Source organism: Paracoccus aminophilus JCM 7686 (assembly GCF_000444995.1).
Lineage (GTDB): Bacteria > Pseudomonadota > Alphaproteobacteria > Rhodobacterales > Rhodobacteraceae > Paracoccus > Paracoccus aminophilus.
In genome coordinates this window covers 56,722-112,816 of sequence record NC_022049.1, presented here as the reverse complement: position 1 = coordinate 112,816, position 56,095 = coordinate 56,722, and the positions used below count along the sequence as shown (strand labels likewise).

Genomic DNA, 56,095 nt, shown 5'->3' with positions numbered 1-56,095 from the left:
ACGATCTCATTGCCCATGATGCGGCGGCCTATCGCGATCTGATCGGCCATCTTTACGCGCAAGACATCATCCACCGCGCGACCTTCCCGTCGCGCCCGCTCGATGACGCGCTGCCCCTGCTGATTGACGATCCGCGCGCGGTGACGCTTGGCGCGGTCAAGGATGAAAGCTGGCTGCGCATTCTCGATCTGCCCGGGCTTCTGGCCAAGCGCCACTTTGGCGAGGGCGCGGCGGTGGTCGTTTCGGTCACGGATGAGATCCTGCCTGCGAATTCCGGCCAATGGCGGCTGGGCCCCGAGGCCGGGGCGACGAGCGAACGCGCCGATCTGCAGATCGGGATCGGCGATCTTGCCTCGCTGCTTTTCGGCGCGCTCGAGCCGCAGGTTCTGGCCGATGCCGGGCGCATCACCGCCCCCGATTCGGTGATCGAACGCCTCGCGCGCCTGACCACGGTCAGCCGTAAACCCCATGCAGGGATCGCCTTCTAGGCGAGCCCTGTTCCACAGAAGAAACCTCTCCGGCGGGGCCGAAAATCGCCCAAACCCGACCATTGAGATTGGCTACAAACACGATAAATCAGATCGTGAATTAACGCCGATCCCGGCCGAACACGCCCCTCCGGAGAACCTCCTTGTCGCTCTTTTCCTCCAGCAGCTTCGCTGCCCTTGCCCTCGCGGGTCTGAGCCTTGCCGCCCCCGCCGGTGCCGAGACGCTTCAACAGGGCGGCACCCTGCGCATCGCATCCCTGAACAGCGATCTCGACGCTTTCGATCCGCTGACCGGCTACAGCACCGATTCCTGGGCGGTTTTGCGCGCGGTGACGCGCCAGCTGGTCACCTATAAGGGCTCGCCCACCGATCTGAAGGACGACACCACGCTCGTCCCCGATCTCGCGACCTCCTGGGATGTGTCGCCCGATGGCAAGACCTATACCTTCCATCTGCGCAAGGGCGTGACCTATTCCGGCCCGACCGACCGCGAGATCAAGGCGGGCGATTTCGTCTATGCGATCAAGCGCTTCTGCGATCCGAACAAGCAGGTGGCGGCGATCAACTACTTCAACCTCGCCTTCTCGGGGTTCAAGGATTATTGCGAGGCCTTCCAGAAGGTCGCGCCGGGCGATCTGACCACCGCGAAAGCCTTTATCGACAGCCATGAGATCAGCGGCGTCCATGCGCCCGACGACTACACGCTGGTCCTGACCTCGGACAGCAAGAACTACGATTTCCTCAACATCCTCTCGATGAACTTCGTGAGCCCGCTGCCCGAGGAAATCGCCACGAAATACTTCCCGGATTCGGTCGAGTTCCGCCAGAATTTCCCCTCGAGCGGCCCCTATTTCGTCGAGAAATACGCCCAAGGCCAGACGCTGGTCCTGAAACGCTCGCCGCGCTACAGCGCCGAGCTCGATCCGGTCCGCGCCGCCTATGCCGATGAAATCGTGATTGATTTCACCACCAACAACGAGGACACCATCGTCCAGAAGATCGCGACCGGCGAGGCGGATCTGTCGCTTTACCTCGAAGTGCCGCCGCGCGCGACCATTGCGCGCTATCTCAAGGACAAGAACCCGAACCTGCATGCCTCAAACGCGGGCTCGGCGAATTTCATCACCTTCAACGCGCGGCCCGAGGCGAAATCGGTGGGCGCCGAGGCCTTGCGCGACATCCGCGTGCGCCAAGCCCTGACCTATGCGGTCAACCGCGCCAATATCGTCCAGACGCAGGGCGGGCCGATCTCGGCCGAGCCGCTGACCCAGATCATCACCTCGACCATTCTGGGCTACGAGCCCTTCGACCCCTATCCGACCAAGGATTATCAGGGCGATCCGGAAAAGGCGAAAGCGCTGCTGGCCGAGGCGGGTTTCCCCAATGGCATCACCTTCGACGCGCCCTATCGCTCGACCGCGCAGTTCGAGGCGATTGCGCTGACCGTCAAGGAAGATGCGCAGAAGGCCGGGATCAACATCAACCTGATCCCGATCCCGCCGACGCAATGGTATGCCTATATCCAGGACCCGACGAGCCGCTGGGACATCTCGCTCGGCAGCCAGTTCGCGCCGGATTGGCAAGGGCCCTCGACGCGGATGCTGCTGGGTGGTTGGCTGAATTCGGATGCCTCGCCCTGCGGCACGGGCAATGTCCATTCGATCTGCTATTCGAACCCCGAGCTGAACAAGCTCGCGGCAGAGGCGTTCGTGTCGGACAATCCCGGCCCGATCTGGACCAAGGCCGACCAGCTCGTCTCGACCGATCTCGCGTGGATCCCGCTGATCGAGAAGCGCAAGATCGTGCTCGGCTCGGATCGTCTGGCGAACTGGACCTGGTCCTCGCTCGCGGTGGCGGCCGACATCACCAATATCGCGCTGAAGCCCTGAGCCTATCATGACCGTGCCCGCACCATCGGCTGAAACTTTGGCCGAAACCCCGCCGCTTTTTCGCATCCAGAACCTCTCGGTCGGCTTTGCCGGTCGCGAGGAGCGGATTGTCGAGGAGATCTCGCTCTCGGTCCGCGCGGGCGAGACGCTGGCGCTGGTGGGGGTCTCGGGCTCGGGCAAAAGCATCTCGCTTCTGGCCGCGACCGGGCTTGCGCCGCGCGGCGCGCGCGTCAGCGGCGAGGTCTGGTTTGAAGGCCGCCCGATCCACAATCTGCGCGGCTCGGCCTTGCGCGCGCTCAGGGGCGCGCGCATCGGCTATGTTTTCCAAGATCCGCAAAGCAATTTGCATCCTTACAAGACGATCTTCACCCAGATTTCCGAAACCATTCTCGCCCATGCCCCGCGCCCCCGGCCCACGCGGGCCGAGCTGCGCCGCCGCGTCAACGCGCTTCTGGCCGATGTCGGCATCCGCAATCCCGAAGCGCGGCTCGACGATCTGCCGCGCCAGTTTTCGGGGGGGATGCGCCAGCGCGTGATGATCGCCATGGCTTTGGCGTTCAGCCCGTCGCTGCTGATCGCCGACGAGCCGACGACCGCGCTCGATGTGACGGTGCAGGCGCAGATTCTGGCGCTTCTGAAAGAGCTTCAGCAAAAGCGCGGCTTGGCAGTTCTGTTCGTCAGCCATGACCTTGCGGTGGTCTCGGATATCGCCGACCGGCTGGTGGTGATGCAGGACGGGCGCATCGTCGAAGAGGGCGAGGTGCTCGAGGTCATGCGCCGCCCGCGCCACCCCTATGCGCGCAAATTGCTGGCCGCGGCGGGGCTCGCGCATGGGCTGCAACCCGCAGGCCCGCTGCTGCCACGCGCGCCCGAAGCCCCGAGGAAGCCCCTTCTGCGCGCCAGCGAAATCTCGCGGCGCTTTCCCGGCAACCATGCTTTGCGCGGGGTCGATCTTGAAGTCGCCTCGGGCGAGATCGTGGCCTTGGTCGGCGAAAGCGGCTCTGGCAAGACGACGCTCGGACGGATCATCGCGGGGCTTGATCGCGCCGATGGCGGTCGCGTGCTGCTGGACGGCGAGCGGCTGGAAGCGCCCTTCCCGCCCGCGCTGCGCCATGAGGTGCAGGTGGTTTTCCAAGACCCCTATGCGAGCCTCAACCCGCATCGCCGCATTGGCGCGATCCTCGCCGATCCCCTGCGCCGTGCCGGGCGTCCCCATGATGCCGAGGCGGTCGCGGATCTGATGCAGACCGTGCGGCTTGACCCCGGCCTTGCGCAGCGCCTGCCCGGTCAGCTTTCGGGCGGGCAGCGTCAGCGCGTGGCGATTGCCCGCGCCTTGGCGCCGCGCCCCCGGCTGATCGTCGCGGATGAGCCGGTCTCGGCGCTCGACATCACCACGCAGGCGGAAATCTTGGCGCTCTTCACGCGGTTGCGCGCTGAAATGGGCCTCTCGATCCTGCTCATCACCCATGATCTCGGCGTGGTCGCGCGCTATTGCGACCGGCTTGCCGTGCTGGAACAGGGCCAGATCGTCGAGGCGGGTCCGACCGGCCCGATCTTTGCCGCGCCCGCCCATCCCTATACCCGGCGCCTGTTGGATGCCGTGCCCGGCCGCCGCCTGCGCGATTTGCAGGATGGCCGCATCGAGGCCGCGCCGCTCGCGCCTTCCGGAGCCTCGCTTCATGTTTGATATCCTTGTTCCCGAAACCGGGCGGCTGCGCCTGCCCCGCATCAATGCCGCGCTGCTTGCGGGCGTGGTTCTGGGCGGGCTGATCCTGCTTGCCGCCATCGCCGCGCCGCTGGTCGCGGGCTGGTTGGGCCACGGCCCGAATGAGCAATTTCGCACCACCGGCCTCGATATGATGGGCCTGCCGGTCGGGCCGGGGGCAGAGTTCCCGCTTGGCTCGGACGGCTTTGGCCGCGATGTTCTGGTGCGCACGCTTTACGGCACGCGGGTCTCGCTGCTGGTCGGCGTGCCGGCCACCGCGCTCGCGCTGCTGATCGGGACCGCGATCGGGCTGGTGTCGGGCTGGTCGCGCGGCTGGGGCGATCGCCTGCTTGGCCGCTTCATGGATGTCGTGCTGGCCTTCCCCTTCGTCTTGACGGCGCTGGCGCTCGCGACCCTGAACCGAGGCCCGGACGGCCTGCCCCGCATCTCGCCCGAGCTGCTGGTCACCATTGTCATTGCCTTGTTTTCATGGATCTATTTCGCGCGGCTGGTGCGCGGTCTGGTCAAGGCCCTGCGCAGCGGTCCGATGGTCGAGGCGGCCCAAGTCTCGGGCGCGCGCATGCTGGAAATCTTCCGCACCGAGATCCTGCCGGTCGTCGCCCCGAAGCTCGTCGTCTTCTGGGCGGTCCAGCTTCCGGTCAATATCGTGGCCGAGGCGACGCTGTCCTTTCTGGGCGTCGGCATCGCGCCCCCGACCCCGAGCCTTGGCAATATGATCGCCGAGGCGCAGCGCTCGGGGCTTTATCAGGAACAGGTCTGGCTGCTTCTTGCGCCGGGGCTCGCGCTCTTTCTGACGGTGGCGGCGGCGAACCTGCTCGCAGCCGGGCTGCGCAGCCAGCTTGACCCCCATGACGCGCAAAGGGGCTGAGAGATGACGCTGCACCGCCGCCTTCTGACCACGCTTTCGCAATCCATCGCGACCCTGGTCATCCTGCTGATCGCCTGCTTTTTCCTGACGCGATTGGCCTATCGCAACCCTGCCGCCATGCTCGCGCCGATCAATGCGACGCAGGAAAGCATCGACGCGATCTCGCGCGCTTTGCGGCTGGATGAGCCGTGGTATCTCCAGCTTTGGCACTATCTTTACCGCGGCCCCGATGTGCAGGGCGCGCCGATGGGGCTGATGCATTGGCCGCCGGGTCTGGGCTATTCCTTCCGCAAACAGGCGCCGGTCACCGATCTGATCTTGTCGAAACTGCCCGCCACTTTGTCGCTGGTGATCGGCGCGGCGCTGATCTGGTTCGCGCTCTCGATCCTCAGCGGCGTCTGGGCCGCGCGCCATCAGGGCAAATGGCAGGACCATCTGAGCGGGCTCTTCGCCTGTATCTTCATGTCGGTGCCGGTGCTCTTGAGCGGCATCCTCTTTTCCTACGTCTTCTTCTACCTGCTGACGCAGGCCGGTTGGGCGATCTTTCCCTCCTCGGGCTATGTCCCCCTGAGCGAGAGCCCGCTGCAATGGGCACGCCATCTCGCGCTGCCTTGGGCGACGCTCGCTTTGGTCGAGGCGGGGCTCTTCCAGCGCGTGGTGCGCGGCGCGGTTCTGGATGTGGCGCAGGCCGATTACATCCGCACCGCCCGCGCCAAGGGCCTGCCCGAGGGGCGGATCTATTTCAGCCATGCGCTGTCGGCCGCGCTCAATCCGATCATCTCGCTTGGCGCCCTGGAGATCGGCACGCTTCTGGGCGGCGCCATCGTCACCGAGACGATTTTCGGCATCGACGGGCTGGGGCGGCTGGCGGTGTCTTCGGCGATCGAGGGCGATTTCCCGGTGGTGATCGGCACGACCGTCACGGCAGGCGCGGCGATCGTCTTGATGACGGCGGTCGGCGATTTCTGGACCGAGTGGCGCGAAAAGGGCCGCTCGTAAGGTCGGCCCGCGAAGGATTTAACCGGCAGGTGTTGCCGCGCCCGTGCCCAGCAGCGTGCGCATCAGCGCGCCGCCCTGCATGACCAGAACGCCCAAGACCACCAGAGCCGCGCCGATCAGCCGGCTCGCGGTGATCTCCTTGGCGGCAAAGCCGACGACGCCCGCGTAATCAATCAGCAGCGAGGCGAGGATCTGGCCCGCAATCACCGCCGTCATGAAGCTCGCCGCGCCGAGCTTTGGCGCGAGAAGCAGCGCCGCCGTGATATAGATCACCCCCGCGACGCCGCCGATCCAGATCCATTTCGGCTGGCCCGCCAGCGCGGCGAGGTGGGGCGCGGGCACGCGTAGGGTCAGCATCACCGGCAGGATACAGGCTGCGCTGACCGCAAGCGAGATCAGCGTGGCCCAGAGGGGATGGCCAAGCGCGCGACCAAGCGCGGCATTGGCTCCGGCCTGAAAGGGCACAAGCGCGCCAGAGATCAGCGCGGCGAGAAGAAATGTGACAGGCTGCATGACAGGTCTCCGTTAGGTCTGAGCCAGAGCTAGCCATTCCGCCTGTTGATTTGAAATTCGGATTTATGCAGATCTTATTCTTGCTGTGCATATATGGGCGGCGCCAAGGCCGCCCGGATGCGCTTAGTGCGGGGTCTGCGCCTCGACCAGAACCGGGATCAGGTGAATGACCTCATAGGCCTCGTAAAGCGCGCCGATGATCAAGACGATCAGCACCGCGACATAGACCGGCAGCACCCGGCGCAGCCCCGGCACGAAGGCCGCGCGGCGCGTGGCAAAGCCGTAATGGCCCGGATGGCTGAGATAGGTGCTGTGAATATAGGCGGCGAAACCGGCGAGAATATAGGCGAATCCCTCGATCAGCACGGTCGGGAAATGCGGCAGGAACATCAGCCGTTGCAGGCCCAGAGGCGCGAACATCGGCCCCCAGAGAATGAAGCGATAGAGCAGCGCGACAAGGCCGAGATAGGGAATGATCATCGAGGGCAGAATGGTCAGCAGGGTCGCCACGCTGACATTGACCAAAAGCGTCACCCCCGCCGCCGTCCAGAAATCGCCCGTCACATAGGCCATGACGCCCCGGTCGAGGATCGGCAGCGAGATATTGTTCATATCATACCAGCCGCTCGCCAGAGGCTGCAGCTGCGGCACCATCATCGTGATGACCATGGTCAGGGCCAGAAGCCCGTAAAGGATCAGATTGAGCGCGATAAACGCATGGCGATACTGCCGGATGAGGGCTGAAAGCTCGGACAGGAACTTCATGCGGAGGGTCTTCCTTATCTTGAGGGGGTTGTGTTCGGAGGGGCTGGTCTCCGAATCTACCGAAACGGTCTGTAACCAACCATTTCGGTCTAAGTCGTGCGAAAGCCGAGGTCAAGACCCGTTTCGCCAGCAAAGTTCAGCCGTCAGCAATCGAGCAAAAGCCCGAAGTTCTGGGATGTGGGGAAAGAGAGCGGAGCGCGGGCCGTCCGCAGTCGGTCTATGCCTTGAGGTCTGGGGCGCGCGGCCCGCCGCTCAGCCTGCCCCGCCCGAAAGCCCATGGCGCAGCAGCGCGATCAGCCGCGCGGCCTGGGCATGAAGCTCGGGCTCGGGGACAGAGGCCATCGCGCCGGCAATCGCATCGAGCATCAGCCCAAGATCGCTGGCCAGATCGGTGCTGGCGATCAGCCCCGCGCGTGCGGCGGCGGCCATATGGGGCAAAAGCAGCGTGACCAGCCGCGCCTTCATGACGGAGAGTCGCGGGTGGCTGGTCGGATTGAGATGGGCGGCGAGGCTCATCTCGCGGTGTTCGTGCATCCCCAAAGCGACCAGCTCAAGCAGCGCGAAAATCGCGTCGTCTTGACCGAGATGGCTTTGCGCATAGGTCTCGAACTCAGCGATATTGGCCTCGAAAATTTCGAGGATCAGCTCGGAGCGGTCGGGAAAATGGCGATAAAGCGTCATACGCGACACGCCCGCCCGGTTGGCGATCAGCTCGAGCGGCGCCTCGGTGCCGGTCTCGGCAAAGACCGCGCGGGCGGCGGCCAGAATGGCTTGGCGGTTCTGCGCCCCATCGGCGCGCATCTGCGGACGCTCTTTGGCCATGGCGCTCCTTGGGGTGACACCGCCCGCCCTGTCCGTTCTTGGGGGGCGGTGTCCATCATCGCGAATTTGCCCTTGGGGGCAAGACAGGCCGCGTTGGCCTCAAAGTCTTAGTAGCAGCTGCCGTTCACGCAAGAGACGCCGCCCGCCACCGCGCCGATCAGCGCGCCTTTGGTTTTCGACCCGCCGGTCTTGTCGGCCACGAGCGCGCCCACGGCCGCGCCGCCGACCGTGCGCACCGCGGCGCTGTTCATCGGGCTGTTGCGGCCCGGACCACAGGCGGCAAGGCCAAGCGCGAGCACTAGCAGAAGGGTGGTGTTTTTGATCATGTCCATTGCCTCATCATTTCGGTTTTTGGCCCGGCCCGCGCGGGGCGGTTGGTCTTGCGGGTGAGTCCGTTGCGCCGTTAAGCGTACATCAATGTACGTTTAGTGCGGCGCTGTGGGAACGGGCGAAAGCCCGCCCCGAGGGCACGACTGCGTGAGGGGCTGCGTCATTTCATCCAGGGCATGTCGCCCTTCGGGCCATAGATGATCCCGTCGCGGATGAAATACTGGCCCGCGCTTTTCGGCCCGTAGATGATGCCATCGGCAATGTAATATTTGCCGCTGTTTTTCGGGCCGTAGATATAGCCGTTGCGGACATAATAGCGCCCCGATTTCTTCGGGCCGCCAATGCTGCCGTCGCTTTGGATGAAATAGCGCCCGCTCGCGGGGGCCAGCGGCGCCTGAAGGCCGCCCGGCCCCGGACCGAGCAGCATCGGCGCGGGCATCGGCATGGCGCTCACGCCGCCCGGCATCGGGGCAAGCGGCGTCACCTGCACGGGGGCGATCTGCGCGGGAGCGACACGGATCGGCGCAACCGGAGCTGCGACAATCGGCGCGGGGCTCGCGACGACCCGGCCCGGCTGCATCCTGACGGGCGGCGCAAGCGGCGCCATTCCGCCCTGACGCGACGACGGGACGGCGGGGGCGAGTGACAAATCCTGAGCGGAGGTGACGCAACCTGACAGCGTCAGGGCCGAGCAAAAGACCGAGGCGGCGCGGGTAAAGCCAAGGGAGGTGACCACAATATCTGTTCCTGTGTGAGCTGCGGGACCGCCCGCCAGAGCCTGTGCTGTCATGTCGTGCAGCATCGGCCTGACGGGCGGCAGGGCTCGTCATAGACCGATATGGTCTGGTGTCAACCGATTCGGTTTGTACCCTGTTTTGAGCCAAACCACATCGCGGACCACAGGAGCCATGCGCTATCAGAGGCGATCATTCACCTTATGCATAGCGATTATATATCAATATTCTGCGCTAGATATCTCGCTTAGAATCTAGGAAATCCACGGCCCTTTAGCGCCAAAGCGAGCCCATCCGCGCAGGGTCTCCTGCGGGGACAACGCGCGCATTCGGCTGGGTTTGTCGGGCTATAGCCTTGGATTTTCGGCTCAGTAGCCGAGCGCGCCCATCGCGCTCGCGATCATGAAAGGCCGCCAGGCGCGTTTGAGCTCGATCGGGATATCCATCGAGCTGGCAATGCCGACCCCGGCCAAAGCGACCGAGATGCGGATCAGGCGTTCGGGGTCGGGCGCGCTCAGATCGACGGCGAGCGAGGCATAGATATGCGTGCCAATCGCCTTCAGCCGCTCATTGTCGGGCTGGGTGCTGGCGGCGATGGAGTTGCCCAAAGCGCCGATGCCCGGTTGCTCGAAATTGAAATCGGTGGCGGCTTCGATCACCGCAAGATCGCGTTCGCGCCCCGGCGGCAGCGCACTCACCCGGGCCGACACCTCTTGGGTATGCGCGAGCAGCGTGTCGAGCACCGCGTCATAAATCGCCTGTTTGCTCGGGAAATGGTGCAAAAGCCCGGCCTTGGAATAGCCGACCGCATCGGCGATCTGCTGGATCGAGGTATGGGTGAAGCCGTGACGGGCAAAAAGCCCCGCCGCCCGGTCGATGATCGCCGCGTCGATTTGGGCTTTCGTGGGTCTGATCATGGCGGGCGTCAACTCGATCTGGGGGGCCAGGCTGGCCCAGAGGGGCCGGCGCGGAATGGCCTGTTTCCTTCTATGAACATATTCGCGCGCGCGAGCACAAGCATCTTGGCGCAGAGAAACTGGCGCAATCAGAGCTTGACCGTGAGGTCTCAGCCCTTAGGCCTCCGCACCGCTCGTCACATGGGCTGCCAGCACCGCGCGTTCCGATTGGCGCAGATATTGCGCGAGCTTTTCAGCGGCGGCCGCGCTGTCATTGGCCTCGACCAGCGCCAGAATCTCGCGGTTTTGCGCGATATAGGGCAGATGCATGGATTGCGGATTGGGCAGGCGGGCAAAGGCGAGCCCCAACTCGGCGCTCAGGCGGTGGTGCAGCGCGCTCAGGCGCGGGCTGTCGGCGCAATCGACGATCGCCGCGTGAAAGGCGAGGTTCGCCGCCGCGACACCGGGCCAATCGTTTGCCGCCGCGCAGGCCGTCGCTTCGGCCACCGCCGCGGCCATCGTGGCGACCGCGGGATGATCGGGCCAGCTTTGGCGCAAAGCCTCGCCCTCGATCAGCCGCCGCACGCGGTAGATGTCGATGATCTGCCCCTCGCTCAGCACCGAAACCGAGACCCCGCGATTGGCGGCATGGGTCAACAGGCCCTCGCGGCAGAGCAGGCGAAAGGCCTCGCGCAGGCTGTTGCGCGAGGCGCCAAGCTCGGCGGCGAGCGCCACTTCGGACAGGCGCTGACCGGGGCGCAGGCGGCCCTCGGCCAGACGCGCGCGGATCTGGTCGGCCAATTGCTCGGACAGGCTGGCGGTAGGATTGGCGGGCGACATGGCGGGATTTTCCGAAGAGAGTGCTCAACATTCTTATTTACATTGTTGAACAATCTTGGCAAGTCCAAGCAAAGCCAATGCCGCGCCGCCTTGGATGCGCGGTCTCTGACGGGGGGAGCCGGGATGGATCTGAACAGCGATATGGGCGAGGCCTTCGGCGCCTGGCAGATGGGCGATGATGCCGCGATGCTCAAGATCGTGACCTCGGCGAATATCGCCTGCGGCTTTCACGCGGGCGATCCGGCGGGGCTTTTGCGGACCCTGCGATGGGCGGCGGCCGAGGGCGTGGCGGTCGGCGCCCATGTCGGCTATCCCGATCTGGTGGGCTTTGGTCGCCGCGTCATCGAGATGGAGCGCGAGGATCTGACCGCCGCCGTGATCTATCAGATCGGCGCGCTCGAGGCGCTCGCGCAGGTCGCGGGCACGCGGGTCACTTACGTCAAACCCCATGGCGCGCTTTACAATGTCATCGCGCAGGGCGGCGCGCAGGCCGAGGCGGTGATTGCCGCCCTCCTCGCCCATCGCCCGCGGCTCGCGCTGATGGCGCTGGCCGGATCGCCCTTGGTCGCGCAGGCCCGCGCGGCGGGGCTCGCGGTCATTTGCGAGGCCTTCGCCGATCGCGGCTATCAGCCCGATGGCCAGCTTCTGCCGCGCCGCCTGCCCGGCGCGGTGCTCCATGACCCGGATCTGGTCGCCGCGCGGATGCTGCGGCTCGCGCGTGAGGGCGTGATCGAGGCGGTTGACGGCACCTTGGTCAAGGTCGAGGCGCAATCGATCTGCGTGCACGGCGACAGCCCCGCCGCCGTCGAGATGGCCGCGCGGATCCGCGCGCTCTTTCTGGCCGAGGGCGAGCCGCTGGCGCCCGTGACCGGTGGCGTCACCTCGGCACCCGCGCGATGATGCGCTTTCTGCCCTGCGGCTCGGCGGCGCTGCTGGTCGAGCTTGACGATCTGGAAGACACGCTCGCGCTTGACGCGGCCCTGCGCGCGGCCCCGCCTCTGGGCCTGCGCGCGCAGATGCCCGCCGCGCGCACGATACTGCTCGAATTCGACCCCGGCCTGACCACGCCCGCCCGGCTCGCCGCCGCGATCCAAAGCCTCGCCCCTGGTGGGCGCGCGCCCGGCGCACCGAACAGCCCCCCCGCAGGCCGGATCCACGAGATCGCGGTGATCTATGATGGCGAGGATCTGGCCGAGGTCGCGCGCCTGACCGGGCTTACGACCGCCGAGGTCATCCGCCGCCATGGCGAGAGCCTGTGGACTGTCGCCTTCAACGGCTTCGCGCCGGGCTTTTCTTATCTCACCGGCGGCGATCCCGCCTTGGAGGTGCCGCGCCGCGCCTCGCCGCGCACCGCGATCCCGGCGGGCTCGGTCGCTTTGGCCGGGCGCTTTTCGGGGATCTATCCCAAGGCGAGCCCCGGCGGCTGGCAGCTGCTTGGCCGCACCGCGCAAGCGATGTGGGACGAGAGCCGCGACCCGCCCGCGCTCCTGCACCCCGGAGACCGGGTGCGGTTTTGCGCGCAAGAGGCGCGTTCACCGGGCGTGGCGCCTGTGCCGGCACAGCCCGCCGCTCAGGTCTCACCCCCGTCCTCCGACGCCTTCCTGATCCGCGCCGCCCCGCTCGCCGCGCTTTATCAGGATCGGGGCCGCGAGGGCATGGCCGAGCAGGGCGTGCCGCGTTCGGGCGCGCTCGATCAGGGCGCGCTGCGCCAGCTCAACCGCTTGCTCGGCAATGCGGCGGGCACGGCGGCACTTGAATTGACCGGCGGCGGTTTCGCTTTCGAGACGAATTCGGCGGCGGTGATTGCGGTGACCGGCGCGCCCTGCGCGATCCGCATCAATGGCGCGCTTGATTTCGCCTCGCACGAGCCGGTGGCGCTCAACCCCGGCGACCGGGTCGAGATCGGCGCGCCAAGCGCGGGCCTGCACAGCTATCTTGGCGCGCGCGGCGGCTTTGCCGTGGCCCCGGTGCTGGGCAGTGCCGCGCGCGATACCTTGTCCGAGCTCGGGCCGCTACCGCTTGGCGCGGGGGCGCGGGTCGCGCTTCAAGGCGCGAGCGCGGGCGCGGTTCTGCCGCCCGAGAGCCCGCCCGAGCTGCCTCGTGCGGGCGATACCGTCACGCTCGACATCATCCTCGGGCCGCGCAGCGACTGGATCACGCCCGAGGCTCTGGCCGCGCTGACCTCGCAAGACTGGCGCGTGACGCCGCAATCGAGCCGCGTCGGCATTCGGCTGGACGGCATGCCGCTTGCCCGCACCGATCAGCGCGAGCTCGCGTCGGAGGGTTGCATCACCGGCGCGATCCAGCTGCCCCATTCGGGCCTGCCCGTGCTCTTTCTCGCCGATCATCCGATGACCGGCGGCTATCCGGTGATTGCGGTCGTGGCCGCGCACCACCTTGACCTCCTTGCCCAGATCCCGCCGGGCGCGCGGCTGCGTTTTCGCGCGACCGCCCCCTTTGCCGAGATCAGCCCCCAGACCGACGGAGCCCAGCCATGACCGCGACGATGAAAAAGATCCTGATTGCCAACCGGGGCGAGATCGCATTGCGCATCATCCGCGCCTGTCGCGACAGTGGGATTGCGGCGGTCGCGGTCTATGCTGACGCCGATGCCGATGCGCCTTTCGTGCGCGCCGCCGATGAGGCCTATGCTCTGCCCGGCAACCGCCCCGCCGAGACCTATCTGAACATCCCGGCCCTGCTCGAAATCGCGCGCCGCGCGGGCGCGGATGCGGTTCATCCGGGCTATGGTTTTCTCTCCGAGCGCGCCGAATTCGCCGAGGCCGTGCTGGCCGCCGGGCTGATCTGGATCGGCCCCGCGCCCGAGGTCATTGCGCGCCTCGGCGACAAGGTCGCGGCCCGCGCCATTGCGCGCGAGGTCGGCGCGCCTCTGGTGCCGGGCACCGATGGTCCGGTCAAGGACGCCGCCGAGATCGAGGCTTTCGCGCGCACCCATGGCCTGCCGGTCGCGATCAAGGCGGCCTTTGGCGGCGGCGGGCGCGGCCTGCGCGTCGCGCGCCATCTTGATGAAATCGCTGAACTTTACGACGCCGCCCGCCGCGAGGCCGAGGCCGCTTTCGGCAATGGCGCCTGTTACGCCGAACGCTTCCTCGACCGCCCGCGCCATGTCGAGGCGCAGGTGATTGCCGATCAACACGGCCATGTTGTCGTCCTTGGCACGCGCGATTGCTCGCTCCAGCGGCGCAACCAGAAGCTCGTCGAAGAGGCCCCCGCGCCTTTCCTGAGCGACGATCAGCGCGACCGCATCACCACCGCCGCCGCCGCGATCTGCCGGGCGGCGGGCTATACCGGGGCGGGCACGGTCGAGTTTTTGCTGGGCGGGGACGGGCTGATTTCCTTCCTCGAGGTCAATACCCGGCTGCAGGTCGAGCATCCGGTGACCGAAGAGATTTACGGCGTCGATCTGGTCGCCGAGCAGTTCCGCATCGCCCAAGGCCTGCCGCTCTCGATAACCGAGGCCCCCGCGCCGCGCGGCCATGCCATCGAGTTCCGCATCAATGCCGAGGATCCGGGCCGAGGCTTTTTGCCGACGCCGGGGCGCATCACCGGCTGGCGCGCGCCCTCGGGGCCCGGGGTGCGGGTTGATAGCGGGGTCGAGACCGGCTCGCTCGTGCCGCCCAACTTCGATTCGCTGATGGGCAAGCTGATCGTGACCGGCCCGACCCGCGAGATCGCTTTGGCCCGCGCCAGCCGCGCTTTGGCCGAATTCGAGATCGAGGGCCCGGCGAGCGTCCTGCCCTTCCACCGCGCCGTCGTTCAGGCGCGCGATTTCACCGATTCCGCACATTTCGCCGTTCATACCCGCTGGATCGAGACCGATTTCGCCGAGCCGCTGGAGGCCGCGCTGCGCGTCGCCCCATCAGAGCCTACCCTGCTGCGCGGCCCGGTCGAGATCGACGGCAAGCGCCATGACATCGGCCTCGGCCCCGCACTTCTCGCCCGGCTTGCCGCTCATCTTGGCGCGGTCGCGGGGCCTCTGACCGTGGCGGCGCCTACGCCCGAGGCAGTGGAGGATGAGGGCGCGATCCGCGCGCCGCTCGCCGGGCTTTTGGGCAAATGGCTGGTCGCGAAAGGAGAGGAGGTCGCCGAGGGTCAGGCGGTCGCGGTGCTTGAGGCGATGAAGATGGAGACCCCGATCGCGGCGCCGCGCGCGGGCAAGCTGCAGCCCCTGACCGCAGCCGGGGCGACGGTCGAGCCCGGCGCTGTGCTTGGCCGGATTCTCTGACGGGCTTTAGCGCGGCGGCTTCGGTGCCGTGATCCAATCCCAGACCTCGGCCCGCACCCCGGTCATCGCGCGATCGAGGCGCAAAGCCAGCACATCCAGCGGCTGTGCGGGCAGATGGGCAGAGAGATCGCTGAGGCTGCCCTCGGCCACAGCCTGCGCGGCCAGAGATTGCGGCACCCAAGCGACGCCAATGCCCTGACGCGCCATTTCCAGCGCGGCGAGCGTCAGCGCGGTCTCGGCCTGCGGCTTTGCCGCGCCCCGGCTCATCACCTCGGGCAGCAGGAAACGCTCCATGATCTGGCCGAGAAAGACCTCGGGCGGATAGGCGATATAGGGCAGATCGGGAGCAAACTCGCCCGGTACGGGTGTGGTGGGTGCCTCCTCAGGTGCGCCAAGCCCGAGATCCGCCGCGAGCCGGGGCGCCGCGACCGGGATCAGCCGGTCCTGACCGATCACTTGCGTCTCGATCAGCCGGTCATAGACCGGGCTCGCAATCTCGGCGAGCCCATAGACCACCGCGATATCGACCCGCCGCGCCAGCAGTTGGTTGTAGCACTCCTGCATGTTTTCCGAGCGCAGATGCACGAAGACCCGCCCATTCTGCGCCCGCAACCCGTCAAGCATTCCGGGCAGAAGCGCCGCCGCCAGCGCGTGCTGGCTGATCAGCAAAACCCGCCCCGCCGAGGCATCGCCGAGCCGCAGATCCGCGCCGAGTTCGCGCAAGGATTGCGCGAGATGGCGCATCCGCGCGATCTCATTGGCGACGGGGGCGTGAAGCTGCAGGGGCTTGCGGGCGCGGTCAAAAAGCTCGACCCCGATCTGCTCTTCGATCATGCGCAACCGGCGCGAAAAGGCCGATTGGGTGAGATGGCGGCGCGCGGCGGCATCGCCAAGCGAACCGGCATCGGCGACCGCCAGAATATCCTCGATCCATTCCAGACGCATGGCATCCTCAATATGTAATCTGTGCAATATACCTTGCCGCATTCGCATTTGAAGCGGCAAATTCTCCCCTGCATAAGTCGGGATATGCAAGTTTGAAAGGTTCGCCATGCATCTGTCCCGCTTCCCCCGCGTCTTTCTCGCCCATCTGCCGACCCCTCTGGAAAAGCTTGACCGCCTGTCCCATGAATTGGGCGTCGAGATCTGGATCAAGCGCGACGATTGCACCGGGCTGTCGACCGGCGGCAACAAGACCCGCAAGCTCGAGTTCCTGATGGCCGAGGCACAGGCCGAGGGCGCGGATCTGGTCATCACCCAAGGCGCGACCCAGTCGAACCATGCCCGCCAAACCGCTGCTTTTGCCGCGAAACTTGGCATGGGCTGCCATCTTCTGCTGGAGGATCGCACCGGCTCGAACAAGGCGAATTATCGCCAGAACGGGAATGTGCTGCTCGATCATCTGCATGGTGCAACCACCGAAACCCGCCCCGGTGGCGCTGATATGGCCGCTGAAATGGAGGCGGTCGCGGCCCAGTTTCGCGCAGCCGGGCGCAAGGTCTATGTCATTCCGGGCGGCGGCTCGAATGCGACCGGCGCGCTTGGCTATGTCAATTGCGCCTTCGAGCTGGTCTCGCAGGCCAATGACCGGGGGCTCGTCATCGACCAGATCGTGACCGCGACCGGCAGCGCGGGCACGCAGGCGGGGCTGATCACCGGGCTCAAGGCGATCAACGCGCGCATCCCGCTGTTGGGGATTGGCGTGCGTGCGCCGCGCGAGAAGCAGGAAGAAAACGTCTTCGCGCTCGCCCAAAAGACCGCCGAGAAGCTTGGCTGCGCGGGTGTCGTGGCGCGCGAGGATGTGCTTGCCAACAGCGACTATGTCGGCGCAGGTTACGGCATTCCGCGCGAGGATACGCTGGAGGCGATCCGCATGTTTGCTGAGCTCGAGGGGATTTTGCTCGACCCGGTCTATTCGGCCAAGGGCGCGGCGGGGCTGATTGATCTGTGCCGCAAAGGGCAGTTCAAGGGCCAGCGCGTTGTCTTCCTGCACACCGGCGGCTCGGCGGCTCTGTTTGGCTATGACGACGTGCTGCTGGCCGGGCGCGCATGAGTATGGGCGCGAAAAAGCGCGTCGGCATCTTGGGCGGGATGGGGCCAGAGGCGACCATCCTGCTCATGCAGAAGGTGCTGGCGGCGGTGCGGGGCGGGGCGGAAGGGGATCACATCCCGTTGATCGTGCATCAAAATCCGCAAGTGCCCTCGCGCATCGCGCGGCTGATCGAGGGCCAAGGGGACGGGCGGGGCGAGGATCCCGGCCCGGTTCTCGCGGCGATGGCGCGGGATTTGCAGGCGGCGGGGGCCGAGGCTCTGGCCATGCCGTGCAACACCGCCCATCACTATCTGCCCGAGATCGCTGCCGCCTGCCGCCTGCCCTTCATCGACATGGTGGCGCGCGCGGCCGATCGCGCGATCGAGCTGACGCCGCAGGGCGGGCGGATCGGTATTCTTGCCTCGCCCGCCGTGCGTCAGGTCGGGCTTTATGACCGGGCTCTGGCGGCGCGCGGGCGCGTCGCGGCCTATCCGCGCGACGATGCGCCGGTGCTCGACGCCATTCGCCAGATCAAGGCGGCGGGTGCGGGGGACGCGGCGCGGGACGAGCTGAGGCGCGCCTCGGCTGATCTCGCGGCACAGGGCGTCACCGTCCAGATGCTCGCCTGCACCGAGCTGTCGCTGATCCCCGAAGCGGTGGCTGTGGGCGTGACCAGCTTCGACACGCTCGACTGTCTCACCGAGGGGATTGTCGCGTTTTCAAAGGGTTGAACGTGCGAGGTGCGGAGCCAAAGCTCCGCGCCCTACGCGAAGGGCGAGGGTTACGCCGCTTCTTCGACGCCGCAGATGTTGAGGATCGTCAGCATATAGACTTTGATCATATCGATGTAATCGACGATATCGACGCGCTCGTCGGGCATGGTGTTATAGCGCCCGCCGCAGCCGCAGACGATGCCCTCCATCCCGCCAAGCTCGTAGAGATGGCCGGCATCCGAGCCATAAAAGCGCGTGGGGGTGATCGCGCCCGTGGGCTGAGCCTCGCCGCGCACCTCGAGATAGGCCGCGTTGATCGCGGCGACGATGGCGCTGTCGCGGTTGACCTCATAGGGCGGCATCAAGGAGAGGCCCTTTTCCTCCATCGTATCCATCGAGATGAGCTTGGTGCGCAGCCCCGGGAAGCGGTCACGCAGCGCGGCGAGCTCTTCTTCCATATCGGCGAGCACGCCCTCGCGGCTCTGGCCGGGCGCATAGCGGGCCGAGCCCTTCAGCACGCAGAAATCGGCAACCTGCGGCGGGCGCCATTCTTCGAGATCGCGGCCAAGCGCGCCTTTGAAGACGCCAACATGGCAGCGGTTGACCGAGGCATGTTCGGGCGAGAGCGCGCCTTTGAAGGTCATGGCATTCAGGCGCGGCACCAGATCGCAGCCCGCCGCCAAAGCATCGACCGCCTCTTCGCGCTTCGAGAGATGTCGGGTGTCGCCGGTGAGCTCGATCTGGAACTTCAGCGCCGCCGCATGCATGGTCACCGCGACCAGATCCGAGGGCTCGCAATTGACGAAATAATCGGCGCGCAGGCCCTCGCGCAACAGCGCCTCGGTGCCGACGCCGCCCTGCAATTCGCCGACGACATAGGTCAGGATGACATCGCCCTTGAGCTTGACCCCGGCGGCTTTCAGCGCGCGCACCGCGCAGAAATAGGCGGCATCCGAGGATTTCATATTCGAGACGCCGATGCCGTAGATGAAGCGGTCATCGACGAGCCCGCCCCAGGGATCGACGGTCCAGCCCTCGGTCGCGGGGTTGGTGTCGAGATGGCCGTTAAACATCAGGCTTTTGCCGCCGCCAGTGCCGCGGAAGGTGCCGACGCCATTGCTGCGGCCCTTGTCGCCGAAGGGGCGGATCTCGGCCTCAAGCCCGATGGCGGCCATTTCCTCGACCATGCGCTTGACCAGAACGGTCTCGCCCTCGGTCTCGGAATAGGTCTTGTGCTTGACCATCATCGAGACGAAATCGAGACAGGCCTTCTCATCCAGACTGTCGAGAAGTGCTTTGCGGTCCATGTTATTCTCCGTCAATTTGCTTTGGGGGCAAGGCCTTGCGACCGCGCCCCCGCGAAAGGGGCGCGCCTTAGCGCAGATGGGTGGAGGCCGGGGCCGTCACCGCGCCCAACAGCGCGCGGGTGTAATCGGCGCGGGCGGGATCGGTGATCGTCGCGGTTTCCGCGACCTCGACCAGATCGCCGCGATACATCACCGCGATGCGATGGGCGATCTGGCGCACCAGATTGATGTCATGGGTGATGAAGATGTAAGCCGCGCCGCTTTGGCGTTGCAGCTCCATCAACAGTTCGATCACCGAAGCCTGCACCGAGACATCAAGCGCCGAGGTGATCTCGTCGCAGATGACCAGACGCGGGTTCGACAAAAACGCCCGCGCAATCGCGATGCGCTGCTTTTCCCCGCCCGAAAGCTGATGGGGATAGCGATCGATATAGCTCGCAGGCAGGCGGACGCGTTCGAGCATCTGGGTGATGCGCGCGCGCGCGCTCGTGCCGTCGCCGCCATCGGTGCCGCCGTAAAGCCGGATCGGGCGGCCGAGGATTTCCGAGATGCGCTGGCGCGGGTTCAGCGAGGCATCGGGATGCTGGAAGATGATCTGGACATCGCGGCGATAGTCGCGGTCCATATCGGCAAGCCCCCGGACCGGGCGGCCGTCGAATTCGATCAGCCCCTCGAAGCGGTTGAGCCCGGTCATCGCGCGCGCCAGCGTCGATTTGCCCGAGCCGCTTTCGCCGACGATGCCCAGAACCTCGCCCGGGCGGATGTCGAGCGTGATCGCGCGGTTGCCGACGACGCCCTTGCCCTCGCGGCCAAAGACCTTGTCGATGAGCGAGCGCCGCCCGTAATTGACCGAGACCTCGCGCACTTTGACCAGCGGCTGCGCCTCGGTCTGGGCCAGCGGCTGGACCAGCCGATGCGCGGGATCGGGCACAGCGTCAATCAGCGCGCGGGTATAGGGATGCTGGGGATTGCGGAAGAGGCCCGCGGTCGCGCCCTCCTCGACGATGGTGCCTTTTTCCAGCACTGCCACGCGATCCGCCGTCTGGGACAGAAGCGCCAGATCATGCGAGATATAAAGCGAGGCGACCCCGGTCGCGGCCTGCAATTCGCCAAAGAGATCAAGGATCTGGCGCGCGGTGATCACGTCGAGCGCGGTGGTGGGCTCGTCGAAGATGATCAGTTCGGGATTGCAGGCAAAAGCGGTGGCGATGACCACGCGCTGCTTTTCCCCGCCCGAGACCTCATGCGGCATCCGCTCCATCATCTGGGCGGGGGTCTTGAGCCCGACATGGGCAAGCCGCGCGGTGCCCTCGGTCCAGGCCTGCGACCAGCTCAGGCCCTGATGGCGCACCAGCACTTCGGCCAGCTGCTCTCCCAGTCGCAAGGTCGGGTTGAGCGAGGTCGCGGGGTCTTGAAACACCATCGAGATGCGCCGGCCGCGAATGCTCGACATCGCGGCCTCGGTTTGCGCGCGCAGATCGGTCGTGCCAAGGCGGATCGCCCCGGCATTCTCGACCGCGTTTTGCGCCAGCGCGCGCATGATCGCCGAGGCCATCGAGGATTTGCCCGAGCCGCTTTCGCCGACCAGCCCCAGCACCTCGCCGCGCGCGATGCTGAAATTGATCTCCTTGAGCACCTCGATCCGGCGCTTGCCGACCTGATAGGCCAGCGAATAGTCGCGGACATCCAGAACGGGATCTGTTGTGTCGGTCATGGTCATTCCTCAGGTCCGGGGGTTGAGCGCATCGCGCAGCCCGTCGCCCAGCAGGTTGAAGCCGATGGCGGTCAAGGCGATGGCGGCACTGGGCCAGAGCAGGATCCAATAGGACCGATGCAGGAAATCGCGCGCCTCAGAGACCATCAGCCCCCAATCGGTCGCGGGCGGCTGCGCGCCAAGGCCAAGGAAGGACAGCGTCGCGAACAGCATGACCGCGAAAGAGACGCGAATGGTCATCTCGACCACGATCGGCGCGATCACATTGGGCAGCATCTCGCGCAAGATGATATAGCCCGAGCCCTCGCCCCGCGCGATCGCGGCCGAGACATATTCCTGTTTGCGCACCGTCAGTGCGACCGCACGCGCGATCCGCGCCATGCTGGGCATGAAGGCGATGGCAATGGCCAGCAGCGCATTGAGCGAGCTTGAGCCGAGCAGCGACACCACGAGCAGCGCGAGCAGAAGCGACGGGATCGCCATGACCGCATCGACCGTGCGCATGATCAGCTCATCCGCGCGCCCGCCGAGATAGGCCGAGCCCGTGCCGAGAATGGCGCCGCCAAGCGTGCCGATCACGGTGGCCAGCAGCGCCATCAGCACGGTCGAGCGCGCGCCTTCAAGCAGACGGCTCAGGATGTCGCGGCCATATTGGTCGGTGCCCAGCCAATGAGCGAGCGACGGCGGCTTGTAGCGGGCGAGCGATTGCATGTCCTCGGGGCCGTAGGGCGTGAGCCAGCGGCCTGCCAGAACCGCGATCAGGATCAGCCCGACGATCAGGCAGCCCAGAAGGCCCTGCGGCGTGCGCAAGAGGCGGCGCAGAAAGTCAATCATACTGGATCCTCTTGTCGAGCCACGCATACATCAGGTCGGCGGCGAAATTGACGATGGAATAGGTCGCGGCCATGATCATCACCCCGGCCTGAATGACCGGCAGGTCTCGGGCCTGAATCGCGGTCATCAGCGCGCGGCCGATGCCGGGGATCGAGAAGATCTCTTCGACGACGATGACGCCGCCCAGCAGATAGCCCACATCCAGCGCGACAATGGTGATCGTCGGCAAAAGCGCATTGCGCAGCCCGTGGCGCAAAAGCACGCGGCGCGGGCGCAGGCCCTTCAGCCGGGCGGCGCGGATGTAATCGGAATGCAGCACATCGACCAATTCAGAGCGCACCATGCGCGAGACATGGGCGATCATCATCACCGAGACGACCAGCACCGGCAGCACCAGCCGCTGCAAGCCGCCCCAGAAATCCTCGGAGAGCGGGATATAGCCCGCAGGCGGCAGGATGCCCCACCAATCGGCGATCAGCGCGACCGCGAGCGTCGCGGTGACGAACTCCGGCAGCGAGACCCCGATATAGGAAATCAGCCCGACCACGAGATCGGCCGCCTTGCCGCGCCGCACCGCCGCGATCACGCCAATCGGCACCGCGATCACCAGCATGAAGCAGAGCGAAAAGACCGCGAGCGTCAGCGAGGTGCCAAGCGCCGAGAAAAGCGCGGGCCCGACCGGCTGGCCGGTGCGCAAAGACTGGCCGAAATCGCCCTGCAGGACGCCGCCTGCCCAATGAAGATATTGCTGCCAGATCGGATCATTCAGACCCATCTGGTTGCGAAGCGCGTCAAGGGCCTCGGTCGTGGCATTCTCGCCCAGCATCATCACCGCCGCATCGGCAGGCAGGATCTGGGTAATGCCGAAGACGAGGACCGAGACAACGAAAAGCGTATAGAACACCAGCGCGATGCGCTTGAGGATGTAACTCGCTGACACGTTGACTTCCTGTCATCGATGGTGCCCGCACGCCGCGGGGGACGGCGGGCCTTTTCGGGATCGGACCGGCCCGGGACTGCCGGGGCCGGTCGGTCGGAGCGGCCCCAAAGCCAGGGCCGGGCGGCCCGTCGGTGGGGCCTGCCCTTCCGGGCTTAGCCCTTACGCGTCGGCGAGGCCGCGGTCAGCCAAGCGAAGTCAAGGCGATAGACCGAGCCGCGCGGGTGGATTTCATAGCCATCAACCCAGTCGCGCTTGGCGCCGAGCACGTCGAAGAAGGCCGGGATGATCGAGGGAACTTCCTCGGTCATCAGCGCTTGCGCCTCGGTATAAAGCTTGGTGCGCTCGTCAACCGCGGTGGTGGCGCGGGCGCGTTTGACCAGATCGTCGAATTTCGGATTGTTCCAGCGTGTCTCGTTCCAGGCCGCATCCGAGGTGAACAACAGCTTGAAGATCGCATCCGGCGTCGGCTGCATATTGTAGAAGCCGACGTAGAACGAGCCCTTGGTCCAGACCTGATCGAGATAGGTCGCATGGGGCATGGTCACGACATTGATCGTGATCCCGGCCTCTTTCGCCATATCCTTCAGCGCGACCGCAAGCTGGCTGCGCAGCGCCGGACGGTCCGAGGCGATCAGCTCGACCTCGATGCCATTGGGATAGCCCGCCTCGGCGAGAAGCGCCTTCGCGGCTTCGATGTCGCGCTCGCGCTGGGTGACCGGGGCGAAGAACGGATAAGATTCGTTGATCGGCGTGTCATTGCCCTTGGTGCCAAAGCCCTCGGTCATGAAATCGACCATGGCCTCGCGGTCCACGGTCAGCGCCAAGGCCTTGCGCAGACGCACATCGTTGAAGGGCGGCAGATCGGTGCCGAAGTTCACATTGCAGAACTGACCCGAGGCCGCGCGCAGCACATTGACCCCCTGCTGGCCGTCGAGACGCATGTAATGGTTCGGGCCAATGGTCGCGACCAGATCAATATCGCCCGACAAGAGCGACGAGGTTTGCGCGCCGAGATCGGGGAAGACATGCAGCTCGATCCGGTCGAGATAGGGCCGCGCGGGATCGTAAAAATCGGGGTTGCGCTCGACCACCATCAGCCGGTCGGGCTCGTAGGACACGAGCTTGAAGGGCCCGGTGCCATTGGCCGTGCTGCGCAGGCTGTTGAGATCGCCGCGCGCGACGCTCGCCGGGATGATGCGCGCGCTGTTGAAGGCCAAAGCGGCGGGCAGGTCGGCATAGGGCTCGGTCAAGGTAAAGCGCAGCGTGACCGGATCGACCGCCTCGATCTTCTCGATCGGGCCGACGTTGTTGCGCGCAGACGAGGCGACATCGGGGTTCAGGATCGCCTCGAAGGTCGCGACCACATCTTCCGAAGTGCAGGGCGCGCCATCGTGGAACTTCAGCCCCTCGCGGAGGGTAAAGGTCCAGACGGTTAGCTCGTCATTCGACTGCCAAGCGGTCGCAAGATCGGGCTCGACCTCCATCTTCGTCGTCAGGCGGGTGAGGTTCGAATACAAAAGCTCAGTCGCCAGATATTCCGGGTTCACCCGCGTCAGCAGCGGATGGATGACGCTGATCGCCTGATCCAGAGCGACCCGCAGGGTGCCGCCGCGTTCGGGCGTGGTTTGGGCAAGGGCAAATTTGGGCGAAGCCGCCAGCAGCGCGAGGGCGGCAGCGGTCGAGCTTAGGAAAGCGCGGCGGTTGACGGTCATACCGTTACTCCTTGTCATGGTCTGAGGTGTCAGGAATCGGGGTTCAGCTCGGGTTCGAAATCGGCCGCGAGATAATGCAGGATGGTGCGCGACAGCGCCGCCAGATCGGCGCGGGTGGTGTGCTCTTCCGCGCCATGGCCGTTCGAGCTCGGCCGGATCAGCCCGCTCAGGATGATCTCTTGCGCGACGCCCGCTCGTTGGACATAGCCCGAATCCGAGGCGCTCGCGGCGGCGTATTTCACGAAATCCTCGGGCGCGGCGCCGAAGCCTTCCTGCACGGCGCGGATCCAGCGCGGATAATGCGGGCCGGTCGGATCAGCGGTCGGGACAAGATGGCCGATCAGGTCGACATCGAGCCCCGCCCCGTCCGGGCAGGCAGCGCGGATCGCGCTCTCGATCTCGGCGCGGGCGGCGGCGAAATCCTCCTCGGGGGCATAGCGGCGCGAGACGAGGAAGGTGAAGCGGTCGGGCACCTGCCCGCCGCAGGTCCCGCCCTCGGCCACGGTGATCGCGATCTGAGCGGCCAGCGGCGGCGCGCCGGGCGGGGGCGGCAGGGCCGAGACCCGCGCGCTGACGCTCGGGCGCAGATCCTGCACCGCCTGCATCATCGGCAGCGCCGCCTCGATCGCATTGATGCCCTGCCGGCGGCGGTCGGCGATGTAATTGCCGGCATGGGCGGCAAAGCCCGTGACCGTGACCTGAAGATTGAAACTGCCAAAGCAGCCGCCCCAGATCCGCGGCCCGGCAGTGCCGTTGAAATTCACCAGATGGCCGCCGATCAGCCCCTCTTCGGCGAGGTAACGGATGCCCGGATAAAGCCCGCCCTCCTCATCGGTGCAAAGCAGAAGCTGCGGGCGATAGGCCAGCCGGACCCCGGCCTTTTGCGCCACGCGCAAAGCATGAAGCATCGCCGCAATCGCGCCCTTCATATCCGCCGTGCCAAGGCCATAAAGCGTGCCCGCCTCTTCGGTCAGCCGGAAGGGATCGCGGCTCCAGCCGGTGGCGGCGCAGACGGTATCGACGTGAAAATAAAGGCTGCACACCGGCAGCGGGCCATCGGTCTCGGGCAGATCGGCGATCAGATTGATGCGCTCGCCCCGAGCCGGGCCGCGCGGCACGAACCACAGCGCCTCGGGAACGGTCACACGGCGCGTCGCAGCGCCCAGGGGGGCGAGCAGGTCTTCCATGAGGCTCGCGAAATCGCCATAGCCCAGCCCCGGCGGAAAACTGGTGTCGCAGGCGATCATGCGCCCGAGATCGGCCACGGCCTGATCCAGCTCCATGTCGATCATCGCACTGGCCTGTGCGATGGCAGTCTGCTGCCCCATCCCGCCCTCCTCTGCGTTCCGGTCGAGCTTCACGCTCTTTTATATAAACTATAGAGTAATAGAGCGACGATTCGCCTTGACGTCAACTGGCAACCGACGATCTTCTTGATCCAAACCAAAAATTCCTTTCGACAGCCGGAGCAGTCCGATCTCTACCGAAACCACCTCTTACGATCCGATCTACCGCACGGTCGCGAATGAGATCAGAACCCGAATCGATCGCGGCGACTGGGGGCCGGGCACGGTGCTGCCTGCGGAAATCGCTTTGGCGAAAGAGTTCCGCGTCTCGGTCGGCACGATCCGGCGGGCGTTGGGCGATCTGACCTCGGGCGGGATTCTGGCGCGGCGGCGCAAGACCGGGACCGTGGTCACCGGCCGCACCGCCCATCATTCGCTGCGGTTTTTCTACGATTATTTCCGCCTGCATTCGCGCGAGGGCGATTTCCAGAACTCGTCGTCGCGCACCTTGCGCGTCGAGCATCGCCCCGCCAGCGACAGCGAGGCCGAGCGGCTGGGCCTTGCCCCCGGCGCGGGCGTTCAGGTGCTGCACCGGCTGCGGCTCGTCGCGGATCGCCCGGTGATGCATGACCTCATCATCCTCTCGAGCGAGCTCGCGCCGGGCCTGCTGGCCGATCCGCAAAACGTGCCCGAGCGGATCTATCCGCTGCTTTGGAGCGAATATGGCCTGAAGATTTCGGCGATCCGCGAGCAGCTCGAGGCCGATCTGGCCACCGAGGAAGATTGCGCGCTGCTGAATCTGACGCCGCCCGCCGCCGTCATGGTGCTGAATGAGGTCGCCTATGACGAAATGGCCCAGCCGATCCTGATCAACTACCACCGCGCGACGACGAAAAACGACGTTTATATCAACGAGATCCAGTAGCGCGACCGGGGGGTGTCCCGCCTGCGCCCCAATTGCTCCCGTCAAACGCGGGGCGAAAAGTGTCGGGAGTGATGCGGGATTTGTCAATTCCGACACTGTGCGCTCTCGCCCGGCGGCGTTAGCTTTGCGAAACTGCCCCGCAAACCGCGCCCGCATATGGCGCGCGCCCCGCAGGATCGGGGCCTGAGGAAAGGACGAAAGCAATGAGACTTCTGGTTGTCGGCGCCGGCTCGACGGGTGGTTATTTCGGAGGCCGTCTGGCCGAGGCCGGGCGCGATGTGACCTTTCTGGTCCGCCCGCGCCGCGCGGCGCAGCTGCGCGAGACCGGACTGCGCATCCGCAGCCCGCATGGCGATGCCGATCTGGTGCCGCAGCTTGCCTTGGCCGAGGATCTGCGCGGCCCCTATGATGCGATCCTGCTGACGGTCAAGGGCTATGCTTTGCAGGCGAGCCTTGACGATATCGCCCCCGCCGTCGGGCCGGACACAATCATCCTGCCGGTGCTGAACGGGATGCGCCATATCGACCTGCTGACCGAGCGCTTTGGCGCGCAGGCGGTCGGCGGCGGGCTTTGCCGCTGCTCGACCACGCTTGGCGAGAATGGCGAGATCATCCAGCTCGCGAAGTTTCAAGACCTCGTTTACGGCGAGCTCTCGGGCGAGAAAACCGCGCGGATCGAGGCGCTGGACGCCTTCTTGCAAGGCGCGGGATTCGAGGCGCGGCTTTCGCCCGATATCGCGCGCGAAATGTGGGGCAAATGGTTCTTCCTGTCTTCGCTCGCGGCGGCGACCTGCCTGATGCGCGGCACGATCGGCGAGATCGCCGCCGTGCCCGGTGGCGCAAGCGTGGTCGAGGCGATTGTCGATGAGGCGCAGACGATCATCTCGGCGGCGGGCGTCGCCCCCAGCCCCAAGGCGGTCGCGACCGCGAAGGCGCAGCTGACCGAAGCGGGCTCGAAACTGACCTCCTCGATGTTTCGCGACCTCGAGGCGGGTCTCGCTGTCGAGGCGGTCGAGATCCTTGGCGATCTGGTCGCGCGCGGCGAAAAGCACGGGATTTCCGCGCCTTTGCTGACGGCGGCCTATGTCAATCTGGCGGTCTATGCCGGACGTCAGCCGGGCTGAGGCCCTCTCTTGCAACGCATGAACCCCGGCCCGGATTGATCTCCGGGCCGGGGCTTTTCAGTGAGGCTTTTCGGTGGGGCTTCTCCGTCAGGGCTCAATGCGCGGCGACGATGCCGGTGTGACCCTTCAGCCCGTTCAGCGCCGCATTCATCGAAATCGCGGTCAGCGCGCCCATGATGACGGGCGAGTGGAACACGACCTGCGACCAATCCGGCATGAACTGGAAGAAATCGGGCTTCACGATGGTGATCATCGCCATAGAGACGCTCAGCCCCACGACCATGAAATTGTTGAAGCTGGTCTCGAAGTCGATCTTTTGCAGCGTCTTGATGCCGACGACGACCAAAGTGCCGAACATCACGAAACCCGCACCGCCAACCACCGGCTTTGGCAGCGAGGCGATCGCGGTCGCGAGCACCGGCGAAAGGCCGAGCACGATCAGGAAGCCGCCCGCCAGCGCCACCGTCCAGCGGCTGCGCACCCCGGTGATATTGACTAGCGCGACGTTTTCGGAAAAGGCGGTATAGGGAAACGAGTTCATTATCCCGCCGAGCATGGTCGAAAGCCCATCGGCGCGCAGCAGGTCAGAAATCGTGCGCTCGGTCGCGGGCTTGCCCACCATCTCACCGACGACAATCGTGTCTCCGATCGATTCCACCCAAGTGATCGCGACGACAAGGCACATGGTCAGGATCGGGATCAGATGGAAGGTCGGCATACCGAAATGGAAGGGCGTGACCACGGCAATCGGGGCCGCGTCCTTCACCGCGCTGAAATCGAGCATCCCCATCAGCGCCGCCAGAATGACGCCAATGATCAGCCCGAGAAACACCGAGATGTTCTTGATAAAGCCGCGCCCGAAGACATTCAGGAGCACGATCGCCGCCAGCACCAGAAAGGCGAGCCCGATATAGGCAGGCCGCCCGGCGTCCGGGACAAAGCCGCCCGCCGCATATTGGATGGCGACCGGCAGCAGGCTGAGCCCCATCACCGTCAGCACCGCACCGACGACGACGGGCGGGAAGGCGCGCACGATATAGCGGCCAAGCGGCGCCATCAGAATGGCGAAAAGCCCGGCCGCGATCACCGCGCCATAGATCGCCTGAAGCCCGGCATTCGGCCCGCCCGCAAGGATCGCGGGGTTCGAGCCGATCGCGATCACCGGCGAGATCGCGGCGAAAGTGATGCCCTGCATCAGGGGCATCCGCACGCCGAAGCGCCAGAAGCCGACGGTTTGGATCAGCGTGGCCAGGCCGCAGGTGATGAGATCGGCCTGGATGAGAAAGGCGACCTGCGCCTGGGTCAGATTAAGCGCGCTGCCGATGATGAAGGGCACGGCAATCGCGCCGGTATACATCACCAGCACATGCTGGGCGGCCAAAAGCGACATGCGTCCGGCGGGCAGGATTTCGTCGACGGGCGCCACGCGCGCGCCGCTCTGCGGGCCTGCCGCCCGGGAGAGGTCTGTTTGGGTCATTTTGCGGTTTCCTGACTGGAGGGACCGGGTTTCTGGCTTACCAGAACCCCTCATGCGCCTTGGCGATCTCTTCCTCGAGCGCGGGCACCGGGCCCAGAACCTCGACCCGGCGCTGGCCCGCGTCGAAAATATGCTCGCAGGGCATGTCCATCGTCAGGTTTTCGGGATTGTCCCCGGTCAGCTCGGCCAACCGCTTTTCGGTCATGCCGTAAACCACGCGCCCGATCCCCGCCCAATAGGTCCCGCCCGAGCACATGCAGCAGGGCTCGACCGAGGTCACCAGCGTGCATTCTGCGAGAAACTCCGGCGGATAGGCTTTGGCAGCGGCGCGCGCGACATTCATCTCGGCATGGCCGACGCCTTTATCTGCGCGAAACGTATTGCCAGAGCGCAGCAGCACCGCCCCATCCGGCCCGGCCAGAAGCGCGCCGAACGGATGGTTGCCGCTGTCGCGGCTGGCCTGCGCCAGCTGCATCGTCTCGCGCAGATTGGCGAGATCTGCGGCGGTGGGCTCCGCTTTCTTGTCGGATTTTGACATGCTGGGTCTCCTCCCCCTTGGTCTTCCTCTGGCTGTAGCTTGACCTAAGGGGAGGCTTGCAACAAACGGTATGAATCGCGCATCATGTGCGAAATTTTCGAACAAGGCCGTTCCCCATGTCTGCCTTCTCCCGCGAGTTCTTCACCTTCATCGAGGTTGCCCGCGAAAAATCCATTCGCGGCGCGGCGGAAAAGCTGAACCTCTCGGCCTCGGCTTTGAGCCGACAGATGCAGATGCTGGAAAAGGCCTATGGCGCGCCGCTTTTGGTGCGGGTGCCGCAGGGGGTGCAGCTGACCGAGCAGGGCGAGGCGCTGCTGGTTCAGGCGCGCAAATGGCTCGACGATGAAAGCGGGCTCCGGCTCGCGATGGCGCGCACGGCGGGTCGCGCGCGCGGCGATCTGCGGCTTGGCATCATGGAATGCCTGACGCCTTTCGTGGTCGGCGGGCTGGTGTCGTCAAGCGTCTCGCTCAAGGTCAGCATCGGCAATACCGAGACGCTGGTCGAGCAGCTGTGCCAGAACCAGATCGACGCGCTGATTGCCTTCAACGTCCCGAGAATGCCGGCGCTGCGCATCCATGCCGAGCAAAGCTATGAGCTTGGCGTGGTCTATGCGCCCGCGCTGGCCCCGGTGGGAGAGGCGCCCTATCGGCTCGAAGATTGCCTGCGCTGGCCCTTGTGCCTGCCCGACACCAGCCTCTCGGTCTGGCCGCGTCTCGATGCCGAGATCTACCGCGTCCATGCCGAGCCGAAGATCGTCCTGCGCACGAATTCGATCGCGCTTTTGACCGATGCGGTGGCGGCGGGCGTGGGGATCAGCTTTCTGACCTCGCTCGATGCGGCGGCGGGGGTGGCGGCCGGGCGGTTCAGTTTTGGCCGCCTGGGCAACCGGCGATTGGCCGAGCGGCTGTCGCTTTGCACCGCGCTGACCGCGCCGCTGAATGCCGCGCAAACCCGGCTGATCGCTGGCTTTTTTCGCAATCTGCCGACCGGGCCAGATGGCGCCGCCGAAGCGCATTCCGCCTCTGACGTGCCGCCGGGCTAGGGCGCGGCTGCCCTTTCGGCGGGGCGCGCGCGGTGGCGCAAGCGGCAAGCTCTCTGGCACGAGAATCCAAGATCGCGGCGCGCGGGCATGGTCTAGTTCCTGAACCGCCGATGAAGGATCGGCCCGAGAGGAGAAGTTATCCGCAGTCATCAACGCGCCACGAGCGTGCCGCGTGAGGCGTGACATCGCGACCCAGAGCATCAACCAAAGCCCGAGGCGATCCCATCTGACGCGCGCCAGTGTCTGTTCGGCGCATTCTCGCCTCGCACCGCCGCTCGACCGGCCCGAGTTCTGGCAGGCTCTGGGCGATGCCGCCCCGGCCTATCTCAGCGGCGTCGTGACCAAGGGCATGAGCGCGCCTTTGACCATTCGCGGCGAAAGTTACGCCGGGATGGTCGTGCCTGCGGTCGCGGGAACCTCGGATGAAGTGCTCGCCGAGATTGGCACATGGGTGCTGCAAGAGCTTGGCAAGACAGGAAAAACCGTCACGGTCAGCGAGATCACAGCGGCGCGTGACGGCACGCTCGGGCCCGCCGATCTCAAGGCGATTCGGCCAAAGGATTTGGCGATGCGCGGGCCTTTTGCCTTTGTTGCGATGCGTTTTGCCCCGGTGCGCTTTGCTTCGATGCGCGCTGCCGCGACGCGTTTGGCCCGGCTGGCGAGGTCGCGATCTGCGCTGGCCTGCGCCGCGCTTGGGCTGGTGGCCTCCGCACTGCCCGCCGCCGCCGAGATCGCGGCGGCTCCCGCCCCAAGCGCGGGGCGTCCGGCAGCGAAATATCCAGTGACACGGGCCACGGCGCGGCAGGATTACATCCTCCATTACTCGGACTGCCACGGTCTTTAGGGCATGAGCGCTGAGGTGGCGGGCAGTCCGGCCTTTCCGGGCTCGCTCGGCCATATTGCCGGGGATGATCTGGGGCGGAGCTATCTCATGCCTGTGCCGGGGGCTCGGCGGGGTCGGTGGGCAGACAAACGGCTGAGGTGATGAATTATGTGCTGGACCTCTGGGGAGCGGGGGCCTCTCCTTTCTCCGCGGAAGAGGTCGCCCGTCGCCGGGCTGCGCCGGTGCCCGATGTCGTGGCCCTGCGCCGCGACCTCGCCCCGGTGCTGGAGCGGGCAGGCCTGTCGATTGCGCCCTATCCCTGGCCCAGAGCCATGATCCGGGGGCGGTCCAGCCGCGAGCGATTTGAGAGACGCGAAGAAAGACGTGAGGCGAGACTGCGGGTGAAGGTTCTGATTCTGATCGTTGGCGCAGTCTTCGCCCTGACCTTTCTGACCCTGCCGGGCCATGGCGGCGGCTGGTTCTGGGATCTCGGCGGCGCGCTTGGCTATCTCGGTTTTGCCGGGCTGCTGTTTCAGATGATCCCACGCGCGCGCGGGCCTCGGGTCGGGCGCCACGAGATGCTGGGCTATGGCGTGCTGGCGGTGGTGCTCGCCCATGCCTTCTGGCTGATCGCGGGCGATGGCACGGTCAGGTTCTACCTGCTGCCGGGCGCGCCGCTTTACATGTGGCTCGGGCTCGCGGCGGCGCTGGGGCTGTGCCTGCTGACCGTGCTGGCGCGGATGCCCGACCGCATGAAGGTGCATCGCCGCTTTCAGGGCTTTCGCTTCTGGCACCGCGTCATTGCCGCTTTGGTTGTCGTTACCGCGCTGATCCATATCGTGCTCTCGGGCTTTTACCTGCCCTATTGGTGGCAGGCGGCGGGGCTTGCGCTGCTGGCGCTTGGCATGTCGCTGGGGCGGCCCTATTGGGCGCGGCTGAGCGCGGCGCCGACGGCGCGGCTGGGCGATTTCGCGGCGGCGGGCGGGGTCGCGGTCGCGGCCTTCGTCCTGATCCGGAGCCTGATCGCATGAAATGGCTGCTCCTTGCTTTGCTGATCGGAGGCGGCGCGCTTGTCGCTTTTGGCCCGCCCGGTCCGCGCCCGGTCCGGGGCGATCAGTTCGGGCGCGGCTCCTGGGCGCTGCCGATGACCTTCGCGCATAAGGACCACGGCTCGGTCACCTGCGCGACCTGTCACCACGAATTCGCCAAGCGCATCCCCGGCCCCTCTTGCGTGACCTGCCACCTGACCGATGCCAAGGTCGCGCCGCTGTTTGAGGAGCAGTTCCACAACCTCTGCCGCTCGTGCCATGTCGAGGATCACGCGGCGGGCAAGGCGGCGGGGCCGACGCGGCGCTGCCTGTCGTGCCATCTGCCCGACAACAAGTTCTGAGCCGCGCGGTAAAGCGGGGGCGGGCTTTGGGCAACTGCAGATCGCGGGGCTGAAAACGGCGATCCTCTGGTCGATGAAGAGCAATTCGACCCGGCTTTGCCGATCACCCGCCACCACGATTTCGACGAGGCGATTGCGGCGGCGAATGATAGCCCGAACGGGCTCGGCGGCTCGGTCGGGATCAACACACATGGGATGATCCAGCCGAATGCGCCGTTTGGCGGGCGGGAAATGTCGGGCTTCGAGGGCGAATTCGGCGAAGAGGGCCTTGCCGAAGATACCGATATTCAGGTGGTTCTCGGCTCGATCGCTGGCGCGCCGGGGTCAAAGCTTCAGCGTCACATCCCCCAGCGCGCGGCATTGACAGGCGAGGATCTGCGCGCCCGTGGTCCTGCCGCCATCCGGGGTGCTGACCTCGCCCGCGACCACTGTGACGCGGCACGAGCGGCATTGCCCAGAGCGGCATTCGGCGAAGGGAAAGACGCCGTTTTCCTCGCAAGCGGCCAGCAGATTGGGCGCATCGCCCTGCGCGAAACTCTGCCCGTTCACGGAGATGCGCGCCGCGCGGTTGGCGGGGGGTGCCGCCGTCGCGAAAGCCTCGCTCTGGAGCCGCCCCTGCCAGCCAAGCGCGGCGAGCGTCGCGCGGCAGGCCTGCAAAAACGGCTCGGAGCCGCAAAGGCAGATCTCGCCGGGATGATCCGCGACCAGATGCGCGATCTCCTCCGGCCCGATGCGACCCCGCGCGCCCTGCCAATCCGGCGCGGGCTGGCTGAGCGTTAGCCGGTAGCCCATGCCCTCGGCCTCAGCGAGCGCACTGAACTCGCGATGAAGCACCGCGCTGTCCAGATCGCGCGCCCCGTAAAGCACCGAGACCCGGCGCCCCGCCGCCAAAGCCTGCCGCGCCATCGGCAGCAAAGGCGCGATGCCGGTGCCGATGCCGATCAGCGCCAAGGGCGCGCGGCTTTTGCTCAGGCGAAAGAAGCGGTTGCGCGGGGCATAGGCGGTCAGGCGCAGGCCCTTTTTCAGATCGCGCACAAGAGGTCCGGTCAGCTTGCCCTCGGGGCGACAGGCGATCGCGAGCTGATAGCTGGTCGCCGTGCCGCCGCAGAGCGAAAAAGCGCGCCGCACCGCGCCACCCTGAGCCGAGGGGATTTCCAGCACGAGATGCGCGCCGGGCTGCCATTTTGGCAAAGCGCGGCCACCCCGCGCGCCAAGCGTCACCAGAAGCGTCCGCGCGCCGAAGGTTTGCCAGTCGAGCAGCTCAAACTCATGTTTTCGTTCGAGATAATCTTTGTAGGTCCGATATCTTACCGAAAGTGCTGTCACCGCGCCGATGGTGGCGACCCCTGCCCAGATCAACATGCGCTTGTCCTTGCTGTGCTTGCCCGGCTGATCTGGGCAGGCGGGCCAAGGCGCTCAATGCGATTTCCGGCCAAGCTGTCCGGCTTTGCGGCCAATCTGCGCGAAAGCGCCCCAGCTACAGAGCCCCGTCGCGGCGGCGGGCATAGTCGCCGGGGGTGGTGCCGAAGCTTTGGCGGAAGGCCGCGATGAAACTGCCCGCGCTGTCATAGCCCAGCTCGCGGGCGATGGTGCCGATGGCGACACCCTGTTCCAGCAATTCGCAGGCGCGAAAGGCGCGGGCGCGTTGGCGCCATTCGCTAAAGCTGATCCCGGTTTCGGCCCGGAACAGCCGGGTCAGCGTGCGCGGCGAGACCGCCGCAAGCCGCGCCCAATCGGTATGCGGGCGCCGGTCTCCGGGATCGCGGCTAAGCGCTTCGGTGATGCGGCGCAGGCGGGGGTTTTCGGGCGTGGGCAGGGTCAGCGGCTCGTCGCGCAGATCGCAAAGCTCGTCGAGAATGACCGCGCCGAGATTGCGCTGGCGCTGATGGTGGTTGCGGGGCGTGGCGCCCGCGGCAAGACCCGGGCCGAGTGCTGCCAGCCGCTCGACCGCCTCGCGCAGAAGGGCCGAGCTGCGCCAGACGCGCGGCTCGGGCGGCAGCAGCGCGCAGGCCGCGGGCGCGAGAAAGGCGCCCCAGCCCGAAAACGCGCCATGCGCGCGCACCGCATGGATGGTGCCGGGCGGGATCCAGACGCATTGATTGGCCGGAACGATCAGGCTTTGCGCGGGCAGGATCACCGTCATCAGCCCGCTTTGGCTGCTCATCACCTGCCCGGCCGGATGGTGATGGGGACCGTTGTCGAGCGCCTCATCCGTGCGCACGGCCAGCGCCGCAACCGGCAGAGCGGCCAAGGCGCGGGCGAGCGCGGCTTGCCGGGCGGGATCACCTGCCGGGTCTCTGGCCGGATCTCTGGCCGGGTCGCTGGTTGAAAAGGGCGTCTCCATCTCTGTCCTTGCGGGGCTGCGCGCGGGGCTCTTCAGATCTGCGCACGGCCCCGCCAAGGGTCAAGCCCGCGCGCATATGGCGCGGGCCGTCATGGCTTAGAAGCGGCGCGACAGCGTCAGCGTCGCCTCGCGCCCGGCGCCGGTGATGCAGCCGACCGAAGCGTCGCAGGTCGCGAAATACTCCTTGTTGAAGAGGTTCGTGACATTCAGCGCCGCGACATAAGCGTCCCATTCATAGCGCAGCGAGACATCGGCCAAAGTATAGGCCGAGACCCGGCGGGTGTTCGCCGTATCGCCCCAGGTCGCGCCGATATAGCGCCCACCGCCGCCAAGGCTCAGTCCCTGCGCCGCGCCGCTGAAATCGTAATCTAGCCAGACCGAGGCCTGATGGCGCGGTGCAAGCGGGGTCAGATGGCCCGCATCGCCGTCATTCGAGCGCGTGATCTTCGGATCGAGATAGGTATAGCCGCCGATCAGCGAGAGCTGCTCGGTCAGATTGCCGCGTGCTTCGAGTTCCAGCCCACGGTGACGCACCTCTCCGGTCTGGACCGAGAAGCCGGGATTGCTCGGGTCCGAGGTCAGGACATTGGTCTTGGTGATGTCGAAAATCGCGCCAGAGATCAGCAGGTTGCGGTCGGTCGGCGCATAGCGCAGCCCGGCCTCCCATTGGCGGCCCTTGGTCGGCTGATAGATCTCGCCCGCGAAGGTCCGGCCGATATTGGCAGTAAAGCCCTGCGTGAAGCTCGCATAGGGGATGAAGCCATTGCCAAGGTCATAGGTCAGCCCGAAGAGCCCGGTGGTGGCGCTGTCCTTCTGCACCGTGGTCGTGCCGCTGAGGCGGTCATGGTTGCGGTTTTCCAGCCACGACCGACGCAGCCCGGCGGTGAGGCTCAGGCCATTGTCGAATTTCAGATGGTCCTGAATATAGACGCCTTTTTCGGTCACCGTGGTCCGGCTGTCGGAATAGATCGGCGGATAGGCGACCGGGAAATTCAACGAGGGATTGCGGATATCGACCTGATAGCTCGCATCATAAGCCGCCGTGCCCGTGACCTGCTGGCGGGTGTAATCGACGCCCAAGAGCACGCGGTTTTCCGCCCCAGCCACGGTCGAGCGATATTCGAGCTGGTTGTCGATCGCGTCCTGCCGCGCGACCTCATCGACGGCGAAAGCCGCGAAATTCATCGAATCCTCGGTCGGATTCCAGTCGGGATCATGCATGCCGTTGAAATAGAGATGCCGGTAATCGGTCTTCTGGCGGGCATGGCGGTAGTTCTGGCGGAAGGTCAGCTGCTCGCTCAGATCATGGCGCGCCTGCCAGCCAAAGCTATATTGCTCGGTCGCGAAGCGGTTGAACGGGCTCTGGCTGCGGGTGAAGCTTTTGGGCAGATCGCCAAAGCGCGCCGGATAATCCTCGCCCGCGACCGGCATGAAGGAGTTCGGGGTCAGCGCATCCTTTTGCCATTGGCCAAGGAAGGTGACCTCGGTCTGATCGGTGGGCGCCCAGGTCAGGCCAAGCGCGATCAGGCTGCGGTCATTGTCCGAATCGTGGATCGCGGTCGAGCCGTCGCGGCGCAAGGCCGTCACCCGCCAGGCCAGCGTCTTGGCCGGATCGAGCACGCCCCCGGCATCGACGCCGACCGAGGCGGTTTTATGCGAGCCATAGCTCAATTGGCCTTCGGCGAAATTCTCGAATTTCGGGCGTTTCGAGATGACATTGATCATCCCCGCCGCATCATTCGAGCCATAGATGACCGAGGACGGCCCGCGCAAAACGTCAATGCGCTGCACCATATAGGGCTCGATCTTGAAGCCCGAGAAGTTCTGCGCCTTGTTCGGCAGGCTGTCGCGATAGATCCCCGAGGTGCCAAGATCAAAGCCCCGGATCAGGAATTGGTCAAAGCGGTCATCGACGCCCCAGATCCCGGCGGTCACGCCCGGCACATAGGCCAAAGCGTCCTGAATCTGGCGCGGCTTGCGGTCGTCGAGCTCTTTTTCCGTTACGGTCGAGACCGATTGCGGGGTCTCGGTCAGCGGCACCCCGCCCTTGAAGGCGGTCGCGGAATTGGTCGCGAGATAGCCCGTGCCGCCGCCAATCGGCGATTCGAGGCTGCCGTCGATGACGACGGTGTCGAGCGTCACGCTGGTCGGCGCGCGCGCATCGGTCGATTGCGCCTGCGCGGGTTGGGCGATGATCTGGGCGCTCAGGGCGCTGCCCGTCAGCAAAAGCGCGGCAAGGACCCGGCGCGAGGGGCTCGAAATCGGCGAAAACAAGGCGGAAGGCATGAGATCTGATCCGGGTTGGACTCGCGCCTGCCCGGGTCAGGGACGCGCGCGGAGGTTGCGGCAAAGACAGAGCCGAGGCTCAAGCGGGGATGCCGTGGTCGCGCGGGCAAAAGCCGGGCCTTCCTGGGTAGAAGGGTTGTGCCGGATATAAACCTTTTTTGTCAAGAATTCGTGAGGGGGCAGGCCTGCTGTCCTTTCCGGCAGGAGCTTCTTTGCCGATGCGGGCCGATGGCGCGGTCATGGCCGGCCCCCTGAACGCGCCCGCAAACCGCCGGATCAGGGCGCCTTGCCCGCCACCGCCGTGGCGAGCGCCGGCACAAGCTGATCCAGCCCCCAGCCAATCGAGAGCGGCGATTGAAAGCTCATCGCGCCGACGAGCTCGGGATCGGCCCAGATCGCGCGGCCCTCGCGCGCCATCCGCGTCGCGGGCCAGACCGGCAGCGCCTCAAGGACCGCGCGCGAGGGCGGCTCGACCAGCCAGAGCACCGCATCGAGGTCGAAAAGATCGAGCCGTTCCGTGCTGACGGTGAAATTCCCGCCCGCGCCCGCCATCTCGTCATAGGCTTTGGGCGTGGCGAAGCCGAGCTTGCCAAGCAGCCGGTTCGCGCCATCCGTGCTGCGATAGCCGACGATCTGGCCCTCGTTGAAATAGGCCATCGTCGCGGTTTTCCCTGCAAATTCAGGATGATCCGCGACGGATTTCGCAATCCGGGCGTCAAGACCCGCGATGATCTCTTCCGCCTTGGCCTCGCGCCCGGTCGCGCGCGCCATCAAGCGCAGCTCTTCCTCCCAAGGCGCGCCCCAATCGGGAAAACCCTCGGGGCGGCCCAAAACCGGCGCGATCTGCGACAGCGCCTCATAGGTGCGCTGATCCATCGGCGCGAAGGTCGCGACGATCAGATCGGGTTGCAGCGACCAGACCCATTCGACATCGATCTCGAAGCCATTTTGCACCTCGGGCTCAGCGCCAACCGCCTGCCGCGCGGCCTCGGCCCAGGGCCAGGTCGCATAGGGTTTCTTGCCAAACCATTCATGCACGCCCACCGGCGCGAGGCCGAGCGCATAGAGGAAATCCTGCTCGTGATAGCCGACGGAGACGATGCGCTGGACCTTCTCGGGATCAACCACCGTCTCGCCGAAACTGTGGCTGAGATGGATCGGCTCGGCCGAAAGCGGCGAAGCCGAGGCGGCAAGGATCAGGGAAAGAGCCAAAGGTTTGAGCGACATCGACAGGTCTCCGGTCAAAGCGGGAAGGCCTGGCGTCGGGCTTGGCATCGGCCAAGCGCTAACCCAGAGCCGGGTGCGGCGTCAATCAACCCGTGGCGCGAGACCCATATCGGCAATCCGCGCATTCGCCCGCATAAGCGGATCGAGCTTGGACTTCGCGTCGCCATGCAGCGAAATCCAAAGCGGGGCGGAGGGCCCTGCGGCTTGCGCCCGCTGTGATCGCGTCCGCCGGTCCAATCCTCGTGCCCAATCCTCGCGCCCAATCCCTGCGCCCTGCCCCGCGCTTTGGCCCACCTCACCCTGCCCCGGTCCTTTCGCCCCCTTGACCCCTGCGGCGCGGCGCGGCAGGAAGGGGGCAGCCAGCCAGACGCCAGCATCCTTCCCGGTCACAGGACGCCATGGCCCGTTCGCTTGCCTTCCCGCTTCTGCTGCTTTGGGGCCTCGTGGCCCTGGCCTTTCTGGCCGCCCTCAGTCTGGGCGCGCAGAAGATCGCGCCGGGCGAGGTCATCGGCGCCTTGACCGGAGCGGAAACCCCCGCCCGCGACCTCATCCTTGGCCTGCGCCTGCCCCGCGCGCTCGCGGCGATTGTCGTCGGCGCGGCGTTGGCGGTGGCGGGGCTGGTCATGCAGGCGATCGCGCGCAATCCCTTGGCCGACCCCAGCCTGACCGGCGTCAATGCGGGCGCGGCCTTGGCGGTGGTGCTGGGGCTGATGAGCTTTGGCGCCTTGCCGCGCGCCGCGGTCGCGGGGCTCGCGCTTGGCGGGGCGGCTTTGGCAGCGGTGCTGGTCCGGCTGCTTGCCGGGCGCGGAGAGACCACCTTGCGCCTGCCCTTGGCCGGGGCGGCTTTTGCCAGCATCTGCATGTCGGTGGTGGCGCTGGTCGTGCTGATGAACCCCGAGGCGCGCAATATCTATCGCTTCTGGATGGTCGGCTCGCTTGCCATGGCCGATGGGCCGGGGCTGGCCGCGCTGGCGCCGGTCGCGCTTGGCGGCATGGCTTTGGCGCTGATCGCGGCGCGCGGGATCGAGGCGATGATGCTCTCGGACGAGCTCGGCGCGGCGCTTGGCGTCTCGCCTGCGCGGGTGCTGAGCCTTGGCCTCGGCGCAATCGCCTTGACCGCGGGCGCGAGCGTCGCCTTGGCGGGGCCGGTCGGCTTTATCGGGCTGATCGCCCCCCATCTCGCACGGCGTCTCGCCAGCGGCCGGACCGGGTCGAGCCTGACCGCGCTGATCCTGATCTCGGCCCCGCTTGGCGCGGCCTTGGCACTGAGTGCCGACACGATCGGGCGCATCGCCATCCGCCCCTCAGAGCTGCCGGTCGGGCTGGTGCTCGCCATGATCGGCGCGCCCGCCTTCATGCTCTTCGTGCGCCAGATCCTGAGGGCGCGCGGATGAGGGTGCCGCTGCGCCATCTCGCCCTTGCCGCCGGAGTGCTGGCGCTGGCCGCAGCCGCGCTGGCCGCCGGGCGCAACTGGCTGCCCCCCGGCGCGCTTTGGGCCGCGCTTGGCGATCCCGAGGGCGCAGGCCGCATGGTCTGGAGCCTGCGCCTGCCCCGCCTTCTGCTCGGGCTTTTTGCGGGCGCGGCTTTGGGGCTCGCGGGGCTGACCTTCCAGACGCTTTTGCGCAACCCCTTGGCCTCGCCAGATATTATCGGAGTTACCCAGAGCGCGGCCTTTGGCGCGGTCGCGGCGATGCTCGCGGGCGGCTCGACCGTGCTCGGCGCCTGGGCGGGCGGTCTCTGCGGCATGGCGCTGATCGGGGCCTTGGCTTGGGACCGGCGCAGTGGGCTCTCGTCGCGCGCCGTGGTCCTGCAGGGGCTGGGCCTTGCGATTTTTGCCAGCGCCGGGACCGAGGCGATGATCCTGCGCGCCAATGACGGCGCGGCGGGCATGGCGATGACTTGGCTGACCGGCACGCTCAATGGCGCGGGCTGGGCCGAGATCGGCCAAGCCGCGCGCATCCTGCCTTTGATGGTGCCTCTTCTGCTCGCCGGGCGGCTGCTTGATCGGCTGGAGTTCACCGATGATCTGGCGCGCGCCTTGGGGCTGCGGGTCGCGGCCTCACGCATTGCTCTGGCGCTGCTCGCCGCGCTGGTCGCGGCGGGGGCCGTGTCACTCGCCGGGCCTTTGGGCTTTGTCGCGCTGGCCTCGGGGCCGCTCTCGCGCCGCTTGGCGGGAGGCCGTCCCGCGCCCGTCGCGGCGGCGCTGATTGGGGCGGGTTTCGTGACGCTGGCCGATCTGCTCGCGCGCGCGATTTCACCCGCGACCTTCCTGCCCACCGGGCTTTATACCGCGCTCATCGGTGCGCCGATCCTTCTGATCGTGCTGGCCGGAGAGTTCCGCCGCAATCGGAGCTGAGGGGCCATGATCGAGACAGAAACCACGCAGATGAGCGGCCCGATCTTCGCGGTGCGCAACCTCTCGGTGACGCTTGGCGGCGCGGCGATCCTGCGCGATCTCAGCTTTGAGATAACGCCCGGGATCACCGGGCTGATTGGCGCGAATGGCTGCGGCAAGACCACGCTGTTGCGCAGCCTCGCGGGGGTTTTGCGCCCCACGGCGGGCGAGATCCGCCATCGCGGGCAGGATCTGGCGCGGCTCTCGCCCAAGACGCGCGCGCGGGCGATTGCGCTTTTGCCGCAAACCGGCGAGGCCCCGCCCGGGCTCACGGTGCGCGAGCTGGTCGCGCGAGGTCGCACGCCTTGGTTGCGCCCCTTCCTGCCGCTGACCCCCGCCGATCATCAGGCGGTCGCGCGCGCGATTGCCGCGACCGGCATGGGCGATCTGGCGCATCGCCGGGTCGAGAGCCTCTCGGGCGGGCAGCGCCAGCGCGCCTGGATCGGGCTGGTTCTGGCGCAGGAAAGCGGGACGATCCTGCTCGACGAGCCCTTGAACTTCCTTGACCTGCCCCATCAGGCCGAGCTGGTGCGGCTGCTGAAAACGCTCTCGGCCAAGCGCCAGATCGTCATCATCATCCATGATCTGACGCTGGCCGCGCGGCTCTGCGATCAGATCATTGCGCTGCGCGACGGCGCGCTGATCGCGCATGGGCCGACGGCCGAGGTTCTGGCCGCAGCACCGCTCGAACGCGCCTTTGCCATTCCGTTCGATTGCGTGGAAACCGCCTCGGGGCCGGTGGTCCTGCCCCGAGGGATCTAGGCGCGCGTCGGGGTTCAGGCCGGTTCGTCGATCCGCAAGGCGCTGATATCCTTGTGGATCTTGGTCACGATCGCATGAACCCGCGCAGGCGAGAGGTTGAATTCGCGCGCAAGCAGGTTTTGCGGCTCGCCCATGACGCGGTGGCGCAAGAAGACCTCGCGGTCGCGCGCGCGGCATTGGCGCAGCTGGGCCTCGACCCGGCCCAGAAGCTCGCGCCCGGCAAGGCAACGCTCGACATCGGGCCCGGCGCTTGGCTGGCGCTCGAGCGCCTCGTCGCCCGCAAGCCAGCGCTCGCGCCGCAGCCGGTCGATGGCGAGGTTGCGCACCATGCGCCGCGCGAAATGGCGCCCGTCGCGCAGGGTCTCGCCCGAGTTGCGCCCAAGCGCGCGCAGCGCCGCCTCTTGCAGCACATCCTCGGCGCGGTCGCGCGCGCCCAGAATGCGCAGCGCGTCGCATAAAAGCAGGTTGCGGTTTTGGACAAGCTCATCAAGCAACAGGGCCTGATCGCGCGGCGAACGCGGCCTGATCTGAGTTTGGGGATTGGGTGACATGTCTCTCTCCACGCCACAGACCGGCCCGGGAAAGGGCGGTCCTGTTTCCGTCTGCCGGCGCGAAGCGTGGGTGGATAGAAAGCCTGTGGTGCCACGATCTCCCGACCCGCTCAAGGCCGACCTCTGGCTTACTCGGCAGCGATCCGCCGGTCCGCGCGGGCCAGCTCGACCGAAGCGGCGATTTCCGCCGAGCGCAGCGCGAGCACCGACAAGAGCGTATCGGCGAGCCCGTGGGTCGGCTCGCTATAGCCCTGAACATGGACGGTGGGCGCGAAGCCGGGCTTCATCGGCAACCGGTAATCGCGGTCCGGCGCGGCGCCGGTCTGCCAGTCGGCGAGACCTGAAAGCAGCGTCTGGCCAAGCTCGCGGCGATAGCCGGTGCACAAAATGATGCGGTCATAATCGAGCCCGAAGCGGCGGCCCTGCGCGTCCAGCGTCAGATGAAGACCCGCCCCCTGCCCGACCGTCTGAAGCCCAACCGGCTGGGTTTCGGCCATCATCCGCAACCGCGCTGCGCCCTCGACCTCTTGCTCGTAGAGGAGGCCATAGATGTGCTGGAGCAGATCGAGATCGGTGACCGCGTAATTCGTCCCGGCAAACTCGCGCAGATGCTGGGCGCGCGCCTCGGGCGGCAAAGCATGGACGAGATCGGTATGAGCGGGTTCGAAGATCTCATTGACGAAGGGGCTGTCATCGGCGGGTTTCAGGGCAGGCCCGCGCAGGATCAGATCGACGCGCGGGCAGGCCGGATCGGCGGCGAGCGTCGCGAAGATCTCGCAGGCGCTTTGGCCGCCGCCGATTACGGCAATGCGCTCGCCCGGCGTCAGCTTGGGCAGGACGCGGGCGGTGAAATCGTTGGAATGCGAGAGCCGCGCATCGCTGCGATGAGGCGCGAAGAGCTCGGGCCAATGGGGCTGGCCGCCCGGCGCGAGCACGATCTGGCGCGCCTGCCGCACCGTGGCGCGCCCGGCGCCGTCGCGGCTGTGGATGCGCAGATGCGAGACGCCCGCGCCCGCGCGCACCGGCTCGATCGCCTCGACGCGCTGGTCATAGGCGCAGATCCCGCCCAGACGGCCCGCCGCCCAATCGAGGTAATCATTGAACTCGACCCGGCTGGGGAAAAAGGTCTTGCGGTTGATGAAGCGTTCGAGCCGCCCCTTGTCATGGAGATAGCTCAGGAAGGAAAAGCCCGAGGTCGGATTGCGCTGCGACACCAGATCCTTGAGGAAGGAGACCTGCATATCGGTCCCTTTCAGCAGCATCCCCGGATGCCAGGCAAAGCGTGGCTTGGCTTCGAGAAAGACCGCATCGAGCCCGCTCTGGCGCTCCTCAAGCGCAATCGCCAGCGCGAGGTTGGAGGGGCCGAAACCGATGCCGATCAGCTCGTGGATGTGGTCGGGGTGGGCCTGAGTGGGGTGGGCTTGATCGGGGCGGAAAGGTTCGGAAAGAAAAGCTTCGGACATGGGAAAAGACCTTAAAGAAGAACCGTCGGGGACAGGCGAAGCGGGCGGCCATCGCTTTCGGGCGGGCGCGCCCAGAGCCGGGCGTCGAAGAAATGCTGGCGATCGAGCGCGACCAAAGCGGCGCGCTTATGGCTGAAATCGAAGTCGCGGATCTTGCCGAAGCCGCCGCGCGTGAGGTTGCGCAATTGCTGGACATGGCTGGCCTTGGGCTCGCCCAGAATCGTGCGGGTCCGCGGCTCGGATAGGAACATGTAATGCATGAGCGCGGGCAGCCAGGCGGTGACATGTTCGGCGCCGCGAATATCCTCTTCGCCGATCAGCACATGCCAGCCGCGGTCCCAAGGCGCGCAATCATGGACCGCGCCGAGCCGGTTCTCGCGCGCCCAGTAAAGCTCGAAATAGCCGAAATCGCGCCCGTCGAGCGCGCCGATCACCGGCAACAGATGCGGATCGGCCAGCATCCGCTCGATCAAGGCGCGGTGCTGGTCCAGCGTGCCGCTTTCCTCGAAAAACGCCGCGACGCGCGGATCGTTCTGCCAGCGGTGGAAGGTCGGAAGATCGTCCAAATCCAGCGCGCGCAGCGTCAGCCATTGGCCAAGCCAAGGGATGAAGCGGCGATAGAGCAGCCCCTCGGGTTTCGGCGGGCGCAGGGGATGGCGGCCATGCGGGCCGCGCCGGAAAAGCTCGGGGAAAGGCGGCGCTGCATGGGCCAGCCAGCGGTCGGGCACCTGCCAGAAAAGCGCGGGAAAGACCGCGAAAGCGCCCTCGAAGGGCACCGCGATGCCGCGCGCGTGCAGCTCGGGCAAAAGCGCGGCCCAAGGCGCGGGATCGAGCATCAGGACGACCTCGTCCGGGCCTGCGCTCAGCGCCTCGAAGACCGCGAGCGCGGCGGGCAGACCGCCCTCAGGGCAAGCGGGCCAGAGCCGCCCCTCGCCCGCATCGCGCAGGCCGAGGCTTTGGGGCGCGGGCCCCGCCAGCAAGATCCGCGCGCCGTCGCGCCGCGCGAGAAAGGGGTCCGGAAGGTCGAAAGGGGGAAGGTCAAACGTCATCGGGAGTTCCTGCGTCCTTGGCCTGCATCGCTCGCCTGCATGGCTGCGACAGGCTGACGCAGGAGCCCCCGAAAAATTCACCCCACGCTTGCGTTTTTCTTGAGCGCGAAGACGTGGTGGAGCGCGCGGTTCACCGCAACCGGCAGGACCGACATATGGGTTTCACCGGCATATGTCTCGTAATGCGCTGAAATCCCTTGAATCTTATCCAGATGCCCGGCCATCTCTTCGGCAGCCGCGATGGTGCGGATGCGCTCTTTTTCCGCGAGGCGCTTGTCGGCATCCTCGGCCCCGATCTGGAAGGGCGCGAGCGCGGCCCCCTCCCATTCGCCCGCCGACAAGAGCAGCGAGAGCGGTTTGCCCTTGGGCGCGAAGCCGTCGCGATGGGTCAAGAGGAAGCTTTCCTCCCAAGTGATCGCGGGGCTGGCGGCGATCCAATGGCTGAAGGCGTCGGGCCGGGTGAACATCAGCCACAGCGCGAAGAGCCCGCCGAAGGAATGGCCGAAAAGCCCCTGATGGGCGAGGTCAAGCGGCACGCGCGCGGCGACGAAGGGGCGGACTTCGTCGAGCAAAAAGCGCGCCATTTCCGCGCCGCCCCCGGTCTTGACCTCGGGCGTGCCCTCCCAGAAGGGCGGATAGGTCGCGCCGGGCGGCGGGCCGAGATCCCAGCTGCGGCGAAACGGGTCATAGGCCTCGTCGGTCGGATAGCCGATGGCGATCAGCACGCCCCAGCCAAGATTGGTGCCCGAGGGGTAAAAGGCCTGCGCGCGCATCGCATCAATCGCGGTCGCGATCACCGCATTGCCATCGGTCAGCATCAAGGCGGGCCAACCGGCCTCGGGCGCCTCGCCGGGGGGGATCCACAAAAAGACCCGCCGCACCGCGCCGCTCGCGCTGTCTTCGAGATCAAACCAGCGCGCCCCGCCAAGACCGAGCACGCCTTCCTTCACGATTTTCGTCACTTCCGCGCCTTTTCGATTGCTTGCAGCACATCTTCGACCAAGGCGCCCGGCTCTTCCAGCCCCGCCGCGAAGCGAATGGTGCGCGGGCTGACCTTGAAGCGGCGGAAGGAGTTCGAGGCCCCCGCGAGCCCGATCGCGGCCTCGCCCGGGATGATCAGGCTTTCCGCCCCGCCCCAGCTTACCCCCAGCCGGGTGAGGCGCAGGCTATTGGCGAAACGGGGGACATCGACGCTCGCGTCAAAGTCAAAGGCGAAAAGCCCGCCATAGCCCGAAAGCGCGGCGCGGGCGGGGTGGTCGTGAAAGCCCGGATGGCGGATCTGGGTCACGGCGGGATGGTCCTGCAAGGCGCGCCCCAAAGCGAGGCCGTTTTCCATATGCCGCGCCATGCGCAGGCCCAGAGTGCGCAGCCCGCGCAGCACCAAAAACGCGTCAAAGGGCGACATTTTCGCGCCGAGGTAATGATAGGCCTCGTGGTTGATGCGATCGATCAGCGCCTTCGGCCCGCAAACGAGCCCGGCAATCGTATCGCTGTGGCCTGAAAGATATTTCGAGGCGGCATGGATGATCAGATCAATCCCAAGCTCGGCCGGGCGCTGATAAAGCGGCGTCGCCCAGGAATTGTCGATGACGGTGAGCACGCCCTCGGCCTTGGCGGCCTTGGCGATCGGGGCGAGATCTTGCAGCGTGAAGGTCCAGCTCGTCGGGCTTTCGAGATAGAGCAGCTTGGCGCCCGGCAAAGCCGCAATCACCGCCTCGGTATCGCTGCCATCGACATAATCGGTGGTGACGCCGAATTTCTTCAGCACGACCTCGAAGAGCCGGAAGGCGTCGGAATAGAGGTTTTCCACCGCCACGACCCGGTCGCCCGCCTGCACGAAAGGCATGATCGCGGCGGCAATCGCGCCCATGCCCGAGGCAAATCCGCGCGCCGCCTCGACCCCTTCAAGCGCGGCGATCACGCTTTCCAGCTCGGCCACCGTCGGGTTGTTGCCGCGCGAATAGATGAAGCGATCCGAGGTCCCGGCAAAGACCGCGGCGAGCTCGTCGTAGCTCTCGAAAAGGAAGCTCGCGGTCTGATAGATCGGCACGGCGGTCGCGTGATGGGCCTGCGCCGCGCGCGGGGCGAGAAGCAGGCTGTTCAGATCGGGGGTCGCGGGGGGCTCTAGGGTCTCGGGGGCGAGATGCTGGTTCATGGGCGGCTCCTTTCGGGCGCTGGTCCCGGGATGAAAAGATCGGGCGCGCGACGGGCGCGGGCTTTTTGCCTGACGGGCGAGGGGCGGAGAAATTCACCGCGCGGCGGCAAAATCACGGCGCCTAAAACGGGAGGCCGAAACGGGGCCCAAAACGGAGGGGGCGAAAATTTCGCCCGGCTTGGGGTGAATTTCCCCGCGCGCCATCCGTCCAAGCGGGGAAGTCATTTTCAGGACCATGAGGCCGCTCCCATGACCCGCTCATTTACCAGCCGCACCGATTGGCGCATTCTGCGCAATGCCGAGGGCCGTTATTCCGTCTGGCCCAGCCAATATCCCCTCCCCGCCGGTTGGGAGGACGAGGGCACGCGCGCCAGCCGCCCCGATTGCCTCGCGCGGATCGAAGAGCTGTGGCAGGACCCGCGTCCGCTCGCTTTGCGTCAGGCGATGGGGGGCGTGCAGTGAACGAAATGATCCGTTTGACGCAGGATGCGCTGCCGCTTTCCGGCGCGGAACGCCAGATCTGGGCGCATGAAACCGTGGGCGCGGTCTCGGGTTTCGGTCGTCCGCAGCTGATCCTCGAGATCGCCCCGAATGCGGCGGCGGGCCTTGAGGCCGCGCTTGCCGCGCTGATCGCCGCCCATCCCGCCTTTCGCAGCCGCTTCGTCACCCATCCCGGCGGCGAGGTCTTTCGCGAGCTGACCGAGACGCCCCAGATCGCTTTGCGCAAACTTGCGGGCTCGGCCGATCCCGAGGCGGCGATCCGCGCGGCGCTTTCCACGCTTGAGCTCAACCGCGAGACCGGCCCTCTGGCGGCGGTGCTGCTTGCGCCCGCGCCCGACGGGCGGCAGGTGCTCGCCTTGACGCTGCACCCGCTTCTGGGCGATGCGGCGACGCTTTTCGCGATGGAGGACTGGTTGATCGCGGCGCTTTCGTGCGAGGCCCCGCCCGCGTTTGCGCTGGCCCCGCTGCCCGCTCCTGTGGGACGCGAGGCCTTGCAGGGCTGGCGCAAGCTGCTAGAGGCGGACCAAGAGGAAGGCCGCGACGAGGGCTATGTCATCGCCCGCCTGCCGCAGCGCCACGGCCGGGCGGAAACCACGGCCCGCGCGGGGCTGAGCCTGATCCTCGACGCGCGCACCCCCGATCCCGAAACCGCGCTGATCGCGGCCTTCGCCGCGCTGCTCGCGCGTTATAGCGGCGGCGACAGCCTGCGCTTTGCGCTCTCGCAACCCTCGCTCGACCCGGCGCGGCGCGGCGAGGATCGCTTGCCCTTCACCTTCGATTATGACCCGGCCGAGGGCTTCGACGCGCTCACCACGCGCATCGCCCAGACGCAAGCCGAGATCACGGCGGCGCGCCTGCCCTCAGAAGCGCTGGTCCAAGACATGCTGCGCCACAGCGGCGCCGACCGTCACCCGCTTGGCGCGCTGGCGCTGCATCTGCGCCGCCTGCCCGCCTTGCCCGCAGGCATCCGCCGTCTGGAAACCCCGCGCCCGCCCGCCGAGGGCGAGGCGGTTTTTCTCGCCGAGATCACCCCCGACGGCGCGGTTCATCTGAGCATCGACCATGCGGCGGGGCTGCATGAGCCCGCCTTGCTCGCCCGCTTTGCGACCCAGCTCGACCGCCTGCTCGCGGCGGGGCTTGCCGCGCCCGCTCGCCCGCTCGCGATGATCCCGCTGGTCAGCGAGGCCGAGCTTGACGCGCTCTCCGCCCCCTATCCCGATGCCGAGGAAAACGACCCGCGTGCGACCCATGACATCATCGCCGCCCGCGCCCGCGAGACGCCCGAGAAGACCGCGATCATCTGCGGCGCGCGCCAATGGTGCCACGGCGAGATGAACGCCGCGGCCAACCGCCTCGCCCATCGCCTGATCGCGCTTGGCGTCGGCGCCGAAACCCCGGTCGCCATCCTGATCGAGCGCGGCGGCGAGGCGATCATCGCGATCCTCGCCGCGCTGAAGGCCGGGGGCGCCTATATCCCGGTCGAGCCCGATCACCCCGAAAGCCGCAACCACCATATCCTGACCGATGCCGGGGTGCGCGTGGTGCTGACCCGGACCCGCTTTCTCGACCGCCTGCCCGCGGGCCTCGCCGCCCATGTGCTCTGCATTGACGACCTGCCGCCGGGCGAGTTTGCGGATACCGATCCTGAGGTCGCGATCCATCCCGACCAGCTCGCCTATGTCATGTATACCTCGGGCTCGACCGGCAAGCCGAAGGGCGTCGCGGTCGAACACGGCCCGCTCAGCCTGCACAATCAGACGACCTCGCGCGTCTATGGCATGTCCTCGGAAAGCCGCGAGCTGCCCTTCCTGCCCTTCTCGTCAGATGGCGGGCACGAGCGCTGGATGGTGCCCTTGATGGCGGGCGGCTCGGTCGTGATCCCGGATGGCCCGCTCTGGACGCCGGAACAGACCCTCGCCGCAATGCGCCATCATGGCTGCAACAATGCCTCGATTCCAACGACTTACCTGCAACAGCTCGCCGAATGGGCCGAGGCCACCGGCGAGGCCCCGCCGATGCGGCTCTATTCCTTCGGCGGCGAGGGGCTTGCGCAGACGACCTTCGATCTTTTGTCGCGCGCGCTGAACGCGAAGACCCTGATCAACGGCTATGGCCCGACCGAAACCATTATGACGCCGATGGTCTGGCGGGTCGAGGCCGGCACCCGCTTTGACGGCGCCTATGCCCCCTTGGGCCGCGCGGTTGGCGACCGGCGCGCCTATGTGCTCGACCCCGATCTCATGCCCTGCCCGATCGGCGTGGTCGGCGAGATCCATCTCGGCGGCTCGGGCGTCGCGCGCGGCTATGTCGGGCGCCCGGGCACCACCGCCGACCGCTTCATTCCCGATCCCTTCGGGCCAAGTCTCGGCGGGCCGGACGGCGCGCGGCTCTACCGCTCGGGCGATCTCGGGCGCTGGCGCGAGGATGGCACGATCGAATTCCTCGGCCGGGTCGATCTGCAGGTCAAACTCAACGGCTACCGCATCGAGCCCGGCGAGATCGAGGCGGCGCTCCTCGCCCAACCCGGCGTCAGCGAGGCGCTGGTCCTTCTGCGCGAGGAGGAGGGCGAGAAACGCCTGATCGGCTATGTCGTGGCCCCGCCCGATGTGACCGGCGAGACGCTGCTCCACCGGCTCGAAACCCTGCTGCCGAAACATATGATCCCGGCCGCCGTGGTGGTGCTCGACCGGATGCCGACGAACCCGAATGCGAAACTCGACCGCGCCGCTTTGCCCCTGCCCGGCAAGGTCCAGCGCAAGGGCGCAGGCATTGCGCCCGAAACCGAGGCCGAGACGCAGATCCTGAGGCTCTGGCGCGAGGAAACCGGCTATGAGAGCCTCGGCACCACCGATGACGTCTTCCAGATGGGCGCACGCTCGCTGATCGCGCTCAAGGTGCTGGCGCGGATGCGGCAGATCTGGCCCAAGGTGCAGCTGACCGTGGCTGATCTCTTTGATGCACCCACCGTGCGCGGCCTCGCCGCCCGGATCACGGCCGGAGACGCGACCGGGCGCAGTGCGATCCTGCTGCGCGCCACCGGCACCCGGCCGCGCCTCTATTGCTTCCCGGGCCTCCTGGTCTCGACGCGCGAATATCTGCGCCTGACCGACCATCTCGGCCCCGACCAGCCGGTGACCGGCTTTCTTTGCCATTCTCTGAACGAATCCAAAGAGATGAATGTCAGCGTGGCCGATGTCGTCGCCGACTATGTCGCCCATATCCGCGCCACCTCGCAAGGCGCGCCCTGCACCTTCCTCGGCTGGTCCTGGGGCGGCCTTCTCGCTTGGGAGGCCGCGCGGCAACTCCAAAACGACATCGACCTCAGGCTGATCACCCAGGTCGATGTCTGCGACCTCGGCGTCGATTTCGCCCCGGGCGCCACGCCCCGCTTTGTCCCGGGCGAGCGCGCGCGCCTCGAAGCCGAACTCGACAGCTGGCTCGCACAAACCAGAATGCGTGCCGATTGGGACCGGCTGATCGCGCTGATGGACGCAGAAACCTTCGCGCAATTCCTGCGCTTCATCGGCAATGAGGCCGATCCGCTGCCCACCGACGGCCCCGAGGTCTCGAGCCGCGAACACACCTTCTGGGTGCTGATCGACAATGCGCTGGTCTTCCGCCGCTACCAGCTCGCCCCGCTCGATGTCCCGGTCGCCTCCTTCAGCGCCGGCGACAGCCTCAGCCGCGGCCTCAATCTGATCGACTGGCGCAGGCTCTCGCCCCGCGCTTCCGCCTCAGAGGTCGTTGCAGGCACCAACCACCTCCATATCATCGGCGAACGCAGTTTCCACGACAGGCTCGCACAGCGCCTCACCGAAATCTGACCCCGCCGCCCGGCGGATCAAGGAAAGCGGCCAAACCCCGTCTTTCATGCGAAAATATCCTCGGGGGTCCGGGGGCAGACAGCCCCCGGGCGGTGCCGCCGGGCCCGCCCGCGCCGGTCCCTCCTCCCCCCGATGAGTTGAGGTCTTTCGCGATTTCTGTGATAGGATCGCTTCAAAGAGTGTTGGAGCCATCTCATGTGTGAGGTTTTCGTCCGTCAGGACCCCCGCCGCTATGAGCCTGTCACCCGCAAGCTGCGGCTGAACGGGCAAAGCACTTCGATCCGTCTCGAACAGGCGTTCTGGGACATTCTCGACGAAATCGCGATCAGCGAGGGCCAGACCACGCCCGGCTTTCTCTCGACGCTCCAATCCGAGGTGCTCGAACTTGAGGGCGAGCCGGTGAACTTCACCTCGCTCCTGCGCTGCGCCTGCCTTGTGCAGCTCGAATTGCGCGGGCGCGGTGGCCAGGATTTCCGCGATGCCGCGCGTCAGGTTGCCCAAGCGGCCTGAGGGCGCAGCGCAAGTCCCGCCAAAAGCCCGATCCAAGAAAGAATCTGCCCGGAAAAGTGGCGCGTGGTAGCATGATGCTACCCCGGCAGGCAGATTTGCCCCGAAAGTGGTCGAAACGACCGGAAAGGGGCTTTCTATGGCCAAGATGATTCATTCGATGATCCGCGTAGGCAATGAGGCGCGTTCGCTGGCCTTCTACAAGACCGCTTTCGGTCTGGACGTGGCCGAGCGGCTCGATTTCGAGACCTTCTCGCTGATCTATCTGGCCAATGCCGAAAGCAGCTTTGAACTTGAACTGACCGTCAACAAGGGCACGGAATCCTATGATCTCGGCAATGGTTACGGCCATCTCGCGGTTTCGGTCGAGGATGTCGTGGCCGAACATGCGCGGCTGACCGAGCTGGGTCTCGCCCCGCGCAAGCTGGTCGATTTCGCCCCGGCGGGCGAAGTGATCGCGAAATTCTTCTTCATCAAGGATCCGGACGGATACGAGATCGAGGTCCTGCAACGCGCAGGTCGCTACCTCTAAGCAGGCAACCCGTCAGGAGGACGGGAATAACCAACTCAGGGAGGACTGACATGTCTGTCACCGAAACTTCCCCTTCTGACCTGCCGGTCAGAGGGTTGACCCGGCGCGGCCTTCTGGCCCGCGCCATGGCGGCCGGTGCCGTCTTTGTCGTCGGCGCGGGCTTTGTCGCCTCGACCGATGCGGCCTGGGCGGTCGAGACGACCACGCTCAAGCCCGAGACCATGGCGACGCTGATCCAGATGGCGCGCGACATCTATCCCCATGACCGCATTGCCGACCGCTTCTATGCGATCGCGGTCAAGGGCTATGACAATGCCGAGCAGGCCGCGCTGATCGAAGAGGGCGTGACGGCCTTGAATATCGTGGCGAAATCCAAGGGTTTCGACAGCTATCTCGCCGCCGGTTGGGAAAAGGACCGCGTGGAAATTCTGCGCACGGTCGAGCATTCGCCCTTCTTCCAGACCATCCGCGCGGGCCTCGTGACCGGGCTTTATAACCAGAAAGAGATCTGGCCGCTCTTTGGCTATGAGGGCGAAAGCTATTCGCATGGCGGCTATATCGACCGCGGTTTCAACGACATCGACTGGCTCTGAGGAGGGACGGATATGGCTGATAAAGTTGCAAAATTCGCCCATGACGACGCCTCTGTCGTGGTTATCATCGGCACCGGCTCGGGCGGCGGCGTGCTCGCCAACGAGCTGGCGCAAAAGGGCATCAAAGTCGTTTCTCTGGAAGCGGGCGGGCGCTATCTGCCCGAAGATTACATCAACGACGAATGGGACAGCTTCGCCCAGCTCGCCTGGACCGACATGCGCACGACCTCGGGCGATTGGCGGGTGGCGCGCGATTTCGCGAACCTGCCCGCCTGGATCGTGAAAGCGGTCGGCGGCACCTCGATCCATTGGGCGGGCGCCTCGCTGCGCTTTCAGCCCCATGAGTTCAAGGCGCGCTCGACCTATGGTCATATCGAGGGCGCGAACCTGCTCGATTGGCCGATCACGCTCGAAGAGCTCGAACCCTATTACGAGCGCGCCGAGAAAAAGCTTGGCGTGACCCGCACCAATGACTGGCCGGGCCTGCCGGGCAACAACAACTTCCTCGTCTTGGAAAAAGGCGCGAAGGCGATCGGCTATTCCAAGGTCTCGACCGGCCATATGGCGATCAACTCGGTCGAAAACGACGACCGTCCCGCCTGCCAGCAGACCGGCTTCTGCTTCCAAGGCTGCAAATGGGGCGCGAAATGGTCGGCGGCCTATACCGATATTCCGAAGGGCGAGGCGACCGGCAATCTCGAAGTGCGCGACCATTCGCACGCCACCAAGATCGAGCATGACGAGACCGGCAAGGTCACCGGCGTGCGCTATATCGACAAGGACGGCAAAGAGCAGTTCCAGAAGGCGCGCATCGTCTCGGTCGCCGGGAACTCGATCGAAAGCCCGCGTCTGCTGCTGGCTTCGGCATCCGAGAAATTCCCCGATGGTCTGGCCAATAGCTCGGGTCAGGTCGGACGGAACTACATGCGCCACACCACCGGCTCGGTCTATGCGATCTTTGAAAAGCCCGTGAAAATGTGGCGCGGCACGACCATGGCCGGGATCGTTCAGGACGAGGTCGAGCACGATCCGAAACGCGGCTTCTCGGGCGGTTATGAGATGGAAACCATCTCGCTCGGCCTGCCCTTTATCGCGGCTTTCCTTGATCCGGGTGCTTGGGGGCGCGAGTTCACCTCGGCCATCGACGGCTATGACAATATGGCCGGGATCTGGATCGTCGGCGAGGATCTGCCGCAGGAAACCAACCGCATCACGCTTGATCATTCGAGCAAGGATCAGTTCGGTCTGCCGGTGGCGAATGTCCATTACACCGACCACCCGAACGACATCGCGATGCGCAACCATGCCTATGAGGTCGGCGAAAAGATCTATCGCGCGGCGGGTGCCACCCGCGTGCTGCCGACCCCGCCCTATCCCTCGACCCATAACCTCGGGACCAACCGCATGTCGGAAAACCCGCGGGATGGCGTCGTGAACAAATGGGGCCAGTCGCATGATATCTCCAACCTTTTTGTCTCGGATGGTTCGGTCTTCACCACCTCGGCGGCCGAAAACCCGACGCTGACCATCGTCTCGCTGGCGATCCGTCAGGCGGAATATATCGCGGCCGAAATGGAAAAGGGCACGATCTGAACCCCAAGCTCTGGCCCCTCGGGGCCGGGCCTCTCTTCGGGCGGGCTTGTCCCGCCCGACTGCATTTGCGACGGCTTCCTTTCTGAAAGGCCATGACATGACGACCGCCACCTCCCGCCCCGATCCGCAAATGGCCGAGATGTCGCGACCGCGTCTTCTCGCCGCGCTGGCCGAGGTGGTGGGCGCGAAACATGTCCTGACCCGCGCCCGCGACACCCGCCGTTTCACCCGCGGCATCCGCTTTGGCCAAGGCCCGGTCGCCGCGGTCGCCCGTCCGGGGTCGCTTGTCGAGATGTGGCGCGTCTTGAACCTTGCCGTGGCCTCGGGCCGCATCGTCATCATGCAGGCGGCCAACACCGGCCTGACCGGCGGCTCGACCCCCTGGGGCGAGGATTACGACCGCGAAATCGTCCTGATCAGCACCATGCGCCTCAAGGGCGTGCATCTGATCGAGGGCGGCAAACAGGTGCTCTGCCTGCCCGGCGCGACCTTGGACACATTGGAAAAGCGCCTGCGTCCCTTGGGCCGAGAGCCGCGTTCGGTCATCGGCTCAAGCTGCATCGGCGCCTCGGTTCTCGGCGGGGTTTGCAACAATTCGGGCGGCGCGCTGATCCAGCGCGGCCCGGCCTATACCGAGATGACGCTTTTCGCCGAGATCCGCGCCGATGGCTCGGTCGGCCTTGTCAACCATCTGGGCCTGCCCTTGGGCGATGATCCCGAAAAGGTGCTCGCCCGGATCGAGGCGGGCGATCTGCCCGCGCCTGCGCCAAGCGAGGCCTGGGCCTCGGACCATGAATATGCCAGCCACGTGCGTCAGGTCGATGCCGAAACCCCGGCGCGCTTCAACGCCGATCCGCGCCGCCTGCATGAATCGGCGGGCTGTGCGGGCAAGCTTGCGGTCTTTGCCGTGCGGCTCGATACATTCGAGGCCGAAAAGGACACGGCGGTTTTCTATGTTGGCACGAACGACCCGGCCGAGCTGACCCGCATTCGCCGCGACATGCTGGCCGATTTCACCCATTTGCCGATCGCGGGCGAATATATCCACCGCGAAGCCTATGATGTTGCTGCGAAATACGGCAAGGACACCTTCCTTTTCATCCAGAAGGCCGGGACCGACCGGATGCCGGGTCTTTTCGCGCTGAAATCCCGCGTCGATGCTTTGACCGAGCGTTTGGGGCTCGGCAATACGATCTCGGACCGCATCGCCCAAGGGATCTCGCGGTTTTTCCCGCAGCACCTGCCCGCGCGCATGAACACCTGGCGCGACCGCTATGAGCATCACCTGCTGATCCGCATGGGCGGCGCAGGCATTGCCGAGACGCGCGCCTATTTCGCG

51 protein-coding genes and 1 pseudogene (2 of these 52 running past the window's edge) are annotated in these 56,095 nt (G+C 66.3%); 27 read left to right on the top strand and 25 right to left on the bottom strand.

Annotated elements, in window-relative coordinates; genetic code table 11:
* From JCM7686_RS18650 to JCM7686_RS18630, 5 genes are all read left to right on the top strand, one after another.
* Positions 1 to 488: the 3' portion of a GNAT family N-acetyltransferase gene (locus JCM7686_RS18650; protein WP_020952274.1), read on the top strand. The gene continues 730 nt to the left of window position 1, outside the view; the window shows 488 of its 1,218 coding nt (coding positions 731–1,218); its start codon lies beyond the left edge, outside the window; the stop codon is at positions 486 to 488.
* A gap of 143 nt (positions 489 to 631) precedes the next feature.
* On the top strand, positions 632 to 2,377 hold the full coding sequence (locus tag JCM7686_RS18645; RefSeq protein WP_020952273.1) for an ABC transporter substrate-binding protein: 1,746 nt from the start codon (positions 632 to 634) through the stop codon (positions 2,375 to 2,377).
* Positions 2,378 to 2,384: 7 nt separating this feature from the next.
* On the top strand, positions 2,385 to 4,064 hold the full coding sequence (locus JCM7686_RS18640) for a dipeptide ABC transporter ATP-binding protein (RefSeq protein WP_020952272.1): 1,680 nt from the start codon (positions 2,385 to 2,387) through the stop codon (positions 4,062 to 4,064).
* On the top strand, positions 4,057 to 4,971 hold the full coding sequence (locus JCM7686_RS18635) for an ABC transporter permease (RefSeq protein ID WP_020952271.1): 915 nt from the start codon (positions 4,057 to 4,059) through the stop codon (positions 4,969 to 4,971). The genes JCM7686_RS18640 and JCM7686_RS18635 overlap by 8 nt, the downstream gene beginning before the upstream one ends.
* A gap of 3 nt (positions 4,972 to 4,974) precedes the next feature.
* Positions 4,975 to 5,970 (top strand): ABC transporter permease, encoded by a 996-nt coding sequence (locus JCM7686_RS18630; RefSeq protein WP_041528142.1) that lies wholly within the window; start codon positions 4,975 to 4,977, stop codon positions 5,968 to 5,970.
* Between the two features lie 18 nt (positions 5,971 to 5,988).
* Here JCM7686_RS18630 and JCM7686_RS18625 read toward each other — a convergent pair whose 3' ends face one another.
* The 7 genes from JCM7686_RS18625 to JCM7686_RS18595 form a co-directional block, all read right to left on the bottom strand.
* Entirely contained in the window at positions 5,989 to 6,483 is a 495-nt protein-coding gene (locus JCM7686_RS18625) for a DMT family transporter (RefSeq protein ID WP_020952269.1), read from the bottom strand.
* Between the two features lie 123 nt (positions 6,484 to 6,606).
* Positions 6,607 to 7,248 carry a stage II sporulation protein M gene (locus JCM7686_RS23635; RefSeq protein WP_020952268.1) on the bottom strand — a complete coding sequence of 214 codons (642 nt, stop codon included), beginning with the start codon at positions 7,246 to 7,248 and terminating at the stop codon, positions 6,607 to 6,609.
* Between the two features lie 252 nt (positions 7,249 to 7,500).
* Positions 7,501 to 8,070 carry a TetR/AcrR family transcriptional regulator gene (locus JCM7686_RS18615; protein WP_020952267.1) on the bottom strand — a complete coding sequence of 190 codons (570 nt, stop codon included), beginning with the start codon at positions 8,068 to 8,070 and terminating at the stop codon, positions 7,501 to 7,503.
* Positions 8,071 to 8,177: 107 nt separating this feature from the next.
* Positions 8,178 to 8,402: a hypothetical protein gene (locus JCM7686_RS18610; RefSeq protein ID WP_041528141.1), complete on the bottom strand. Its 225-nt coding sequence runs from the start codon at positions 8,400 to 8,402 to the stop codon at positions 8,178 to 8,180.
* Positions 8,403 to 8,560: 158 nt separating this feature from the next.
* Positions 8,561 to 9,136, bottom strand: coding sequence for a hypothetical protein (locus JCM7686_RS18605; RefSeq protein WP_148292687.1), 576 nt, complete (start codon positions 9,134 to 9,136; stop codon positions 8,561 to 8,563).
* A gap of 366 nt (positions 9,137 to 9,502) precedes the next feature.
* A complete protein-coding gene (locus JCM7686_RS18600) occupies positions 9,503 to 10,051 on the bottom strand; it encodes a TetR/AcrR family transcriptional regulator (RefSeq protein ID WP_041528140.1) in 549 nt (182 codons plus the stop codon).
* Between the two features lie 156 nt (positions 10,052 to 10,207).
* On the bottom strand, positions 10,208 to 10,870 hold the full coding sequence (locus tag JCM7686_RS18595) for a GntR family transcriptional regulator (RefSeq protein WP_020952263.1): 663 nt from the start codon (positions 10,868 to 10,870) through the stop codon (positions 10,208 to 10,210).
* Between the two features lie 123 nt (positions 10,871 to 10,993).
* On the opposite strand from JCM7686_RS18595, the gene JCM7686_RS18590 reads away from it, so the two are divergent.
* The 3 genes from JCM7686_RS18590 to JCM7686_RS18580 are packed head-to-tail and all read left to right on the top strand — an operon-like array spanning position 10,994 to position 15,116.
* Positions 10,994 to 11,770 carry a LamB/YcsF family protein gene (locus JCM7686_RS18590; RefSeq protein WP_020952262.1) on the top strand — a complete coding sequence of 259 codons (777 nt, stop codon included), beginning with the start codon at positions 10,994 to 10,996 and terminating at the stop codon, positions 11,768 to 11,770.
* Positions 11,767 to 13,368 (top strand): 5-oxoprolinase subunit B/C family protein, encoded by a 1,602-nt coding sequence (locus JCM7686_RS18585; protein WP_328286685.1) that lies wholly within the window; start codon positions 11,767 to 11,769, stop codon positions 13,366 to 13,368. Before JCM7686_RS18590 ends, JCM7686_RS18585 begins: the two co-directional genes overlap by 4 nt.
* Before the next feature lie 8 nt (positions 13,369 to 13,376).
* Positions 13,377 to 15,116 carry an acetyl/propionyl/methylcrotonyl-CoA carboxylase subunit alpha gene (locus tag JCM7686_RS18580; protein WP_020952260.1) on the top strand — a complete coding sequence of 580 codons (1,740 nt, stop codon included), beginning with the start codon at positions 13,377 to 13,379 and terminating at the stop codon, positions 15,114 to 15,116.
* Between the two features lie 6 nt (positions 15,117 to 15,122).
* Here JCM7686_RS18580 and JCM7686_RS18575 read toward each other — a convergent pair whose 3' ends face one another.
* Positions 15,123 to 16,061 (bottom strand): LysR family transcriptional regulator, encoded by a 939-nt coding sequence (locus tag JCM7686_RS18575; protein WP_020952259.1) that lies wholly within the window; start codon positions 16,059 to 16,061, stop codon positions 15,123 to 15,125.
* Positions 16,062 to 16,167: 106 nt separating this feature from the next.
* On the opposite strand from JCM7686_RS18575, the gene cuyA reads away from it, so the two are divergent.
* Positions 16,168 to 17,169, top strand: a complete 1,002-nt coding sequence (cuyA, locus tag JCM7686_RS18570; protein ID WP_020952258.1) for a D-cysteate sulfo-lyase — start codon at positions 16,168 to 16,170, stop codon at positions 17,167 to 17,169.
* Positions 17,166 to 17,879 carry a cysteate racemase gene (gene cuyB, locus JCM7686_RS18565; protein WP_020952257.1) on the top strand — a complete coding sequence of 238 codons (714 nt, stop codon included), beginning with the start codon at positions 17,166 to 17,168 and terminating at the stop codon, positions 17,877 to 17,879. Before cuyA ends, cuyB begins: the two co-directional genes overlap by 4 nt.
* Positions 17,880 to 17,929: 50 nt before the next feature.
* On the opposite strand, the gene JCM7686_RS18560 is transcribed toward cuyB, so the two are convergent.
* From JCM7686_RS18560 to JCM7686_RS18535, 6 genes are all read right to left on the bottom strand, one after another.
* On the bottom strand, positions 17,930 to 19,168 hold the full coding sequence (locus tag JCM7686_RS18560) for a M20 family metallopeptidase (RefSeq protein WP_020952256.1): 1,239 nt from the start codon (positions 19,166 to 19,168) through the stop codon (positions 17,930 to 17,932).
* 67 nt (positions 19,169 to 19,235) lie between these two features.
* A complete protein-coding gene (locus tag JCM7686_RS18555; protein WP_020952255.1) occupies positions 19,236 to 20,882 on the bottom strand; it encodes a dipeptide ABC transporter ATP-binding protein in 1,647 nt (548 codons plus the stop codon).
* Between the two features lie 9 nt (positions 20,883 to 20,891).
* On the bottom strand, positions 20,892 to 21,716 hold the full coding sequence (locus JCM7686_RS18550) for an ABC transporter permease (RefSeq protein ID WP_020952254.1): 825 nt from the start codon (positions 21,714 to 21,716) through the stop codon (positions 20,892 to 20,894).
* Positions 21,709 to 22,656: an ABC transporter permease gene (locus tag JCM7686_RS18545; protein WP_020952253.1), complete on the bottom strand. Its 948-nt coding sequence runs from the start codon at positions 22,654 to 22,656 to the stop codon at positions 21,709 to 21,711. Before JCM7686_RS18545 ends, JCM7686_RS18550 begins: the two co-directional genes overlap by 8 nt.
* 152 nt (positions 22,657 to 22,808) lie before the next feature.
* Entirely contained in the window at positions 22,809 to 24,368 is a 1,560-nt protein-coding gene (locus JCM7686_RS18540) for an ABC transporter substrate-binding protein (RefSeq protein WP_020952252.1), read from the bottom strand.
* A gap of 29 nt (positions 24,369 to 24,397) precedes the next feature.
* Complete coding sequence (locus tag JCM7686_RS18535; RefSeq protein WP_041528137.1) at positions 24,398 to 25,696, bottom strand: M20 family metallopeptidase; 1,299 nt, start codon at positions 25,694 to 25,696, stop codon at positions 24,398 to 24,400.
* Between the two features lie 121 nt (positions 25,697 to 25,817).
* Between JCM7686_RS18535 and JCM7686_RS18530 the strand changes: the two genes are divergently transcribed.
* Together JCM7686_RS18530 and panE are read left to right on the top strand one after the other, a co-directional pair.
* The gene (locus JCM7686_RS18530) at positions 25,818 to 26,579 is read left to right on the top strand and encodes a GntR family transcriptional regulator (RefSeq protein WP_084621223.1); all 762 of its coding nucleotides are present in this window, start codon (positions 25,818 to 25,820) and stop codon (positions 26,577 to 26,579) included.
* A 203-nt stretch (positions 26,580 to 26,782) separates the two neighbouring features.
* On the top strand, positions 26,783 to 27,703 hold the full coding sequence (gene panE / locus JCM7686_RS18525; protein WP_020952249.1) for a 2-dehydropantoate 2-reductase: 921 nt from the start codon (positions 26,783 to 26,785) through the stop codon (positions 27,701 to 27,703).
* Positions 27,704 to 27,797: 94 nt separating this feature from the next.
* Here panE and JCM7686_RS18520 read toward each other — a convergent pair whose 3' ends face one another.
* The gene (locus JCM7686_RS18520; RefSeq protein ID WP_020952248.1) at positions 27,798 to 29,180 is read right to left on the bottom strand and encodes a nucleobase:cation symporter-2 family protein; all 1,383 of its coding nucleotides are present in this window, start codon (positions 29,178 to 29,180) and stop codon (positions 27,798 to 27,800) included.
* 37 nt (positions 29,181 to 29,217) lie between these two features.
* Positions 29,218 to 29,718: a nucleoside deaminase gene (locus JCM7686_RS18515; RefSeq protein WP_020952247.1), complete on the bottom strand. Its 501-nt coding sequence runs from the start codon at positions 29,716 to 29,718 to the stop codon at positions 29,218 to 29,220.
* A 116-nt stretch (positions 29,719 to 29,834) separates the two neighbouring features.
* Between JCM7686_RS18515 and JCM7686_RS18510 the strand changes: the two genes are divergently transcribed.
* The 5 genes and pseudogenes from JCM7686_RS18510 to JCM7686_RS24110 form a co-directional block, all read left to right on the top strand.
* Positions 29,835 to 30,761, top strand: coding sequence for a LysR family transcriptional regulator (locus tag JCM7686_RS18510; RefSeq protein WP_020952246.1), 927 nt, complete (start codon positions 29,835 to 29,837; stop codon positions 30,759 to 30,761).
* A gap of 172 nt (positions 30,762 to 30,933) precedes the next feature.
* Entirely contained in the window at positions 30,934 to 31,605 is a 672-nt protein-coding gene (locus JCM7686_RS23630; RefSeq protein WP_020952245.1) for a hypothetical protein, read from the top strand.
* 380 nt (positions 31,606 to 31,985) lie between these two features.
* Positions 31,986 to 32,615, top strand: coding sequence for a hypothetical protein (locus tag JCM7686_RS24770; RefSeq protein WP_158442379.1), 630 nt, complete (start codon positions 31,986 to 31,988; stop codon positions 32,613 to 32,615).
* Positions 32,612 to 32,974, top strand: a complete 363-nt coding sequence (locus tag JCM7686_RS18495; protein WP_020952243.1) for a cytochrome c3 family protein — start codon at positions 32,612 to 32,614, stop codon at positions 32,972 to 32,974. Before JCM7686_RS24770 ends, JCM7686_RS18495 begins: the two co-directional genes overlap by 4 nt.
* Before the next feature lie 15 nt (positions 32,975 to 32,989).
* A pseudogene (locus tag JCM7686_RS24110) lies at positions 32,990 to 33,271 on the top strand (aldehyde dehydrogenase family protein); the annotation flags it as partial.
* Between the two features lie 27 nt (positions 33,272 to 33,298).
* Here JCM7686_RS24110 and JCM7686_RS18490 read toward each other — a convergent pair.
* From JCM7686_RS18490 to JCM7686_RS18475, 4 genes are all read right to left on the bottom strand, one after another.
* On the bottom strand, positions 33,299 to 34,336 hold the full coding sequence (locus JCM7686_RS18490; protein ID WP_020952242.1) for a 2Fe-2S iron-sulfur cluster-binding protein: 1,038 nt from the start codon (positions 34,334 to 34,336) through the stop codon (positions 33,299 to 33,301).
* A gap of 115 nt (positions 34,337 to 34,451) precedes the next feature.
* A complete protein-coding gene (locus JCM7686_RS18485) occupies positions 34,452 to 35,318 on the bottom strand; it encodes an AraC family transcriptional regulator (RefSeq protein ID WP_020952241.1) in 867 nt (288 codons plus the stop codon).
* Positions 35,319 to 35,414: 96 nt separating this feature from the next.
* Positions 35,415 to 37,604, bottom strand: coding sequence for a TonB-dependent siderophore receptor (locus tag JCM7686_RS18480; RefSeq protein WP_020952240.1), 2,190 nt, complete (start codon positions 37,602 to 37,604; stop codon positions 35,415 to 35,417).
* Between the two features lie 276 nt (positions 37,605 to 37,880).
* Positions 37,881 to 38,831, bottom strand: a complete 951-nt coding sequence (locus tag JCM7686_RS18475) for an ABC transporter substrate-binding protein (protein ID WP_051201698.1) — start codon at positions 38,829 to 38,831, stop codon at positions 37,881 to 37,883.
* 398 nt (positions 38,832 to 39,229) lie between these two features.
* Here JCM7686_RS18475 and JCM7686_RS18465 point away from each other — a divergent pair, with 398 nt between their 5' ends.
* The 3 genes from JCM7686_RS18465 to JCM7686_RS18455 are packed head-to-tail and all read left to right on the top strand — an operon-like array spanning position 39,230 to position 41,988.
* A complete protein-coding gene (locus JCM7686_RS18465) occupies positions 39,230 to 40,225 on the top strand; it encodes a FecCD family ABC transporter permease (protein ID WP_020952238.1) in 996 nt (331 codons plus the stop codon).
* Entirely contained in the window at positions 40,222 to 41,187 is a 966-nt protein-coding gene (locus JCM7686_RS18460) for an iron ABC transporter permease (RefSeq protein WP_020952237.1), read from the top strand. The genes JCM7686_RS18465 and JCM7686_RS18460 overlap by 4 nt, the downstream gene beginning before the upstream one ends.
* A 6-nt stretch (positions 41,188 to 41,193) precedes the next feature.
* Positions 41,194 to 41,988: an ABC transporter ATP-binding protein gene (locus JCM7686_RS18455; RefSeq protein ID WP_020952236.1), complete on the top strand. Its 795-nt coding sequence runs from the start codon at positions 41,194 to 41,196 to the stop codon at positions 41,986 to 41,988.
* A 14-nt stretch (positions 41,989 to 42,002) separates the two neighbouring features.
* Here JCM7686_RS18455 and JCM7686_RS23620 read toward each other — a convergent pair whose 3' ends face one another.
* The 5 genes from JCM7686_RS23620 to JCM7686_RS18430 all read right to left on the bottom strand — a co-directional run bounded on the left by JCM7686_RS23620 (position 42,003) and on the right by JCM7686_RS18430 (position 47,206).
* Complete coding sequence (locus JCM7686_RS23620) at positions 42,003 to 42,539, bottom strand: sigma-70 family RNA polymerase sigma factor (RefSeq protein WP_020952235.1); 537 nt, start codon at positions 42,537 to 42,539, stop codon at positions 42,003 to 42,005.
* A gap of 128 nt (positions 42,540 to 42,667) precedes the next feature.
* Positions 42,668 to 44,002: a lysine N(6)-hydroxylase/L-ornithine N(5)-oxygenase family protein gene (locus JCM7686_RS18445; protein WP_020952234.1), complete on the bottom strand. Its 1,335-nt coding sequence runs from the start codon at positions 44,000 to 44,002 to the stop codon at positions 42,668 to 42,670.
* An 11-nt stretch (positions 44,003 to 44,013) separates the two neighbouring features.
* On the bottom strand, positions 44,014 to 45,051 hold the full coding sequence (locus JCM7686_RS18440) for a GNAT family N-acetyltransferase (protein ID WP_020952233.1): 1,038 nt from the start codon (positions 45,049 to 45,051) through the stop codon (positions 44,014 to 44,016).
* Positions 45,052 to 45,128: 77 nt separating this feature from the next.
* The gene (locus JCM7686_RS18435) at positions 45,129 to 46,013 is read right to left on the bottom strand and encodes an alpha/beta hydrolase (protein WP_051201697.1); all 885 of its coding nucleotides are present in this window, start codon (positions 46,011 to 46,013) and stop codon (positions 45,129 to 45,131) included.
* Positions 46,010 to 47,206, bottom strand: coding sequence for a PLP-dependent transferase (locus tag JCM7686_RS18430; RefSeq protein ID WP_020952231.1), 1,197 nt, complete (start codon positions 47,204 to 47,206; stop codon positions 46,010 to 46,012). Before JCM7686_RS18430 ends, JCM7686_RS18435 begins: the two co-directional genes overlap by 4 nt.
* A gap of 249 nt (positions 47,207 to 47,455) precedes the next feature.
* Here JCM7686_RS18430 and JCM7686_RS18425 point away from each other — a divergent pair, with 249 nt between their 5' ends.
* From JCM7686_RS18425 to dld, 7 genes are all read left to right on the top strand, one after another.
* On the top strand, positions 47,456 to 47,668 hold the full coding sequence (locus tag JCM7686_RS18425; protein ID WP_020952230.1) for an MbtH family protein: 213 nt from the start codon (positions 47,456 to 47,458) through the stop codon (positions 47,666 to 47,668).
* Between the two features lie 5 nt (positions 47,669 to 47,673).
* Positions 47,674 to 51,531: an amino acid adenylation domain-containing protein gene (locus tag JCM7686_RS18420; protein WP_020952229.1), complete on the top strand. Its 3,858-nt coding sequence runs from the start codon at positions 47,674 to 47,676 to the stop codon at positions 51,529 to 51,531.
* A gap of 195 nt (positions 51,532 to 51,726) precedes the next feature.
* Positions 51,727 to 52,041, top strand: coding sequence for a ribbon-helix-helix domain-containing protein (locus JCM7686_RS18410; protein ID WP_020952228.1), 315 nt, complete (start codon positions 51,727 to 51,729; stop codon positions 52,039 to 52,041).
* A 136-nt stretch (positions 52,042 to 52,177) separates the two neighbouring features.
* Complete coding sequence (locus JCM7686_RS18405; RefSeq protein ID WP_020952227.1) at positions 52,178 to 52,570, top strand: VOC family protein; 393 nt, start codon at positions 52,178 to 52,180, stop codon at positions 52,568 to 52,570.
* Positions 52,571 to 52,620: 50 nt separating this feature from the next.
* Positions 52,621 to 53,163 carry a hypothetical protein gene (locus JCM7686_RS18400; RefSeq protein ID WP_020952226.1) on the top strand — a complete coding sequence of 181 codons (543 nt, stop codon included), beginning with the start codon at positions 52,621 to 52,623 and terminating at the stop codon, positions 53,161 to 53,163.
* A 12-nt stretch (positions 53,164 to 53,175) separates the two neighbouring features.
* Entirely contained in the window at positions 53,176 to 54,756 is a 1,581-nt protein-coding gene (locus JCM7686_RS18395; protein ID WP_020952225.1) for a GMC family oxidoreductase, read from the top strand.
* Between the two features lie 97 nt (positions 54,757 to 54,853).
* A protein-coding gene (gene dld / locus JCM7686_RS18390; RefSeq protein ID WP_020952224.1) for a D-lactate dehydrogenase crosses the window boundary here: on the top strand, positions 54,854 to 56,095 show its 5' portion. Its footprint extends 480 nt past the window's final position; only the first 1,242 of its 1,722 coding nucleotides appear in the window; it begins with the start codon at positions 54,854 to 54,856; its stop codon lies beyond the right edge, outside the window.

What these genes read in the sequence shown, in the direction of transcription:
- JCM7686_RS18490 (WP_020952242.1), bottom strand. Translation starts at nt 34,336, where the DNA reads ATGTTGATCTGGGCAGGGGTCGCCACCATCGGCGCGGTGACAGCACTT.
- JCM7686_RS18465 (WP_020952238.1), top strand. Translation starts at nt 39,230, where the DNA reads ATGGCCCGTTCGCTTGCCTTCCCGCTTCTGCTGCTTTGGGGCCTCGTG.
- JCM7686_RS23620 (WP_020952235.1), bottom strand. Translation starts at nt 42,539, where the DNA reads ATGTCACCCAATCCCCAAACTCAGATCAGGCCGCGTTCGCCGCGCGAT.
- JCM7686_RS23635 (WP_020952268.1), bottom strand. Translation starts at nt 7,248, where the DNA reads ATGAAGTTCCTGTCCGAGCTTTCAGCCCTCATCCGGCAGTATCGCCAT.
- JCM7686_RS18440 (WP_020952233.1), bottom strand. Translation starts at nt 45,051, where the DNA reads ATGACGTTTGACCTTCCCCCTTTCGACCTTCCGGACCCCTTTCTCGCG.
- cuyA (WP_020952258.1), top strand. Translation starts at nt 16,168, where the DNA reads ATGCATCTGTCCCGCTTCCCCCGCGTCTTTCTCGCCCATCTGCCGACC.
- JCM7686_RS18630 (WP_041528142.1), top strand. Translation starts at nt 4,975, where the DNA reads ATGACGCTGCACCGCCGCCTTCTGACCACGCTTTCGCAATCCATCGCG.
- JCM7686_RS18635 (WP_020952271.1), top strand. Translation starts at nt 4,057, where the DNA reads ATGTTTGATATCCTTGTTCCCGAAACCGGGCGGCTGCGCCTGCCCCGC.
- JCM7686_RS18595 (WP_020952263.1), bottom strand. Translation starts at nt 10,870, where the DNA reads ATGTCGCCCGCCAATCCTACCGCCAGCCTGTCCGAGCAATTGGCCGAC.
- JCM7686_RS18600 (WP_041528140.1), bottom strand. Translation starts at nt 10,051, where the DNA reads ATGATCAGACCCACGAAAGCCCAAATCGACGCGGCGATCATCGACCGG.
- JCM7686_RS18560 (WP_020952256.1), bottom strand. Translation starts at nt 19,168, where the DNA reads ATGGACCGCAAAGCACTTCTCGACAGTCTGGATGAGAAGGCCTGTCTC.
- JCM7686_RS18540 (WP_020952252.1), bottom strand. Translation starts at nt 24,368, where the DNA reads ATGACCGTCAACCGCCGCGCTTTCCTAAGCTCGACCGCTGCCGCCCTC.
- JCM7686_RS18495 (WP_020952243.1), top strand. Translation starts at nt 32,612, where the DNA reads ATGAAATGGCTGCTCCTTGCTTTGCTGATCGGAGGCGGCGCGCTTGTC.
- JCM7686_RS18535 (WP_041528137.1), bottom strand. Translation starts at nt 25,696, where the DNA reads ATGGGGCAGCAGACTGCCATCGCACAGGCCAGTGCGATGATCGACATG.
- JCM7686_RS18580 (WP_020952260.1), top strand. Translation starts at nt 13,377, where the DNA reads ATGAAAAAGATCCTGATTGCCAACCGGGGCGAGATCGCATTGCGCATC.
- cuyB (WP_020952257.1), top strand. Translation starts at nt 17,166, where the DNA reads ATGAGTATGGGCGCGAAAAAGCGCGTCGGCATCTTGGGCGGGATGGGG.
- JCM7686_RS18640 (WP_020952272.1), top strand. Translation starts at nt 2,385, where the DNA reads ATGACCGTGCCCGCACCATCGGCTGAAACTTTGGCCGAAACCCCGCCG.
- JCM7686_RS18480 (WP_020952240.1), bottom strand. Translation starts at nt 37,604, where the DNA reads ATGCCTTCCGCCTTGTTTTCGCCGATTTCGAGCCCCTCGCGCCGGGTC.
- JCM7686_RS18475 (WP_051201698.1), bottom strand. Translation starts at nt 38,831, where the DNA reads ATGTCGCTCAAACCTTTGGCTCTTTCCCTGATCCTTGCCGCCTCGGCT.
- JCM7686_RS18460 (WP_020952237.1), top strand. Translation starts at nt 40,222, where the DNA reads ATGAGGGTGCCGCTGCGCCATCTCGCCCTTGCCGCCGGAGTGCTGGCG.
- JCM7686_RS18405 (WP_020952227.1), top strand. Translation starts at nt 52,178, where the DNA reads ATGGCCAAGATGATTCATTCGATGATCCGCGTAGGCAATGAGGCGCGT.
- JCM7686_RS18510 (WP_020952246.1), top strand. Translation starts at nt 29,835, where the DNA reads ATGTCTGCCTTCTCCCGCGAGTTCTTCACCTTCATCGAGGTTGCCCGC.
- JCM7686_RS18625 (WP_020952269.1), bottom strand. Translation starts at nt 6,483, where the DNA reads ATGCAGCCTGTCACATTTCTTCTCGCCGCGCTGATCTCTGGCGCGCTT.
- JCM7686_RS18430 (WP_020952231.1), bottom strand. Translation starts at nt 47,206, where the DNA reads ATGAACCAGCATCTCGCCCCCGAGACCCTAGAGCCCCCCGCGACCCCC.
- JCM7686_RS18575 (WP_020952259.1), bottom strand. Translation starts at nt 16,061, where the DNA reads ATGCGTCTGGAATGGATCGAGGATATTCTGGCGGTCGCCGATGCCGGT.
- JCM7686_RS18615 (WP_020952267.1), bottom strand. Translation starts at nt 8,070, where the DNA reads ATGGCCAAAGAGCGTCCGCAGATGCGCGCCGATGGGGCGCAGAACCGC.
- JCM7686_RS18455 (WP_020952236.1), top strand. Translation starts at nt 41,194, where the DNA reads ATGATCGAGACAGAAACCACGCAGATGAGCGGCCCGATCTTCGCGGTG.
- JCM7686_RS18555 (WP_020952255.1), bottom strand. Translation starts at nt 20,882, where the DNA reads ATGACCGACACAACAGATCCCGTTCTGGATGTCCGCGACTATTCGCTG.
- JCM7686_RS18425 (WP_020952230.1), top strand. Translation starts at nt 47,456, where the DNA reads ATGACCCGCTCATTTACCAGCCGCACCGATTGGCGCATTCTGCGCAAT.
- JCM7686_RS18515 (WP_020952247.1), bottom strand. Translation starts at nt 29,718, where the DNA reads ATGTCAAAATCCGACAAGAAAGCGGAGCCCACCGCCGCAGATCTCGCC.
- JCM7686_RS18485 (WP_020952241.1), bottom strand. Translation starts at nt 35,318, where the DNA reads ATGGAGACGCCCTTTTCAACCAGCGACCCGGCCAGAGATCCGGCCAGA.
- JCM7686_RS18550 (WP_020952254.1), bottom strand. Translation starts at nt 21,716, where the DNA reads ATGATTGACTTTCTGCGCCGCCTCTTGCGCACGCCGCAGGGCCTTCTG.
- JCM7686_RS18445 (WP_020952234.1), bottom strand. Translation starts at nt 44,002, where the DNA reads ATGTCCGAAGCTTTTCTTTCCGAACCTTTCCGCCCCGATCAAGCCCAC.
- JCM7686_RS18520 (WP_020952248.1), bottom strand. Translation starts at nt 29,180, where the DNA reads ATGACCCAAACAGACCTCTCCCGGGCGGCAGGCCCGCAGAGCGGCGCG.
- JCM7686_RS18410 (WP_020952228.1), top strand. Translation starts at nt 51,727, where the DNA reads ATGTGTGAGGTTTTCGTCCGTCAGGACCCCCGCCGCTATGAGCCTGTC.
- JCM7686_RS18585 (WP_328286685.1), top strand. Translation starts at nt 11,767, where the DNA reads ATGATGCGCTTTCTGCCCTGCGGCTCGGCGGCGCTGCTGGTCGAGCTT.
- JCM7686_RS18400 (WP_020952226.1), top strand. Translation starts at nt 52,621, where the DNA reads ATGTCTGTCACCGAAACTTCCCCTTCTGACCTGCCGGTCAGAGGGTTG.
- JCM7686_RS18610 (WP_041528141.1), bottom strand. Translation starts at nt 8,402, where the DNA reads ATGGACATGATCAAAAACACCACCCTTCTGCTAGTGCTCGCGCTTGGC.
- panE (WP_020952249.1), top strand. Translation starts at nt 26,783, where the DNA reads ATGAGACTTCTGGTTGTCGGCGCCGGCTCGACGGGTGGTTATTTCGGA.
- JCM7686_RS18590 (WP_020952262.1), top strand. Translation starts at nt 10,994, where the DNA reads ATGGATCTGAACAGCGATATGGGCGAGGCCTTCGGCGCCTGGCAGATG.
- JCM7686_RS18395 (WP_020952225.1), top strand. Translation starts at nt 53,176, where the DNA reads ATGGCTGATAAAGTTGCAAAATTCGCCCATGACGACGCCTCTGTCGTG.
- JCM7686_RS18420 (WP_020952229.1), top strand. Translation starts at nt 47,674, where the DNA reads ATGATCCGTTTGACGCAGGATGCGCTGCCGCTTTCCGGCGCGGAACGC.